This window comes from Maribacter polysaccharolyticus, assembly GCF_028882255.1.
GTDB lineage: Bacteria > Bacteroidota > Bacteroidia > Flavobacteriales > Flavobacteriaceae > Maribacter_A > Maribacter_A polysaccharolyticus.
The window spans coordinates 57,672-115,342 of record NZ_JARBUY010000001.1; the positions used below are offsets into that span (position 1 = coordinate 57,672).

At 41.0% G+C, this 57,671-nt stretch carries 50 protein-coding genes and 1 tRNA gene (2 of these 51 cut by a window edge); 21 read left to right on the forward strand and 30 right to left on the reverse strand.

Annotated elements, in window-relative coordinates:
• The 10 genes from PHU20_RS00275 to ggt form a co-directional block, all read right to left on the reverse strand.
• Window positions 1-309, reverse strand: the 5' portion of a protein-coding gene (locus PHU20_RS00275) for an OsmC family protein (protein WP_274823328.1). 99 nt of this gene lie to the left of the window's left edge; the window shows 309 of its 408 coding nt (coding positions 1-309); it begins with the start codon at window positions 307-309; its stop codon lies beyond the left edge, outside the window.
• A gap of 12 nt (window positions 310-321) precedes the next feature.
• Window positions 322-558: a thioredoxin family protein gene (locus PHU20_RS00280; protein ID WP_274823329.1), complete on the reverse strand. Its 237-nt coding sequence runs from the start codon at window positions 556-558 to the stop codon at window positions 322-324.
• Between the two features lie 49 nt (window positions 559-607).
• The gene (locus PHU20_RS00285) at window positions 608-913 is read right to left on the reverse strand and encodes an ArsR/SmtB family transcription factor (RefSeq protein WP_274823330.1); all 306 of its coding nucleotides are present in this window, start codon (window positions 911-913) and stop codon (window positions 608-610) included.
• A 40-nt stretch (window positions 914-953) separates the two neighbouring features.
• Window positions 954-1,379: a thioredoxin family protein gene (locus PHU20_RS00290; protein WP_274823331.1), complete on the reverse strand. Its 426-nt coding sequence runs from the start codon at window positions 1,377-1,379 to the stop codon at window positions 954-956.
• A 32-nt stretch (window positions 1,380-1,411) separates the two neighbouring features.
• The gene (locus PHU20_RS00295) at window positions 1,412-2,149 is read right to left on the reverse strand and encodes a sulfite exporter TauE/SafE family protein (protein WP_274823332.1); all 738 of its coding nucleotides are present in this window, start codon (window positions 2,147-2,149) and stop codon (window positions 1,412-1,414) included.
• A 12-nt stretch (window positions 2,150-2,161) separates the two neighbouring features.
• Window positions 2,162-2,764 carry an FmdE family protein gene (locus PHU20_RS00300; protein ID WP_274823333.1) on the reverse strand — a complete coding sequence of 201 codons (603 nt, stop codon included), beginning with the start codon at window positions 2,762-2,764 and terminating at the stop codon, window positions 2,162-2,164.
• Between the two features lie 406 nt (window positions 2,765-3,170).
• Window positions 3,171-6,233, reverse strand: coding sequence for an efflux RND transporter permease subunit (locus PHU20_RS00305; protein ID WP_274823334.1), 3,063 nt, complete (start codon window positions 6,231-6,233; stop codon window positions 3,171-3,173).
• 5 nt (window positions 6,234-6,238) lie between these two features.
• Window positions 6,239-7,294 (reverse strand): efflux RND transporter periplasmic adaptor subunit, encoded by a 1,056-nt coding sequence (locus PHU20_RS00310; RefSeq protein WP_274823335.1) that lies wholly within the window; start codon window positions 7,292-7,294, stop codon window positions 6,239-6,241.
• Entirely contained in the window at window positions 7,291-8,595 is a 1,305-nt protein-coding gene (locus tag PHU20_RS00315) for a TolC family protein (protein ID WP_274823336.1), read from the reverse strand. The genes PHU20_RS00310 and PHU20_RS00315 overlap by 4 nt, the downstream gene beginning before the upstream one ends.
• A 630-nt stretch (window positions 8,596-9,225) precedes the next feature.
• A complete protein-coding gene (gene ggt, locus PHU20_RS00320; protein WP_274823337.1) occupies window positions 9,226-10,962 on the reverse strand; it encodes a gamma-glutamyltransferase in 1,737 nt (578 codons plus the stop codon).
• A gap of 284 nt (window positions 10,963-11,246) precedes the next feature.
• Between ggt and PHU20_RS00325 the strand changes: the two genes are divergently transcribed.
• Complete coding sequence (locus PHU20_RS00325; protein ID WP_274823338.1) at window positions 11,247-12,251, forward strand: sugar kinase; 1,005 nt, start codon at window positions 11,247-11,249, stop codon at window positions 12,249-12,251.
• Window positions 12,252-12,729: 478 nt separating this feature from the next.
• Here PHU20_RS00325 and PHU20_RS00330 read toward each other — a convergent pair whose 3' ends face one another.
• Complete coding sequence (locus PHU20_RS00330; RefSeq protein ID WP_274823339.1) at window positions 12,730-13,296, reverse strand: hypothetical protein; 567 nt, start codon at window positions 13,294-13,296, stop codon at window positions 12,730-12,732.
• A 38-nt stretch (window positions 13,297-13,334) separates the two neighbouring features.
• On the reverse strand, window positions 13,335-13,778 hold the full coding sequence (locus PHU20_RS00335) for a hypothetical protein (RefSeq protein WP_274823340.1): 444 nt from the start codon (window positions 13,776-13,778) through the stop codon (window positions 13,335-13,337).
• A 239-nt stretch (window positions 13,779-14,017) separates the two neighbouring features.
• Between PHU20_RS00335 and PHU20_RS00340 the strand changes: the two genes are divergently transcribed.
• Genes PHU20_RS00340 through PHU20_RS00360 form a run of 5 tightly spaced genes read left to right on the forward strand, consistent with a single transcriptional unit; the run spans window position 14,018 to window position 18,632 of the window.
• A complete protein-coding gene (locus PHU20_RS00340) occupies window positions 14,018-15,127 on the forward strand; it encodes a DUF2891 domain-containing protein (protein ID WP_274823341.1) in 1,110 nt (369 codons plus the stop codon).
• Window position 15,128: 1 nt separating this feature from the next.
• The gene (locus PHU20_RS00345) at window positions 15,129-16,322 is read left to right on the forward strand and encodes an Nramp family divalent metal transporter (RefSeq protein WP_274823342.1); all 1,194 of its coding nucleotides are present in this window, start codon (window positions 15,129-15,131) and stop codon (window positions 16,320-16,322) included.
• Window positions 16,323-17,066: a 5-oxoprolinase subunit PxpA gene (gene pxpA / locus PHU20_RS00350; protein WP_274823343.1), complete on the forward strand. Its 744-nt coding sequence runs from the start codon at window positions 16,323-16,325 to the stop codon at window positions 17,064-17,066.
• A complete protein-coding gene (pxpB, locus tag PHU20_RS00355; protein WP_274823344.1) occupies window positions 17,063-17,800 on the forward strand; it encodes a 5-oxoprolinase subunit PxpB in 738 nt (245 codons plus the stop codon). The genes pxpA and pxpB overlap by 4 nt, the downstream gene beginning before the upstream one ends.
• Window positions 17,793-18,632: a 5-oxoprolinase subunit C family protein gene (locus tag PHU20_RS00360; RefSeq protein WP_274823345.1), complete on the forward strand. Its 840-nt coding sequence runs from the start codon at window positions 17,793-17,795 to the stop codon at window positions 18,630-18,632. Before pxpB ends, PHU20_RS00360 begins: the two co-directional genes overlap by 8 nt.
• Window positions 18,633-18,650: 18 nt before the next feature.
• Here the strand turns inward: PHU20_RS00360 and PHU20_RS00365 are convergent, their stop codons facing one another.
• Together PHU20_RS00365 and PHU20_RS00370 are read right to left on the reverse strand one after the other, a co-directional pair.
• Window positions 18,651-19,379 (reverse strand): nitroreductase family protein, encoded by a 729-nt coding sequence (locus tag PHU20_RS00365; RefSeq protein WP_274823346.1) that lies wholly within the window; start codon window positions 19,377-19,379, stop codon window positions 18,651-18,653.
• 5 nt (window positions 19,380-19,384) lie between these two features.
• Window positions 19,385-20,749 carry an aldehyde dehydrogenase gene (locus tag PHU20_RS00370; protein ID WP_274823347.1) on the reverse strand — a complete coding sequence of 455 codons (1,365 nt, stop codon included), beginning with the start codon at window positions 20,747-20,749 and terminating at the stop codon, window positions 19,385-19,387.
• 359 nt (window positions 20,750-21,108) lie between these two features.
• Between PHU20_RS00370 and ilvD the strand changes: the two genes are divergently transcribed.
• From ilvD to PHU20_RS00405, 7 genes are all read left to right on the forward strand, one after another.
• Complete coding sequence (ilvD, locus tag PHU20_RS00375; RefSeq protein ID WP_274823348.1) at window positions 21,109-22,785, forward strand: dihydroxy-acid dehydratase; 1,677 nt, start codon at window positions 21,109-21,111, stop codon at window positions 22,783-22,785.
• A gap of 76 nt (window positions 22,786-22,861) precedes the next feature.
• Window positions 22,862-24,595: a biosynthetic-type acetolactate synthase large subunit gene (ilvB, locus tag PHU20_RS00380; protein ID WP_274823349.1), complete on the forward strand. Its 1,734-nt coding sequence runs from the start codon at window positions 22,862-22,864 to the stop codon at window positions 24,593-24,595.
• A 131-nt stretch (window positions 24,596-24,726) separates the two neighbouring features.
• On the forward strand, window positions 24,727-25,254 hold the full coding sequence (ilvN, locus tag PHU20_RS00385) for an acetolactate synthase small subunit (protein WP_274823350.1): 528 nt from the start codon (window positions 24,727-24,729) through the stop codon (window positions 25,252-25,254).
• 44 nt (window positions 25,255-25,298) lie between these two features.
• Window positions 25,299-26,774: a ketol-acid reductoisomerase gene (ilvC, locus tag PHU20_RS00390; RefSeq protein WP_274823351.1), complete on the forward strand. Its 1,476-nt coding sequence runs from the start codon at window positions 25,299-25,301 to the stop codon at window positions 26,772-26,774.
• 109 nt (window positions 26,775-26,883) lie between these two features.
• Window positions 26,884-28,134 carry a threonine ammonia-lyase IlvA gene (ilvA, locus tag PHU20_RS00395; RefSeq protein ID WP_274823352.1) on the forward strand — a complete coding sequence of 417 codons (1,251 nt, stop codon included), beginning with the start codon at window positions 26,884-26,886 and terminating at the stop codon, window positions 28,132-28,134.
• 128 nt (window positions 28,135-28,262) lie between these two features.
• A complete protein-coding gene (locus PHU20_RS00400) occupies window positions 28,263-29,840 on the forward strand; it encodes an NADP-dependent glyceraldehyde-3-phosphate dehydrogenase (protein WP_274823353.1) in 1,578 nt (525 codons plus the stop codon).
• A gap of 615 nt (window positions 29,841-30,455) precedes the next feature.
• Complete coding sequence (locus PHU20_RS00405) at window positions 30,456-31,670, forward strand: MFS transporter (protein ID WP_274823354.1); 1,215 nt, start codon at window positions 30,456-30,458, stop codon at window positions 31,668-31,670.
• A gap of 78 nt (window positions 31,671-31,748) precedes the next feature.
• On the opposite strand, the gene leuB is transcribed toward PHU20_RS00405, so the two are convergent.
• The 6 genes from leuB to ppsA form a co-directional block, all read right to left on the reverse strand.
• A complete protein-coding gene (gene leuB / locus PHU20_RS00410) occupies window positions 31,749-32,804 on the reverse strand; it encodes a 3-isopropylmalate dehydrogenase (protein WP_274823355.1) in 1,056 nt (351 codons plus the stop codon).
• A 183-nt stretch (window positions 32,805-32,987) separates the two neighbouring features.
• The gene (locus tag PHU20_RS00415) at window positions 32,988-34,505 is read right to left on the reverse strand and encodes an alpha-isopropylmalate synthase regulatory domain-containing protein (RefSeq protein WP_274823356.1); all 1,518 of its coding nucleotides are present in this window, start codon (window positions 34,503-34,505) and stop codon (window positions 32,988-32,990) included.
• 30 nt (window positions 34,506-34,535) lie between these two features.
• The gene (gene leuD / locus PHU20_RS00420) at window positions 34,536-35,132 is read right to left on the reverse strand and encodes a 3-isopropylmalate dehydratase small subunit (protein WP_274823357.1); all 597 of its coding nucleotides are present in this window, start codon (window positions 35,130-35,132) and stop codon (window positions 34,536-34,538) included.
• A 47-nt stretch (window positions 35,133-35,179) separates the two neighbouring features.
• Window positions 35,180-35,530 (reverse strand): four helix bundle protein, encoded by a 351-nt coding sequence (locus PHU20_RS00425; protein WP_274823358.1) that lies wholly within the window; start codon window positions 35,528-35,530, stop codon window positions 35,180-35,182.
• Between the two features lie 45 nt (window positions 35,531-35,575).
• A complete protein-coding gene (gene leuC, locus PHU20_RS00430; protein WP_274823359.1) occupies window positions 35,576-36,985 on the reverse strand; it encodes a 3-isopropylmalate dehydratase large subunit in 1,410 nt (469 codons plus the stop codon).
• Between the two features lie 666 nt (window positions 36,986-37,651).
• The gene (ppsA, locus tag PHU20_RS00435; RefSeq protein ID WP_274823360.1) at window positions 37,652-40,054 is read right to left on the reverse strand and encodes a phosphoenolpyruvate synthase; all 2,403 of its coding nucleotides are present in this window, start codon (window positions 40,052-40,054) and stop codon (window positions 37,652-37,654) included.
• A gap of 631 nt (window positions 40,055-40,685) precedes the next feature.
• On the opposite strand from ppsA, the gene PHU20_RS00440 reads away from it, so the two are divergent.
• The 4 genes from PHU20_RS00440 to PHU20_RS00455 all read left to right on the forward strand — a co-directional run bounded on the left by PHU20_RS00440 (window position 40,686) and on the right by PHU20_RS00455 (window position 43,776).
• Entirely contained in the window at window positions 40,686-41,324 is a 639-nt protein-coding gene (locus PHU20_RS00440; RefSeq protein WP_274823361.1) for a class I SAM-dependent methyltransferase, read from the forward strand.
• A gap of 160 nt (window positions 41,325-41,484) precedes the next feature.
• Window positions 41,485-41,934, forward strand: coding sequence for a hypothetical protein (locus PHU20_RS00445; protein ID WP_274823362.1), 450 nt, complete (start codon window positions 41,485-41,487; stop codon window positions 41,932-41,934).
• A 101-nt stretch (window positions 41,935-42,035) separates the two neighbouring features.
• Complete coding sequence (locus tag PHU20_RS00450) at window positions 42,036-42,551, forward strand: NADPH-dependent FMN reductase family protein (protein WP_274823363.1); 516 nt, start codon at window positions 42,036-42,038, stop codon at window positions 42,549-42,551.
• A gap of 172 nt (window positions 42,552-42,723) precedes the next feature.
• Entirely contained in the window at window positions 42,724-43,776 is a 1,053-nt protein-coding gene (locus PHU20_RS00455) for an AI-2E family transporter (protein WP_274824448.1), read from the forward strand.
• A gap of 108 nt (window positions 43,777-43,884) precedes the next feature.
• On the opposite strand, the gene PHU20_RS00460 is transcribed toward PHU20_RS00455, so the two are convergent.
• From PHU20_RS00460 to PHU20_RS00475, 4 genes are all read right to left on the reverse strand, one after another.
• Window positions 43,885-46,719 (reverse strand): MFS transporter, encoded by a 2,835-nt coding sequence (locus PHU20_RS00460; RefSeq protein ID WP_274823364.1) that lies wholly within the window; start codon window positions 46,717-46,719, stop codon window positions 43,885-43,887.
• 231 nt (window positions 46,720-46,950) lie between these two features.
• Window positions 46,951-47,865: a mechanosensitive ion channel family protein gene (locus PHU20_RS00465; protein ID WP_274823365.1), complete on the reverse strand. Its 915-nt coding sequence runs from the start codon at window positions 47,863-47,865 to the stop codon at window positions 46,951-46,953.
• Between the two features lies 1 nt (window position 47,866).
• Entirely contained in the window at window positions 47,867-48,070 is a 204-nt protein-coding gene (locus PHU20_RS00470) for a LapA family protein (protein ID WP_274823366.1), read from the reverse strand.
• A 148-nt stretch (window positions 48,071-48,218) separates the two neighbouring features.
• Window positions 48,219-49,046, reverse strand: coding sequence for a GIN domain-containing protein (locus PHU20_RS00475; protein WP_274823367.1), 828 nt, complete (start codon window positions 49,044-49,046; stop codon window positions 48,219-48,221).
• Between the two features lie 251 nt (window positions 49,047-49,297).
• Here PHU20_RS00475 and PHU20_RS20120 point away from each other — a divergent pair, with 251 nt between their 5' ends.
• Both PHU20_RS20120 and PHU20_RS00480 read left to right on the forward strand, forming a co-directional pair.
• Entirely contained in the window at window positions 49,298-49,639 is a 342-nt protein-coding gene (locus PHU20_RS20120; RefSeq protein ID WP_420828656.1) for a transposase, read from the forward strand.
• Between the two features lie 343 nt (window positions 49,640-49,982).
• On the forward strand, window positions 49,983-51,128 hold the full coding sequence (locus PHU20_RS00480; RefSeq protein WP_274823368.1) for a dipeptidase: 1,146 nt from the start codon (window positions 49,983-49,985) through the stop codon (window positions 51,126-51,128).
• Window positions 51,129-52,045: 917 nt separating this feature from the next.
• Here the strand turns inward: PHU20_RS00480 and PHU20_RS00485 are convergent.
• A tRNA-Met gene (locus tag PHU20_RS00485) sits at window positions 52,046-52,119 on the reverse strand.
• A 169-nt stretch (window positions 52,120-52,288) separates the two neighbouring features.
• On the opposite strand from PHU20_RS00485, the gene PHU20_RS00490 reads away from it, so the two are divergent.
• Together PHU20_RS00490 and PHU20_RS00495 are read left to right on the forward strand one after the other, a co-directional pair.
• The gene (locus tag PHU20_RS00490; protein WP_274823369.1) at window positions 52,289-52,672 is read left to right on the forward strand and encodes an START-like domain-containing protein; all 384 of its coding nucleotides are present in this window, start codon (window positions 52,289-52,291) and stop codon (window positions 52,670-52,672) included.
• 56 nt (window positions 52,673-52,728) lie between these two features.
• Complete coding sequence (locus PHU20_RS00495; protein ID WP_274823370.1) at window positions 52,729-53,574, forward strand: aminotransferase class IV; 846 nt, start codon at window positions 52,729-52,731, stop codon at window positions 53,572-53,574.
• A gap of 12 nt (window positions 53,575-53,586) precedes the next feature.
• Here the strand turns inward: PHU20_RS00495 and PHU20_RS00500 are convergent, their stop codons facing one another.
• The 5 genes from PHU20_RS00500 to PHU20_RS00520 form a co-directional block, all read right to left on the reverse strand.
• A complete protein-coding gene (locus tag PHU20_RS00500; protein ID WP_274823371.1) occupies window positions 53,587-54,147 on the reverse strand; it encodes a YqgE/AlgH family protein in 561 nt (186 codons plus the stop codon).
• Between the two features lie 112 nt (window positions 54,148-54,259).
• Window positions 54,260-54,532 carry an HU family DNA-binding protein gene (locus tag PHU20_RS00505; protein WP_274823372.1) on the reverse strand — a complete coding sequence of 91 codons (273 nt, stop codon included), beginning with the start codon at window positions 54,530-54,532 and terminating at the stop codon, window positions 54,260-54,262.
• A gap of 176 nt (window positions 54,533-54,708) precedes the next feature.
• Entirely contained in the window at window positions 54,709-55,677 is a 969-nt protein-coding gene (gene fmt / locus PHU20_RS00510) for a methionyl-tRNA formyltransferase (RefSeq protein WP_274823373.1), read from the reverse strand.
• The gene (locus tag PHU20_RS00515) at window positions 55,649-57,556 is read right to left on the reverse strand and encodes a RecQ family ATP-dependent DNA helicase (RefSeq protein WP_274823374.1); all 1,908 of its coding nucleotides are present in this window, start codon (window positions 57,554-57,556) and stop codon (window positions 55,649-55,651) included. The genes fmt and PHU20_RS00515 overlap by 29 nt, the downstream gene beginning before the upstream one ends.
• Window positions 57,556-57,671 carry the 3' end of an AAA family ATPase gene (locus PHU20_RS00520; protein WP_274823375.1) on the reverse strand. It continues 448 nt past the right edge of the window, so only the last 116 of its 564 coding nucleotides appear in the window; its start codon lies off the right edge, out of view — the gene reads right to left on this strand; it ends in the stop codon at window positions 57,556-57,558. The genes PHU20_RS00515 and PHU20_RS00520 overlap by 1 nt, the downstream gene beginning before the upstream one ends.

Sequence of the window (57,671 nt, forward strand, 5' to 3'; positions counted from 1 at the left end):
ATCCGTATTCAGTTTTTCATCGTTACTGTAAAGGGTCAACTTGTAAACGAGGTTATCCATTCTAGGCGGGTGTTCAAGACGGGTTGCATTGACCTCTAGGGTTGCCTTTGTGTACGTGAATTTCATCATACTTGAAAAGCGTTCAACATTTTTCAATATACAGGCAGCAAAGGAACCTAAGAACAATTCAGCGGGATTTGGGAGGGTCTCGGTCGTTTCCTGAGTGGTACCAAAATCTATGATGGACTGCTTTAGGTGGATCACCGCATCCTGGTTTGCTCGGGAAGAAGCTTTGATATGATAATCCATAGGATACGCGAATTACTTTAAAAGCTCCAAGACTTCGTCTTTCGATGGTACCCTGCCTTTTATGGTTATCGCACCGTCTATGACCAAGGCAGGGGTGGTCATTACGTTGAACTTCATAATTTCCATGATATCCTCAACTTTTTCAATACTGGCATCAATATGGTTTTCAGAAACCACATCCTTAACTACACCTGTCATGGATTGACATTTGGGACATCCCGTACCTAAAATTTTGATTACTTTACTCATGCTATTTAATTTGTATATCGGCAATAAGCGATATTGTTTATAAAAAAATTCATTCAAAAAACTGTTGGAATAACGATTTTGCCTTCTTCCAGTTCTCTTGATCGATACAATACTTTATTTTGGGCGGTTTCAATTCTCCTTTTATGAGTCCGGCATTCTTCAATTCCTTAAGGTGTTGGGAAACCGTAGATTGTGCCAAAGGAAAAACATCCACCAAATCCCCGGTAAAACAACAGGATTGATTTTCAAGATGTCTTAAAATCGCAATTCGGGTAGGATGCCCCAAGGCTTTGGCAATTTTTGCCAAGGCTTCGGTATCTTCCTGATATTCGATATGTTCCAGGGTTCTTTTCATAATCTTATCGCAAATATACGATTAATATTTAATATGAAGATTATTCTACACCTTGTTTATTTAGAACTTTCATTAATTCATCATAAGGGAAAAAACCTTCATGACGGAAAAACTCATGACCATTTCCATCCAAAAATATTTGGGTTGGAATAGCCCTGATATTATACGTTTCGGCATAAGGTTTTCCTTCCTCGGTCCAAACATCATAGAAAATAGTCTGTACTTGGTCTCCATACTTTTTTTCTACGGATTTTATGACCTTTTGCATTTTTCGACAAGGAATGCATTTTACAGACCCTAATGCTATAAAAGTCACTTTAGTCAGGTTTGTTTTCAAATGCCTTGTTTTATTAACGCCTGATTTGTCGGCATTATTGTTAATAGTTGCAAGTTCCTTTTTTGATGTTGCATTATCCTTACAAGAGCATAATACCACAGTCAAAAGTAGTATATATAAGTATTTCATTTTTAATGGATATAATTAATATTGAACAGTTTTTAAAACAATTTAAGTCCCATTTTAACAGCCATTATCAGTAGGATAATCGCTAATATCTTTTTGACCATTTTCGGATTCAACCGATTTTGCATGATAATGGTCCCCAGCGTAGCCCCAGCGAGACCGGCTAAGGAGGTGATGACCAATAATTCCCAATCTACAGCACCTATTGACCAATACGTCAGAAAACCGGATAAGGAAGAAAAAGGAACAACAAAAGCGGTTATGGCCGTAATTTTTTTTGGATTGAATCCCATCATCAAGAGAAGGGGAGAAATAATCCCACCACCACCGATCCCCAGCAAACCCGATAATAGACCGGCACCGGCCCCAATGAATGAAAGTGGTGAATAGGGGACGTCTTCTCGATATTCTGTTTCGTTTTTCTTTTTAAAAAACAAAAACATTAAACCGGAGAACAACAAAAACAGTACGAACAGCATCAAGACAATTCGTGAGGCGATGTATTTTGACAAATAAGCCCCGACAATCGCGAAAAGAAACGAAAAGATGATTAGTGGAATCCCCAATTTAAAATCGAGGCGTTTGTTTTCAATATTGTTAATACTTGCTCCGGTAAGACTAATGGTGTTATAAAATAAGCCGACAGGTTTCGCCACGGAAATGGGAATCCCGAAGGCATACATGATAGGAATCAATATAATTGCTGCCCCTATACCTCCTAAAGAGAAAATAAGGGCAGCAAAAAATGAAATAGCAGCTAAATAATATTCCATGATCGCTACGGTTTATTTTTCTGAGCAAGGAATACATACTCTTTTTCCATCAATGACCTTTGAACGGTTGTCGAACACAACCTCCTTACATACCGCGCAATGATGCCATTCGAAAGTTCCCTTTGGTAATTCCACATCTTTTTCGAAAATATCACTTATCGAAAACAGTATGTTCTCGTCCATTTTCTTGGCATTTTCAATAAGTGGCATTACCACTTGGGGTTTAATGTCCTTGGGTTCAACCTTTTGTTTTCGGAGTTGGACGAATTCGGAGTTCAATGCTTTTTCGAAAAATGCCGGTTGCATTGAAACCCTCACCGCATTCTTCGTTTTTAAATCGACCAGGACGATGGCGTTTTTCCCGTAATTGAGTTTTTCTGCATTTCCCTTACCATAGGTACAACCCGTCGCTGCCATGACCCCGTCCAAAAAGCAGGCGGCGGCATGGGCGGGTCCGTTTTCACAGAACAGATACAACTCTTTGTTAAGGGATTTCTCAACCCCGAGTTTGTTCATTGCGGTCAACCCTGCACGGTAACCAATTGGCATTGCCGGACATTTATGTCCGTGAAATTCAAATGCCCATTCCGGAATTTCAATTTTTTGGGTATTCATACTTTATGTTTTAAAAAATTATTGTTTTATTCCATGATTTTTTTTTCGATCACTTTAAGGGGATAATCCAAGCGCTATATCATTTTTGATCCAATGAAATCGCTTGGATCCCGAATTCCTTATTTCAAACGGTCATGAAGAGGCGATTACAAAGGACGGATGCATTTATTAATCCTCCGTTGAATAGGTTTGGGTGTTTCAAATAACCAAATCCGATATGTATTATCGCTCTATTGAGTAACTTGATAGACTTAAATGGCATATGCTTTATTTTCCGTTTTAATTTGCTTTTCACCCCTCTTTTCCACAAAAACAATGCTTTAAGGGGTCAGGATGTTCATTTGTCGAATTCACCGATCTATACGGTAAGTAGTAGTGCAAAATTTCCATATATTATATGGGGTTTCTATTTTTTATCTACCGCATAGGTATAAATTGGTACATAGATTAAGGTCAATAAAGTCCCTATCAATAAACCTCCAATGGCAACATCTGCCAACGGACTTAATCGTTCCAAACCTACGGCTTGTTCAAGGGCGATAGGGATCATACCCGCTATAGTTCCGAAAGCCGTCATTAAAACAGGACGGAAACGTACACGTACACTTTCAATGGCACTTTCAAATGGGCTTTCACCACTGGAACGGTGGTGTTGGTAAAAATCTATCAGTAATACTGCATTTTTAATGATGATACCGAACAACAACAGAATACCCAATAAACTGGGCATACAACTTGGCTTATTGAACAATAACATGCCCCAAGCTGCCCCAATCAATGACAAAGGCAATACCAATATCATGATGAAACCCATTTTAACCGATTTATAGATGGCGATCAGCACCATTAATAAAAGGATAATACCAAGGGCAATCGCTTTTATCATACGTGAAAAACTGTCGTTGATGGTGGCGATATCCCCTTCTTGGCTAACAACGACATCTTTTAGGTTGTTAACGTTGGCTAAGGCTGAATTGGCATCATCCGTTAAATGCGTTATCGGGCGTTTGGAACGGTACCCGTTAACATCGACACTGTACAACATTTTATCGCGCTCAATTTTGGCATAGGTCAGTTTTTTTGAGATTTTGGCCAACCATTCAAGTGGGATTTCCCCAAATTTCGATTGTACCGGCAATAGCCGTAAGGTTTGTTCGTTTTCGCTGAATTTACCTTTTAGATACAACCTGACATATTGGGAGTTCATGGATTGTAAATTGGCATTTAAACCAACTACTTGGCCTTTTACAGGTATCTGTGCCGCAATATCATAGGGGGTAAGACCATAACTCAAGGCTTTGTTTTCATCAATGTCAAGTACAATTTCACTGACATCCTTATTCCAACTTGTAGACACGGAGGTCAACCCTTTAACGGTTGACATGGCTTCACTTACCTGATGGGTTTTTTCTGCCAAACCATCAACTACTGGCGATTTTAACCGAACATCCAAAGGTGCTTTTACAGATGACAAGGCAGTTGCCCCAAAATCATAAACATCGTTACGTTTGAGTCCCTTTAATTCCGATAATTTGTCACGAATTACATCTTCGAGTTCCCACATGGTCGATGATCTATGAAAACGGTCAACGCAATTGATGGTAATGGTGGCTTCTGAAGGTAAATTACCACTTCCCAAACTTAAGACCCCTGGTTGTGTTCCAAAAGCTACCGAGCTTTTATCTGCCCAATCCTGTTCGTGTAACCAAGTTAGAAAAGGCATGACTTTTCTTTCGGCACTTTCAACGGTTTCATTGGCACTAAATGCAATTTGTGCTTTTATGATTCCGGTATCCATAGGTGGCATTGCATCTTTACCAATGGTTGGCATTATGCTGCCCATACTCAATACCAATAGCAGTACCACTCCAGCGGTTAAGACCACCCTTCGTAATACTTTTTGTTTCCCATTGGAAAACTTGATTACCTGGACATAAGGTGCAACCAAACGGCCAATGGTATTGTTATAAGCTTTATCAAACCACAATTCTACTTTTGTTTTTGTAAAACCGTTTTTGTACATCACTTTTAACAATTGTGGAATAAAGGTGATGGAAATGAAAAACGATATGATCAAGGCCACGATTAACGTAAAAATCAAGGGTTTGAATATTTTTTCCGGAAAACCCCCAATGAACATCAACGGAAAAATGATGGCAATGGTAGAAATGGTTCCTGCAAGTACAGGGGCAATAACCTCTTTAGTGCCATTTAGAATAGCAGTTTCAAGATCCTCTTTTAGTTCATTTAGGTGACGTTCTACATTTTCAAGTACCACGACGGCATCATCGGTGAGCATACCCAACGCTAAAATAATGGCGGTATAGATTACTATGTTCAATTCACCACCCGTTAACCAAATAACCGCCATAGTGGCGAAAAATACCATGGGTATGGACAAGGCGGCCGCAATAATGGCCCTAAAATTCCCTAGGAAAAAAAGCACCACGATCAAGGTGAAGATTATGGCATCGCGAAGTGCCTCCAACATGTTCGAATTAGCTGTCTCGATAAGATTTCTTTGGGTATCTGAAATCTCAAATTTGATATTTGGATATTCAGCTTCCAATTTTTCCATTTCTGCCCGGGCAGCCTTACTCACATCCAATACGCTGCCCCCGGGAGCGCGCTGAACAGCCAATGCAATCGCAGGTTTGGCATTGCCGATATAGCCACTCGTTCTTTTTTGATAACTCCAACTAACATTTGAAACATCCCTTAATCGGACATTGGGCAAAATTGTAATGTTCTTTATTTTTTCAATTTCATTTTTTTCACCGTAAAAAGTAATGGTATAGAAACTATCGTTCCCTTTTACAAAACCAATGGGCATATCCTTGTTGATTACCTTTAAGGCATTGGATATGGTTTCAAAATTCACGTTATATCGTTTGGCTTTGAACGGATCGATTTCGATGTTTATCGAATTCTGAAATCCACCGAAAACTTCAACATTTCCGATTGAAGGGTTACTCAATAGATAGGGCTTGATAAAATTATCCGCGATTTTGCTGATATCGGCAACATCGAGGGTATTGTTTTTTGGACTCAATGAAATCACATCGACAGGTAAGGTGAAATCCCCTGCCGTATAAACTGCGGGATTCACGTTAGTGGGTAGTTTACCTTTCGCAATGGATAACGCATTGGCTACATCAACAGCTGCAGCATTTAGACCTTTTTTATATCCGAAATCGGCTTTTACAATAGAAAAGTTCGCGACATTGACAGAACTGACATCGGTGACCAAACCCAATCTTGAAATTTCCTGTTCAATGGGTTTTGAAACCGTATTGGCCGCTACTTGTGCCGTGGCCCCGGGAACATTCGTAATAACGATTACTTGTGGTGGATTGGCATCGGGAAATAGGTTTTTAGGCAGCGTGATCAAGGCAACGATACCCATAATGAAGAAACCAGCTATAAGGGCATATAGGGTATAAGGCCGTTTATAAAAATATTCGAACATGATTTTTAGTTTTGGGGTTGAATATTTGTGCCACCAAGAAGTTTTAACAAGATATCTTGTTTAGCGACTACGATTTCCTTACCGGATATATCGGCATTGCTCACCACCAATCCCTCTTCCCCGGTTTGAATGATATTTATGGGAATGGCTTTGGCTTTGCCATTATTGTTTTCCAATACAAAGCTTTTACCATCGCGATTTAAAACCGCATCAAATGGTAGTTTCACGGCTTTTCCTTTAAAAACAATGACATTCACTTCAATTCTGTCACCTGTGGTAAGGTCGTTCGAATCAACATATACCTTATATTCAGCCAAGTTGTTGAAAGTACCGTTCAATGCTATGGCGGGATAGTCATTATTTTTGAAATTCACACCATATATCATTAGATCGGTAGGGATTCTTAACAAGAGGTAAAAGCCATTGTTGGCACTGATATTCGCTACAGGATGACCAGGAAGACTAATATCGCCGGTATTTACCATTGTCTTCGATATAATACCATCCACGGGCGACACTATGGTTGCATACGTCAAGGTATTGGCAACATCCATCTGATTTTGTCTTAGAGCATCCAATTTTGCTTTTAAACCTTCCAACTCACTTTCTTCTTTTTGGAATTGCTCTAATGAAGCTCCTTTTATGGCCAATAGTTCCTTGGTTCTTTTATGGGAATCCTCCACGTTTTTTATGACGATTTCTGTGGCCTTTATCTGTGATCTTAGGCTTATGGTGTTCGTTTGGATCGAGGTATTGTCCAATCGCGCAATGACATCCCCTTTTCGAACTTTTGATCCACTTGGTTTTATATAGTCGACCCGTGCGGTTACCTTCGAGGAAAGATTCACATCCTTGTCATTTTCGGTTTGAGCCAAATAGGGTAGGGTCAAGGTCGTAGGGCCTATTTGTGGGGTATAGGTAGAAACGCTTATGCCATACTGTTTTGCAATGTGCATTTGCGCTTCTTTGCTTTTTGCGTTCACGACGGCTAAAATTGCAGAAAGAACAAGTACCGCCACCGCAATTATTCCAATTGTCCTTTTATTGTTTAACGTTTTCATTTTACTAAGTTTTCAATGTTATTGCCATAGATTACAGCCAGCTTTACCAATGTTTGCCATTTTTCGGCCCTGGCTTTATATAGATTCGATTTTTCCAAAACCAGATCGTCCTCATATTTCAAATAATCCTCAATTGAAATCCTGTCGGATTTGTAACTGACCTTGGCTATTTTCAATAGCTCTTCCTTGTCCTTTACATTCCGCTCATAAAGTTCTTCCGATAGATGGATAAGTTGTAGACTGTTCTTTAATTGATTTGCCTGACTTATCAAGGATAATTCCAGTTGGTCCAGTGCGGTCTGTGTTTCATCATAAGAAATCCTACTTTTCGTGATTTCAGTATATTGACTTTTATGAAAAAGGGGGATATTTAGGGCCAATCCAAACGTGGTATAATTTTCGTCAAGAGCGGTATCGGTGTTGTAAGATTTGGCAAAACTGTGATTGTAGTTTCCTTTGAGGACCATGGAAGGCAATAACTTTTCTTTTTCTGCCCTATATCCCAACTTATCTGCAATGACTTTTTGCCGTAAGGGCTCCAGACCCTCCATTGTTGCGGTATTGACACTATCCGTTTGGAACATGGCCAGGGAACTTTTCAGTCTTATGCCTGTTAGACTTTCAATGGTGGCTATGGTATTTTCGCGTTGTATGGCAATTTCATTTAAAGAAGCCTCCACTTGGTTTATTCCATTTTTCACAAGCAATAAACTAGCGCCGGAGGCACGGCCGTTGTGAACGTTCATCTCCACGATTTCCTGGGTTTTTAATAGGGATTTTTTCTTTTGTTCCATGGCATTTGTGAGTGCGTCCAAATAGGAAAAACGGGCATTGGAACTCACAATGATGGCTTCATTTTGCAAAAGGTTGATCTGATTTTTAGCTTCTGCGGATTTTAGTAGGTATGTAGCTTTGCGGCCCAATGTGTAAATGGATTTAATGAATATGGGCATGGAAATGCTTATCCCTGCCCGGTAAATATGCTCACTGAAAGGTTGTGCGATACTTTCATCTTGGATCATTTCAAACATCGTATTGGGCGGTACGGGAATCATGGATGTAGGTATGGAAGAATAATCATAGGAGCCATAGGCAGTGAGTGTGGGGTATAATGCGCTATAAGCCGATCCTTTTCCGGTTTTTGCTTTTTCAAGGGCCAATTCGTCAATTTTGGTCTGTGGATGGGTTTTTAGGGCATTAAAAAGATCTTGAATGCTCCCAATTTCCTGTGCATACGTTTCATTGATATTGCCGAGTAGGATCAACAAGAATAATGTCGTGGTTTTAATATATGTCAACATCACTTCTGTAATTTGTTAATCGCAAATGTACGATTGATAAGCAGGGGTAAACGTAACTTAAGTTACATTGTAGGGATAAATTCAGGAATACGAAAACTTTAACGCTAGCGTAATCGATATTTTAGCAATATGCTTTAATAATTCTGATTTTACCTGAGTTTTACCTCGAGTAGTGCATATCTTAAACGATTCGGAATTTTGGCAACAGGTCTGTTAGACGGTAATATTTTAAGTGTATGGAATTCGGGGCATCCTTAATGGGGGTTGAGGGTAAATAGATATAGTATATTCCTTATCACAGTGAATAACCCGTTGTTTTTGGGAAATGCCCAAGGTAATTATCCTTTGTTTTGGCATTCCGGAATACTTAAGCTTTATTCTACATGTCCTGTCATTTTATAACGATCAAACTATTTGAGGTGGTGTAAGTATGAGGTTGTAATGTTGTAAAATGTTTTGTACCATCCTTACGATAATTCTATTGTTTATCCACTGATCTATATAGATTTGAGGTTTTACTTAAAATGAAACTTTCCTACCTCATCTTAAGCGTCATTATTCCGATATAATCATATTATTTAATTAAATAAGTATCCAATGCGGTTATTGTTGAATGTCTTATAATTATGATTAATAGCCTAGAGCAGTGGCATCACCTGTTCGCTTATTGTCTGCAGCACCCTCATACGAACCATCTTCCCTTACCAAAATGGCTTCGGTTCGCCCCAATTGTTCAACCTCCCTAAAAGACGTATGTCCGAGTTTTTTTAATTTATCGAGGGTAAGACTATCCAAAGTACCTTCTTCAACAACGATCATATCGGGTAACCATTGGGAATGGTGTTTTTTAGCATCAACCGCTTCCTGCATCGTCATGCCATGGTCAATCACATTAACAATGTTTTGATAAATGACATTAATGATTGTTGATCCTCCAGGCGTTCCCAGGACCATAAACAGTTCGCCATTTTTTTCAATAATCGTCGGGCTCATACTACTTAACATTCGCTTCCCTGGTTCAATTGCATTGGCATCACCACCAACAAGGCCGAAAATGTTGGGAAAACCCGGTTTTAAACTGAAATTATTCATTTCATTATTCAAGAAAAAACCAGCGCCATCGACCAGTACTTTACAGCCAAAATAACCTACTAATGTCGTAGTTATGGAGACAGCATTCCCGTCTTTATCAACAATGGAGAAATGGGTTGTTTCCAGGCTTTCTATTTTGTCCACTTTACCAGCTTTGATATCCGTGGAAAGGGACGCTTTATCTAATTGTATAGATGCGTTTCTATTGGTTATATACTCATCATCCAAAAGCATTTCGACGGGGACATCATGAAAATCCAAGTCCCCCATGTGTTCTGCTCTATCCGCAAATGCCCTTCTTTGCAACTCGGTCATGATATGTACCGTTTCTGGGGTATTGTGTCCCATTTCTTTAAAATCATAGGCATTGGAACCTTTAAGTTGTTGCACAAGGATTATACCGCCACTTGATGATGGGGGCATTGAAATGATGTTAAATGAATCCCTATATACCCCTTCAATAGGTTTGCGCCATACAGCGGAGTAATTTTCCAAGTCTTCTTTAGTGATGATTCCTCCCCCAGATTTCATTTCATCTATGATATATTGGGCTGTTTCACCTTTATAAAATCCATCCCTACCAAGCTCTTTTATTCGTTCCAAGGTTTTTCCCAAATCTTTTTGGTAAATGGTATCCCCATTTTCCCAAGGTTGGTTTTTGATGAAGATCATAAGGGAATCATTGACTTCCTTAAATTCCTTTTGCGCTCGATTAAAAGTCCATGCATCATATTCTGAAATGGAAAATCCTTGGTTCGCTACATCAATGGCCGGTTGTATTAGGTCTTTAAAGGGTAAGGCACAGAATTTTTTATGTATTTTATCCATACCATCCACAGTACCTGGGGTACAGGCTGCCAAATGCCCCAATAGCGCTTTGTCATTCATAACGGTTTTGTTTATTGAATCGATAAACATATCGCGACTTGCTAATGCTGGAGCAGTTTCCCTAAAATCAAGTGCCCCTTTTTTACCATCTGCGGTTCTATAAACCATATAACCGCCTCCACCTAAATTTCCTGCTTTGGGCAGGACAACTGCTAAGGCATATTTTACGGCTACGGCGGCATCGAATGCATTTCCTCCCTTTTTCAGGACATCCAATCCTATTTTGGTAGCAATGGGGTGTGCGGTGACCACCATTCCATTGGCGGCAACAACCCCTTCGTTTTCCTGTTTGTTTAGAGAAACTGTTTTGAGTTGTGTATCATTGGATTCTTTGCATTGGCAAAGAGCAAGTGTAAAAAGTAATAGTATTGATTTTAGTTTGTTCATGTTTTTCATAATCAATTGTCAGTGAGTTGGTGGGTATACTTGTGGTTAGGACTAATATAGTCCTTACGGCATATAAGTGCAATAATATAGCCTAAAGACCTCCTAGGATAGGTGGTGTATTATTGATATCGGAATTTGTGCCCGATTTTTTTATTGGTTAATGATATTTTTGACGTGTAGGATGAATTGATGTATTAATTAGAAGACTTCTTTAAAATATCTTTTTTGATCCAAGGGTTTATTTATTGCCCGTGCTTTGGTATTTTTAGGGGCAAAATATGAATATGGGTCAAATTATAACATTCGGAGAGGTTTTAATGCGTATTTCTCCCACGAGCAATAAAAAATTCATTCAATCCAATGTGGTTGAATTTTATTTTGGGGGCACCGAATTGAACGTCGGTATCTCCATAGCGAACTTTGGTGGGGAGGTAAAGCATATTAGCGCAGTCTCAGATGATTTTATAGGAGAAACGGCCCTGTCCTATATTCGGAAGTTTGGCGTTGATACTTCTTTGATCTCTTTATCCAAACGCCCATTGGGGGTTTATTTTTTGGAAGTGGGAGCCGTAATGCGCCCCAGCAATATCTCTTACAATAGATCGCATTCCGCTTTTTCGGAGATAGCGCCGGAAAAAGTGGACTGGGAAAAAGCCTTGGAAACGGGTTCTTGGTTCCATTGGACAGGTATTACACCTGCCTTGTCCAAAGGGGCTTTTGAAACCTTGAAGGCCGGACTAAAACTTGCCAGGAAAAAAGGGATGACCGTTTCAGCCGATCCTACCTATAGAAGTGGATTGTGGAATTATGGCCAAGATCCCAAAGAAGCCTTGATCGAATTATTGCATGACTCCACTATTTTTATCGGGGGCATCAACGAGATCAATGAGGTTTTGGGTACGTCATTCGGGTATTCCAATGATGATTTTATTGCCGCAAGCAAACAGCTGATGCAAACTTTTCCATCCATAGAAAAGGTTTTTGATAAAATCCGGACTTCATTAAATTCATCCTGGCATAAAATCAGGGCCAGAATGTGGAATGGTACGGAGTTCAGGGAAACCCAAGATCTTGATATTACCCATGTCGTTGACCGTATTGGGACTGGCGATGCTTTTGCTGCAGGAATCATTTATGGTCTGCAAAAGTATGACGATTACAAAGCGATTGAATTTGCCAGTGCCGCTTGTGCCTTAAAACACACCTATGAAGGTGACGTTAATTTAACTACGTTAACCGAAGTCACCAATATATTAGGCGGAGATACCACAGGACGTTTGAGGCGATAACCCTTTGGGTACACGTATTCGTGTTGAATGTACCCTTCGTTCACACAATGGCCTATATCAAAGAATAAACGACCATTGGCGAAGTATAAGGATTATGTCCTAAAGAAAAGCACGTAAATTGCCCATATAAAGCAAAATATACAAAAGGCGTACAATAGACAATGCTGAAGTAGTAGTTTTTTCATATGACCGTATTTGGGATATATAAATAACGGCAAAATCGGCTTCAATCCGGATTGTAATCGTGTAAAGGGGATAAAATTCGTTGTGGGGCAATAACTTCGATTAAAGGTAAAATCGATCTATCAATTGAAAAAAACCATAAACATTTAATCCTCAAAACAAGGAGTTCACCGAGGATTATTTACGCGTGAAACAATTCATTTGGGGGTTTCGAAACGGTCAAAAAACGATAATAATGAAAAAGCGGATATTGAATAGATCGATATCCGCTTTTCCATGATCCAAATAAATGGATTTATAGTTGATATTCCCCACCGTTTTGTTCTTCCTCAGGTGACCTTTGATCCAAGGTAAACGAATCCTTGAAAATATAAAAACATAATATCGCAATCCCTATCACAAGCAGTGATTTGGCATATTCCCATTTTAGGATCAAAAGAAGGCTACCGGCTATGATAGCCAAGGTTCCGATGACCATTAGAATATTCCATAGGAATTGGAAATGTCTGTTTTTTGCATTTTTTTTCCTACGAAAGAAATAGGAGGTACCTTCGAACACGAACCACAACACGAATGAAATGGCAATGATGGCATGTATCAATAGGTTATGGGGTACATTGAAAATGTTCAAAACCCCGTTTATTGACCAAAATAGGATGAAGACAAGTTTGTTATAGTCATTGAATTTTTTCAGCGGTTTTTTCCAAAAACGATAGCTATAAAGCATACCAATACCTATAAAGGAAACAAGCATTACATCGTTGGCCAAACGCCAACCAAGGATTTTCATCAAGAACCCTATGGCCATAGCCCCCATTAAAATCCATAATGGTTTGGTCATTGCCTTTTTATAGGGGTCCATAGTTTTCTTTTTAAAAATTTCCTTTGGTAGTGCTACGGCTAAATTACTTTAATATTAGCCTTTAAACCTTCCATTATTCCAAGGATATTGTTAACCGTTTCCTTGAGATAATGTTGGATCAGTACATGGGGGATTCTAATCGTCGTAAATCCATTTTTAAAGGAGTGCATGGCTCTTTCAAGGTCATTTATGGCCTGTTCATGGGTCAGCCTGTGATACTCCGTATCGATTTCTATATTTAATTTAACCCTGGAAATGGCGATATCGACAGATTTTTTACCGTCCCACCATTCCAACATGGCCTGTACACCTACTTCTTTTAGGCCATAATATAATTGTATGGCTTCAATAGGTGTCTTGTTCAGCTCGATCAACCTTACCAGTCGGGTCTGGTGGGAGTCACAGAGTTCAAGACCGAAACGGTCCATAGCGTTTCTGTGTTCCAAGTAGTCGAGTTTCTTACTGCATTCTAAGCATTTCATTTAGGTAGTTTTGATTTTGATTTGGGATAATAATAACCCTGTTTTTTATGGATTATTATATATTATCGATGTATGACACCTCACTTTTAGATAAACGGCAAACTTTTAGATGAACTGCACTGAAAAATGTTAAAACCGTTGTGAAAAGCGGTTTTTACGGCATGGTCTTTTTGCATCGAAAATAGTAGTTGATTTAATCTTAAAATTATTATTTTAGGCGTTGATCAATAATTCAGAAAATGGCATATATACGTGTAAGATTTAGTGGCATACTTTTAATGGTGATGGTCATGTTGGGCTGTAAAGACGTAAAGGAAAACAAGGAAACCGCAACAAAACGAATGGCAAGACCGGAATTGGATTTGACAGAGGCGAATCGGTTGGCGGGTTTACCCCTAGGTTGTATGCAGACCGAATATCCCAATAGGTTGGGGCAAACTTTGCACGATTCTACCCATATCAATAATCCCAAAACCTTGCACCCCGCATTTTATGGTTGTTTTGATTGGCATTCCTCCGTTCACGGACATTGGAGTCTAATATCACTCTTAAAGCAATTTCCCAATTTGGACGAAGCCGAGATTATTGAGACCAAACTCGCCGAAAACCTCTCCAAGGAAAATATAGCCTCCGAAATCGCTTACTTTAATATGAAAGGAAATGCTTCCTATGAGCGTACCTACGGATGGGCATGGTTGCTAAAACTTGCTGAAGAGCTATATACTTGGGATGACCCCTTGGCCGAAGAATTGGCTACGAACCTGCAACCTTTGGTCGATGTTATCGTACAAGGGTATATTGATTTTCTCCCCAAGCTGAACTATCCCATACGCGTAGGGGAACACAGCAATACGGCATTTGGGATGTCTTTGGCATGGGATTATGCCGTAACTACCGATAATCAACCCCTTCAAGACATCATTAAACAAAGTGTAAAACAATTTTATATCAAGGATATCGATTGTCCATTGGAGTGGGAACCCAGTGGGTTCGATTTTTTATCGCCTTGTCTCCAAGAAGCTGATATAGTCCGTAAGGTATTGCCCGCCAAGGATTTTAAACATTGGATCAAGAATTTTCTCCCGGAATTGACCAAACCTACCTTTAAAATGGAAACAGGGAAGGTGTCCGATCGTACAGATGGGAAATTGATACACATTGATGGACTTAATTTCAGTAGGGCGTGGTGCCTATATGGTATTGCGAAAACGCTACCTGAATACGATTATTTAATACCGATTGCAGATGAGCACCTAAAGTATTCCTTACCCAGTATCGTTGATGGGAATTATGAAGGTACACATTGGTTGGGGACCTTTGCCTTGTACGCCTTAAACCATTCCGAATAAAATGTTCAAGAAAATAGGTCCTGGAGTATTGGTTGCGGCTGCCTTTATCGGCCCCGGTACCATTACGGCCTGTTCCTTGGCAGGGGTAGGTTTCGGTTTCACCCTTTTATGGGCTTTGTTGTTGTCTATTATCGCGACAGCTGTGCTCCAGGAAATGTCGGCCAGATTGGGGATAGTTACCCAAAAGGGTTTGGCCGATGCCATAAAGAGCGAACTGGACACCCCATGGATCCGTATTTTGATCATTGCCATCGTATTATCGGCCATAGTAATCGGTAATGCCGCCTATGAGGCAGGAAATATAGGTGGGGCTACCCTAGGTATGAATGCCCTTTTTGGCCGTCAATATGCTACCTATTATCCTTTTATCATCGGTTTTTTTGCTTTTGGGCTACTGTATATGGGAAATTATAAGGCACTGGAAAAAGTTTTTATAGCCCTGGTGCTGATAATGAGCCTTTCCTTTTTGTTGACCGCAATAGTGACCAAACCCGATATACTTAAAATACTCAAAGGCACCTTGGTGCCATCAATGCCCAAGGATAGCCTTTTAACGATCATCGCTTTGGTCGGTACAACGGTTGTTCCTTATAACTTATTCTTGCATGCCTCCTTGGTGAGTGAGAAATGGAAAAATAAAAGCGATCTCGGCTATGCTCGAAAAGATACCATTATGGCCATAGCTTTGGGGGGCTTGGTCTCCATGTCAGTCGTAATTGCTGCAGCGGCCATTCCCGGAGAGGAAATAACCAATGTGATCCATCTGGCAAAAGGCTTGGAACCCTTGTATGGTAACAGTGCCCGTTATTTTATGGGAATTGGATTGTTCGCAGCAGGGGTCACTTCCGCCATTACGGCCCCTTTGGCAGCCGCTTATGTCGCCAATAGTTGTTTTGGTTGGAAGGCCGGTTTAAAGGATATAAGGTTCAGGATCGTTTGGATGCTTATTTTGGGGTTGGGGGTATTTTTTCTTTCCTTTGGAATTACACCTATTGAAATCATCAAATTTGCGCAGATCACCAACGGAATATTACTCCCTGTAATATCCGTATTCCTGTTATGGGTAGTGAATAAAGCAACGGTCATGGGTAAATACAAGAACAATGGAATACAGAACCTACTGGGTTTTGTCATTATTTTATTATCCCTGTTCTTGGGCGTTAAAAGTGTCATCAAAGTATTGGGAATTCTATAAATGGAAAAGTTCTATATAGATATAAATTGTGATGTGGGGGAGGGTATAGGAAATGAAGAAGGGATCCTTCCATTGATTTCCTCATGCAATATTGCCTGTGGCGGACATACGGGAGACAAAGGTACAATGACCCAAACCGTGATGCTCGCAAAAAAGTACGGGGTACGCATCGGGGCACATCCATCATATCCGGATCGAAAAAATTTTGGACGTACAACCCTAACGATCGATGACGATTCGTTAAAAGCCAGTATTCAGGACCAAATAAAGGGGTTGAAATTGATTTTGGATCATGCGGAGGTACCACTGCACCATATAAAAGCCCATGGGGCACTTTATAATGATCTGGCAAGAAACCCTGCCCTTTCCGAATTATTTTTAGCTACCGTAACCCCATATAAAAAATCTGTATATTTATATGTGCCACCTGATTCCGTTATGGCCGAAAAGGCCATGGAAAAAGGGTTCACCATAAAATTCGAAGCCTTTGCCGATAGAAATTACAATGATGATCTGAGTTTGGTTTCCCGGAAATTGCCCAATGCGGTTATCCGGGAACCCCAAGAAGTTTTGGACCACTTGGTCGGCATGGTAAAAAAAGGAAAGGTAAGGGCCATAGGGGGAAGTGAATGTACGATACAGGCCGACACCTATTGTTTACATGGCGATACCCCTAATGCATTACGGATTTTAACGTATCTTTCGCAAGAATTGCCCAAACAACTAATCTATTTAAAAAAGTGACTGATTATCCCATTTCAATACGATCCTTTGGAGACCATGCGGTTTTGGTGGAATGGCCGAATGAAGTTGATGTGGCCATATTGGAAGACATCATTCAATTTAAATCGTATCTAAATCAAAATTGCCTAGATCCCAATGAATGGGAAATGGTACCCGCGTACAATTCCCTTACCTTGATCGACAGAAACAAGGTCATCGATTATCAGTCTTTTAAAGGGGATTTAAAAACGTGGTACGGACAAAGGGAATCCGTAAATCATAGGGAAATATTTTTATGGAGATTGCCTGTGTGTTACGATTTGGACTTTGCCATAGACCTTGAAGAGGTTGGGGAAAAATTGGGGATTTCTATCGAGAAGGTCATAGAATTACACACTTCAAGTGTATTTACGGTTTATGGTATTGGCTTTTTACCGGGCTTTATGTACCTCGGCGGGCTGCCCAAAGCACTCGAAGTTCCCAGACGTTCGGAACCACGACAGAAGGTGATGAAAGGTGCGGTAGGTCTGGCAGGAAAGCAAACGGGGATTTACCCTCAGGAATCACCCGGAGGTTGGAATATTATCGGCAACTGTTCGGTCCCTATTTTCGACGCCAAAAGGGATGAACCCTGTTTTGTGAACGTGGGGGATAAAATTCAGTTTTATTCGATTTCCAGGGCAGAATATGACTTGCACAAAATTCAAGGGGAAGTGGGGATATATCAATTTGAAAAAGTAAAGTGGAATGCTTAAGGTCATAAAATCCGGATTGTATACTACCCTTCAAGACGAAGGGCGTTTCGGCTATCGGGACAAGGGGGTTCCCGTTTCCGGCGTAATGGATATGCTTGTGTTCCAAAATGCCAATACGCTTTTGGAAAATGAGGCCAATTCGGCCGTATTGGAAATTACCATGACCGGACCTACATTGCTGTTTGAGAAAGATACCTATATTGTGTTGTCAGGGGCCGAATTTGAAACCACCTTGAACAATGAGCCCATTTCTAATAATAAAGTCCATAAGGTAAAAGCGGGCGATATCCTATCCTATGGTAGATTACTTAAGGGATTTAGAGGGTATTTGGCCATTAAAAACGGATTTAAAACCAAAGAGGTATTGGGTAGTAGGTCGCAATTTTATCCCATAACCAAGAGAGGTACCATCAAAGAAAAGGCAGCATTGGAGTATGATGAATATTTGGATTTTGAACCGAAGATATCGGAATTCAAGGCAAATATATCTTTGGAAGAAATCGTTTTGAAAGTTTCCAAGGGCCCCGAATTCAAGCTGATGGACGATGTACAGTTAGAACAGCTTTTCATCAATTCATTTACGGTGGCCAAGGAATATAATAGAATGGGATACCAGTTCGATGAAAAGATAAAAGGCCATTCTTGGTCTATGTTGACATCAGCGACCTTACCGGGTACGGTGCAGTTGACACCTTCGGGCAAGTTGATCATTTTGATGAAAGACGGGCAAACGACGGGAGGTTATCCAAGGATCCTGCAACTAAAGGATACGGCCATTTCCATCTTGGCACAAAAGAAATTTGGGGATAAGATTTCCTTTAAATTGGGGTAAACATTTGCGATAGGTCCGCTATACCCTATGATATACTTTTTCAAAAGGTATTCTGAACCTGGGTCCGTACACCCCTTCCTTTTCCCGAACACCGCAACCAATGACCATATTGATTTCGGAACCGGAAGGTAAGTCCAGGATTTTTTTTATCCGTAGGGAATCCAAACCTTCCATTGGGCAGGTATCATAACCGATAGCGGCCATAGAGATCATAAAGTTCTGTGCGGCCAAAGCGGCACTTTTATGGGCTACGATACGCATATCCGATTTACGCACTTGCCTATAAACAGGCCTGAAAAGTCCGACTATTTGAAAGAAGAAATAACGGATGGCTCCCAAAATCCCCAAAAACTCGGTATACAGGGTGGGAATGAGCTTGCCATAATAATTCAATACAAACTTTTCCCGAGGGGTATGGGTTTCTTTCTTTTTGTCTCCAAACCCCTTTTTTATATGATCGAGATTCGCTTTGGATCGTTTGTGCCATAAATCTTTTCGGGTAACTACGACAATCAATTGCTTGGCCGTTTTAGCGGCTGGTTGATCAAAGCAGGCCCTAGCCACTTCCTTCAGTTTCGATTTGTCGGTAATGTGATAAAACTCCCATAATTGCAAATTGCTGCTGGTAGGGGCGAGGGAGGCGTTTATCAGACATTTCTTCACCTTTTCATCGTCTAACTCCAAATCCTCCTTATAAATCCGTACCGAACGGCGGTATTGAATGGCTTCTGTTACTGTTCTTTCCATGGGGCTTAAAATAGGTGTTTGATTTTTTTTATCAATCGTATGGGAAGGGTATACGGTGGATAGCGGAAGGGAGGGTCGATCCAATTGGCTTTTTTAATGATGGCCTTATGGTGGGAAAACAATTCGAAGGTCTCTTTACCATGATAAGCACCGATTCCACTAGGGCCGACTCCCCCAAACGGTAAATTTTTATTTGTGATTTGTATAATGGTATCATTTATGGCACCCCCTCCGAAGCTAAAATCGGAAATGATCTTGTCCTGGAATTTCCTATCGGTAGAGAACACATAAGTAGCCAGTGGTTTGTCGTATCGGGAAATAAGGTTGGCGATTTCCTCGATGGTTTCATAGGTTATGATGGGAAGTATAGGTCCAAAGATTTCACCTTTCATTACTTTTCCTTCCATTTTAGGTGTATCGATCAAGGTAGGAGCCATAAAATTATCACGGTCATTGGTTTCCCCGCCAAAAATAATATTTTCCCCTACCAACATTTCCTTTAAACCTTGGTAGTGCTTTTCATTCACAAGACGGGCGTAATTGGGGGAAGTCTCAATGGCCGGCCCAAAACAATTAATGATATGCCGTTTTATGGAGGTTATGAGTTTATCCTTAACCTTACGGTGCACCAAAATATAATCGGGGGCGATACAGGTTTGACCTGCATTTAGGAATTTTCCCCAGACGATCCTTTTGGCCGACAAATCAATAACTGCGGTTTGATCCACGATGCATGGATTTTTTCCTCCCAACTCCAATGTAACCGGAGTCATGTGTTTTGCCGCACTTTCATAGACGATCTTACCCACACGGGTACTCCCGGTAAAGAAAATATAATCCCAATCTTGGGTGAGCAATTGTTGGGAAACGGCTACCCCACCTTCTATGACGGCCACGTATTCCTTCGGGAAAACCCCGGTTATGATCTCCTGAATGATCTTGGAAGTATTGGGAGTTGCTTCCGAAGGTTTTACCACAACGGTATTGCCTGCGGCCAGTGCTCCGATAAGTGGTGTGAATACCAATTGAAAAGGATAGTTCCAAGGTGCGATGATCAATACCGAACCATAAGGCTCTTTATAAATATGGTCGGATGAAGGCCAATTCGCAAGGCTACTTGATTTTCGTTCCGGTCGGGCCCATAATTCAAGGTTTTTGATGGCCAATTTCAATTCGGAAAGGACAAATTGGCTTTCAGCAACCAAGGTTTCAAACCTAGGCTTCTTAAAATCGGCATACAAGGCATCACATATGGCATCTTCCTTGGATTCAATTTCCTTTTGTAAACGCTTCAGGGATCTTTTACGAAAAGCGATTTGCTTCGTTTGTTGGGTTCGAAAAAATTCCCGTTGGTTTTTAAGTACCTCCATAGCATTGAAATAAACTCAAATGTATGGAATTAATCCATGACCTTCCTGTTTCCAAAACCATTGATTTTCATAGGGCATATCACCGAATGGATCGGGCAGGGGCATTTATGGTATAATTTCGTCGGTTTTCATTGAATTTGGCCTTTTTTGTGTTTTTCCGAAGGTTCCCTAAAGATCTTAAAAGTATTGAATATGGTATAAAAAGGCAATCTAAAGCATTGATTTACAGCTGTATAACAAAATTATACATGTATTGGATTTAGAGTAGGAAACTGAGTTGGGAATTTAGCTTTTATTATTGAATTATATTTGATTCTTAAAAACGTGCAATAGCATTTATAAACGTTAACATTATCTAGATGGAATTGAATAAATACAGTAAAAATGTAACCCAAGATCCTACGCAACCAGCAGCTCAGGCCATGTTGTACGGAATAGGTTTTAAAGATGAGGATTTTAATAAACCTTTGGTCGGTATCGCCAGTACCGGGTACGAAGGTAATCCGTGTAACATGCATTTGAATGATTTGGCCAAATTGGTGAAAGAAGGTGTCAATTCAAAGGAAACGGTTGGGTTGATATTCAATACCATCGGTGTTAGTGACGGTATCTCAATGGGGACACCGGGAATGCGTTTTTCCTTACCTTCCAGGGATATTATTGCGGATTCCATGGAAACCGTTGTACAAGGCATGTCTTATGATGCTTTGGTAACCGTTGTAGGTTGCGATAAGAATATGCCAGGGGCCCTAATGGCCATGTTGCGCTTAAACCGTCCTGCCATTTTGGTATACGGGGGAACCATTGCTTCAGGTTGCCATAACCATAAGAAGTTGGATGTCGTATCCGCTTTTGAGGCTTGGGGTGAAAAGGTTGCCGGTACCATGGAAGAATCGGATTATCGAAGTATCATAAAAAAATCCATTCCGGGAGCTGGGGCCTGTGGAGGAATGTATACGGCCAATACCATGGCTTCTGCCATAGAGGCTCTAGGGATGTCATTACCCTATAATTCATCGAACCCTGCCATAAGTAATGATAAAGAGGCAGAGTGTTTGGCCGCTGGGGCACAAATGCGGGTCCTCATAGAAAAGGATATAAAACCATTGGATATAGTGACCCGGAAATCATTGGAAAATGCCATTCGCTTGGTAACGATTTTAGGGGGCTCAACGAATGCGGTACTGCATTTCTTGGCTATAGCCAGGGCAGCCGATATTGAATTCACCTTACAGGATTTCCAACATATCAGTGATACGACTCCATTTATTGCCGACTTAAAACCAAGTGGTAAATACCTAATGGAAGATGTACACCGTGTGGGTGGAATACCTGCGGTATTGAAATATTTATTGAAAAATGGTCTTTTACATGGCGATTGTTTAACCGTTACCGGTAAAACACTGGCCGAGAATTTGGAAAATGTTCCGGATTTGGCTGAGGGACAGGATGTGATCATGCCTTTGGACAAGCCCATCAAAGCCACCGGGCATTTACGTATGCTTTATGGGAATTTGGCTGAAAATGGTTCCGTAGCAAAGATCACAGGAAAAGAAGGACTCCAATTCAAAGGCGTGGCCAAAGTATTCGATAGTGAATATGATGCCAATGATGGTATCCGGAACGGACTCGTTAAAAAAGGGGATGTTGTGGTCATCAGGTATGAAGGCCCTAAAGGAGGTCCGGGGATGCCCGAAATGCTAAAACCGACGGCGGCAATAATGGGTGCAGGTCTTGGAAAGGAAGTGGCACTGATCACAGATGGCCGCTTTTCAGGAGGGACCCATGGTTTTGTGGTAGGACATATTTCTCCGGAAGCACAGGAAGGTGGGGTTATAGCCCTGGTCAAGGATGGGGATACAATTATCATCGATGCGGAAACCAATTCGATAAATGTGGAGGTCTCCGATAGTGAACTCGAAAAACGCAAAGCGGAATGGGTACAACCGGAATTGAAATTCAAAAAAGGGGTTTTGTATAAATATGCCCGTTCGGTCTCATCGGCTGCACAAGGATGTGTTACCGACGAATTCTAAGATAAAATAATCGAAATATTTCCTTTGGGAAATTATGGGGTGATAGCTTGCGAACACCCAAAAAGCAGAAATAGTTATGCAGACTTTGAAAGAAACGAAAAAAGGAGCCAATAAGCCGGCAAAGATAAAGATGAGCGGTGCGGAAGCAATTATACATTGTTTGTTGGCAGAAGGGGTTGATTTACTTTACGGATATCCCGGTGGGGCGATCATGCCGGTCTATGATGAGCTTTATAAATTTCAGGATAAACTGACCCATATCCTTACCCGTCATGAACAAGGTGCGACCCATGCGGCCCAGGGGTATGCCAGGGTATCGGGAAAAGTAGGGGTGGCCATGGCTACTTCCGGTCCCGGTGCCACTAATTTGGTCACCGGTTTGGCCGATGCCCAAATAGATTCGACACCAATGGTATGCATAACGGGACAGGTGACACGCCAATTATTGGGTTCCGATGCGTTTCAGGAAACCGATATCATCGGAATTTCCACTCCTGTAACGAAATGGAACTACCAGATTACAAAGGTGGAAGAAATCCCTGAGATCTTAGCTAGGGCTTTCTATATTGCCAAGTCCGGTCGTCCGGGTCCCGTGCTTATAGATATCACCAAAAACGCCCAGTTCGATACCATCGAATTCAGTTATGAGTTCTGTAAAGGTATTCGCAGTTACGTTCCAGTACCAAAACCCCAAGCTTCGGCCATAGATGCGGCCGCAGAACTGATCAACTCAGCCAAAAAACCAATGATCGTATTTGGTCAAGGGGTTATTCTAGGACATGCTGAAGAAGAATTGAAAGCATTGATAGAGAAAGCCGGTATCCCTGCGGCATGGACCATTTTAGGGCTTTCAGCCTTGGATTCGGATCATCCGTTGAATGTGGGAATGGTGGGAATGCACGGAAATTACGGTCCAAATATATTGACCAATGAATGTGATCTACTTATAGCCATAGGTATGCGTTTCGATGATAGGGTTACAGGAAATCTGGAAACCTATGCCAAACAGGCCAAGGTGATCCATTTTGAGATCGATCCGGCCGAAATCAATAAGAACGTCCATGCTGATGTTGCCGTATTGGGGGATTCCAAGGAAACCTTAAGCCTGGTATTGCCCAAAATCAAAAAGAACAGCCATGAGGCTTGGCATAACGAATTCAAGGAAAAATATAAAATAGAATTCGAAGCGGTAATCAAAGATGACCTGTTTCCTACCAAGGAAGGCATTACCATGGCCGAGGTAGTGAATGAAATCAATACCGCATCAGGACATGAAGCCGTTATCGTCAGTGATGTAGGACAGCATCAGATGATCGCTTGTAGATATTCCAAGTTCAAAAAAACCAAAAGTAACATAACCTCTGGTGGATTGGGAACGATGGGTTTTGCCTTGCCAGCCGCCATCGGTGCCAAAATGGGCGCTATGGATCGGGAGGTTGTGGCCATTATCGGAGATGGAGGGTATCAAATGACCATTCAAGAACTCGGTACGATTTTCCAGAACAAGACACCCGTTAAAATCGTCGTGTTGAACAATGACCATTTGGGAATGGTTCGTCAATGGCAAGAACTTTTCTTTGAAAGTAGATATGCTTCCACCGTTATGAGTAACCCCAATTTCGTCAAAATTGCAGAAGGTTACGATATTACGGCCAAAAGAATCACTGAACGAAAAGATTTAAAAGCATCCATATCGGAGATGTTGGCCTCCAAGGATGCCTATTTCTTGGAAGTAAAGGTAGAAAAGGAAGACAATGTATTCCCAATGATACCTTCAGGAGCTTCCGTTTCCGATATCAGATTGAAGTAGGTTGGTATTCCGCAGTGGTACATTGCGGGTCACAATATTGAATAAGTCGTCTCGAGCGCAGTCGAGCGGTTTTATTTTTACGGAATGTTGATTATCGGCTGCGCTCGAACAGACTTTGTATTAATTTTATTATGAAAAAAGAATGGTTTACTATTTCAGTTTATGCTGAAAATAATGTAGGTTTACTGAATAGGATTTCAGGTATTTTCTTGAAACGACATATCAATATTGAAAGCCTCAATGTTTCAAAATCGGAAATCGAACACGTTTCTAAATTTACGATTGTTGTCAATACCTCCAAAGATTGGACACAAAAGATAGTACAGCAAATTGAAAAACAAATTGAAGTGATAAAGGCCTATTATCACGATGATGACGAGATCATTTACCAAGAATCGGCGCTATTCAAAGTAGCTTCCAATCTACTGTTCGATGAGCGTCAAATACAAAATATCATTAAGGACAGCAATTCACAGATCGTTACCGTTTCCCGGGATTTCTTTGTACTGGCAAAATCAGGGAGGCGCCACGAAATCGATGAAATGCACGAAGCCTTATTACCGTATGGCATCATGCAATTCGTCCGTTCAGGAAGAATAGCGGTATCAAAGGCTGAAATGCCGATCAGTAAACTATTGAAAAACTTTTATCAAGATTAATAATCATTCCCGAAAGCTATCGGGGCTAAAAACGCGAATATAAAATGGCAAATTATTTTAATACACTATCACTACGGGATCAATTGACCCAGTTGGGAAAATGCAGATTTATGGATACAAGTGAATTTGCAGATGGTGTAACTGCTTTAAAAGGTAAAAAAATCGTAATTGTCGGTTGTGGGGCACAAGGCCTTAACCAAGGGTTGAACATGAGGGATTCCGGTCTCGACATTTCCTATACCCTTCGTGAAGCAGCTATAAAGGAAAAAAGACAATCATTTATCAATGCAACGGAAAATGGCTTTACCGTTGGTACATACGAAGAATTGGTGCCTTCCGCGGATTTGGTCATTAACCTTACCCCAGACAAGCAGCATTCCAATGTAGTCAATGCGGTAATGCCCTTAATGAAAAAAGGAGCAACGTTATCATATTCCCATGGTTTCAATATCGTGGAAGAGGGAATGCAGATCCGAAAAGATCTTACCGTGATCATGGTAGCCCCTAAAAGTCCCGGTTCTGAGGTTAGGGAAGAATATAAAAGAGGTTTCGGGGTACCTACCTTAATTGCGGTACATCCCGATAATGACCCTGAAGGTAAAGGTTTGGAGCAGGCCAAAGCCTATGCTGCCGGTACAGGCGGACATAAAGCAGGAGTATTGGAATCCTCCTTCGTGGCCGAGGTAAAATCCGACCTTATGGGCGAACAGACGATCCTATGTGGTTTATTGCAAACAGGTTCTATCCTTTGTTTCGATAAAATGATCGAAAAAGGAATCGATCCGGGATATGCTTCAAAATTGATCCAATACGGTTGGGAGACCGTTACCGAAGGACTAAAATATGGTGGAATCACCAATATGATGGATCGTTTATCCAATCCTGCCAAAATAAAGGCTTTTGAACTGTCTGAGGAATTGAAGGGTATAATGCGTCCTTTATTCTATAAGCATATGGATGATATCATGAGTGGCCATTTTTCCAAAACCATGATGGAGGATTGGGCAAATGATGATAAGAACCTTTTGACGTGGAGAGCGGAAACCGGGGAAACAGCCTTTGAAAAAACACCTGCCGGAGATGTTCAAATTAGTGAGCAGGAATTTTATGATAATGGGGTATTAATGGTAGCCATGGTACGTGCCGGGGTTGAATTGGCTTACGAAGCCATGACCGAATCCGGTATCATCGGGGAATCTGCCTATTACGAATCCCTTCACGAAACCCCATTGATCGCCAATACGATTGCACGTAAAAAATTATTCGAAATGAACCGGGTAATTTCCGATACAGCGGAATATGGTTGTTATCTATTCGATCATGCCTGCAAACCTTTGTTGGCCGATTTCATGAAAGACATCGATACGGACGTAATTGGCAAAAAATATGGTGAAGGTAAGGACAATGGCGTTGATAATGCCAAGTTGATTACCGTAAACAAAGCCCTAAGGGAACACCCTGTTGAAATCGTAGGAGCCCGCTTAAGAGCGTCAATGACCGCGATGAAACCTATCGTTTAATAACCGGTAATCCAGTATTAATTCTGCCTGGTTAAATTATTGACCGGGCAGATTTTTTTTTAGATATATTGAAGCGTTAAAAACCCAATAGGTCTTTTTATCTTTGAGTATGACATATTTTCCAAAATTAAAAGACATCAAGGACGCCTCGAAGATCATCCAGGAAGTGGCGAAGATTACCCCATTGGACGAAAGTATCCGACTCTCGAAACTATATGGTGCCAATGTACTCCTTAAACGGGAAGACCTTCAACGGGTACGGTCCTATAAGATTCGTGGGGCCTATTATAAAATGAGTACCCTTTCCCAGGAAGAACGGGGCAGGGGAGTCGTTTGTGCCAGTGCGGGCAACCATGCCCAAGGGGTCGCTTTCGCATGCCGTCACTTGGGGATAAAAGGCACCATTTATATGCCCTCGGTAACCCCAAAACAGAAAGTGCAACAAACGAAAATGTTCGGAGGTGATTCGGTCACCATTGTATTGGAAGGTGATACGTTCGATGATTCCTCCAATGCCGCTATGCAATTTTGTAGGGAAGGCAACAAAACCTTTGTACATCCTTTTGATGACAAAAAGGTAATTGAGGGCCAAGGCACTATCGGATTGGAACTTTTGGAACAGGTAACCGCACCGATAGATTATTTGTTCGTTGCCATAGGTGGGGGTGGACTAGCTTCGGGTTTATGTGGTGTATTTAAAGACTTATCCCCAAATACCAAGATCATTGGTGTTGAACCTTTGGGCGCCCCTTCAATGAAAACCTCTATCGCTAATGGAAAGAATACGAGGTTGGAAAAGATCGATAAATTTATCGACGGGGCTGCGGTACAGCGGGTTGGAGATTTAACCTTTGCCATTTGCAAGGAATATCTACATGACGTAATTACGGTTCCCGAAGGGAAGGTCTGCCAGACGATTTTGGATTTGTACAACAGGGATGCCATTGTAGTAGAACCTGCTGGTGCTTTGACCATTTCCGCATTGGACGACTATGCCGAGGAACTTAAAGGAAAAAACGTGGTCTGTATTGTAAGTGGAAGCAATAATGATATAGCGCGCATGGCCGAAATCAAGGAACGTGCCTTGTTATATGGGAAGCTGAAACATTATTTTATTGTTCGTTTTCCACAACGCCCGGGTGCATTGAGGCACTTTGTGGCAGACATACTCGGGCCTGATGACGATATTACCCATTTTGAGTATTCGAAAAAATCGAACAAGGAAAATGCACCTGCCATTGTGGGCATCGAATTAAAGAGTCCCGTCGATCTTCAACCCCTGATCGATCGAATGAAAGCAAATAATTTTTTTGGAGAATATTTGAACGATAAGCCCGATTTGTTCCAATATCTAGTTTAACAGTATCACATTAGTAAAAGGATTTATTACAAAACTCAAATCTTTATTTTTCTTTGGTGAACTTTAGCTGTTTTCTCTCGTTAAACCCATAATTTTGTAAATCAATTTAAATTTTAAAATAAACTAGTATGGCAATACCATCTGAATATAAAATTACCGAACCCTTAAACCAGAAAACCTTTTTGTTGAACGGGGAATTAAGGGAATGGACAGGAAATGTCTCAAAGGTATATTCCACCATATCGAGTACCGATACCTACGAACCTACCTTGTTGGGAAGTATTCCCGATATGGGGGAAAAAGAAGCTTTGGAGGCTTTAAACGCTGCATCCGGGGCCTATAATAACGGTCAAGGGGCATGGCCTACCATGTTGGTCAGGGACCGCATCGCCTGTATGGAAGTTTTTGTCGAAAAGATGAAGACCAAAAGGGAAGAAGTCGTTAAATTATTGATGTGGGAGATCGGTAAATCCTTACCCGATTCCCAAAAAGAATTTGACCGTACCGTAGAATACATTTATGATACCATTGAGGATTATAAACAAATGGACCGCGATGCCGCCAAGTTTCAGAAACACGACGGTGTCTATGCCCATATTAAAAGAGGTCCACTCGGGGTCGTACTATGTCTAGGGCCTTATAATTATCCTTTAAACGAGACCTTTGCCCTCCTGATCCCGGCGATCATTATGGGGAATACCACCATATTCAAACCCGCAAAACACGGGGTATTATTGATTACCCCCTTACTCGATGCCTTTAAAAGTAGTTTCCCAAAAGGGGTCGTGAACATCCTATTCGGTAGGGGTAGGGCAGTGGCCTCACCCATTATGAAGACCGGAAAGGTAGATGTCCTGGCCTTGATCGGAAACAGTAAATCTGCCAATGCCCTTCAAAACCAACATCCAAAGAGCAACCGATTACGTTTGGTGTTAGGCTTGGAAGCCAAAAATCCGGCCATTATATTACCGGATGCCGATCTTTCCCTAACGGTCGATGAGTGCTTGGCCGGTACCTTGTCTTTTAACGGACAACGTTGTACTGCCCTAAAAGTGGTTTATGCCCATGAGAATATCGTGGACGGATTCAACGCACAATTTGCAGAGCGTGTGGACAACATGAAATTTGGGAATCCTTGGGAAGAAGGGGTACAATTGACCCCATTGCCAGAACCCGGTAAACCGGATTATATTCAAGAATTGATAGATGATGCCGTAGCAAAAGGTGCTAAGGTCTTGAATAAAAAAGGAGGAAAACGTTTTGATAATTACATTTGGCCTGCTGTTTTATATCCCGTGACCAAGGATATGCGCGTGTACCAAGAAGAACAGTTCGGACCTATTATCCCTATTGTACCTTTTACCGATATCGATGAACCTTTGAACGATATGGCCGAAAGCAATTATGGCCAACAAGTAAGTTTATTCGGAAAGGATGTATATGCCGTAGCCCCATTGATCGAAACTTTGGTCAACTTGGTGTGTCGGGTCAACTTGAACAGTTCTTGCCAACGTGGACCGGATGTATATCCGTTTACGGGAAGAAAGGATTCGGCCCAATCTACCTTGAGTGTACACGATGCCTTACGTTCATTCTCAATCAGGACCTTTGTGGCCTTTAAGGATAACGAATTGAATACCGAAATCGTTGAAAAATTGTTGGAAACAAAACTTTCGAACTTTGTAAGTACCGACTATATTCTATAAACGTCGCATCCTACGGTTCGTTTAACCGTAATTTTGTGGGGTTAAAACCATATTAAAAGCCTTTCCGGTATCGGGAAGGCTTTTTTGTTGATGAACCCATAAAAATTATAGGGTAAATGCATGCCGTTCTATATGATACATGGTCTGCCGATGGAAAACACGGTGGTATGAATCGAAAATAGGTAGCCGGGAATATATCTGAATTTCGAAAGTCCTTACAATGGAAATCATTCACCTAAGGTAAGGAAGCAAAAAGGACATCTTATGGTCAAACATACAAACGGATGCAAGGTTGCCTGTGCGGAAATTTCCATGATCGAGAATCAAATACCAAAGGATAGACCCATTGCCAAAAGTATTTGAAGTTCAGGACATTCGTTATGGCAACGCCCTCTCCCATCAGGTAAATGCAGTACATAACCCCCTATTATGTAGGCAATTAACATTAATTTAATGTTAAAAAACGGTTGAGGGTAAAATGACATATAAATCGGACAAAGACCAATAGTTAAACACAAAATTACGCAGGTAATTTTGCGTTATAAACTTTTAATGGTTCTCGGAAAGAATTGATCAGCTTTCTTTGGATGATAGTTTAAACCCCAAAAAAAAATTATGGAAAAGAAAATGACAAATAAAAAAGCCTTAATCGCCCTTGCTATAGGTGGTTTTGGTATTGGATTGACAGAATTCGTTATCATGGGTATTTTGCCCGATGTAGCAAAAGGTCTAAGTATAGATATTTCTGAAGCAGGTCACTTTATCGCAGCCTATGCGCTTGGGGTTGTGGTCGGTGCACCCCTATTAACTTCGTTCAGTGCCAAGATCGATGCACGAAAGATGTTACTGTTCTTAATGGGATGGTTTACGATAAGTAATACCCTATCCGGTTTTGCAGATAGTTATTACACTTTATTGTTGGCTCGATTTTTCTCTGGATTGCCTCATGGGGCCTTCTTTGGAATAGGGGCGGTAGTTGCCGGTAAATTGGCGAAGGAAGGTAAATCGGCCCAAGCCATAGCGGTCATGTTTTCCGGTTTGACCATTGCCAACGTCATCGGTGTGCCCATAGGTACATATATAGGACACCAATATGATTGGAGTATGTCTTTTTATATGGTGGGTATTGTAGGGGCCTTAGCGGTTACCAGTGTATTTCTTTGGATGCCAAAATTGATATCCGAACCCAAAGAAACCAGTATTGACCATGATAAAGTGCTTAAAAACGGAGAGCTTTGGGCATTGATACTCTTGACGACCATCGGTACCGGTGGGTTCTTTGCGTGGTATAGTTATATTGCCCCCTTTATTACCGATGTTGCAGGTTGGGAAGAATTTATGGTAGGCCATGCCATGATCTTGGCCGGATTGGGAATGGTAGTAGGCAATTTTCTAGGGGCCAAAATGGCGGAATTGTTTTCCCCTTTAAAGGCTGTTGTCCTTAGTTTAAGTGTTATGGTCGTATTCTTATTGTTCAATTCGTTATTTGCCCATAACCCCTATGTGGTTTTGGTAATGACATTTTTGTTGGGAATGGCTTCCTTCACCGTCGCTACACCCATTCAATTGGCGATCATCAACACCTCTAAAGGTAACGAGATGTTGGGCTCATCCTTGAATCAAAGTGCCTTTAATATGGGTAATGCTTCCGGAGCCTATTTAGCAGGCCTTCCCATTGCCTTGGGGTACGGAGTAGTGTATGCCGGTGTTATGGGGGCTGTTTTGGCAGGTCTTGGTGTATTTATAGCCATGGGGATTTTATTCTTTAGAAGGTATAAAACGTTTGGATTTAGAAAAATGGCCATGTCCCGGTATAAATTGAATAGGTAAAAAATTATTTAACAAAAAAGCCCGATACTTAATTCGTATCGGGCTTTTTGTTTTTTAAACGGGCAAACAAACCTAAAATTATAAATTGGCAGCCAACCAATCCCCAACTTCACTGGTTTTATACGCTTTACCTCCTTCGGCAAGATCTTCGGTAACAACACCTTCGGCCAACGATTTGTTGACTACATCGCGAATGGCCTGGGCCTCTTCGGTTAGATCCATATCCTCAAAAAGCATGGCAGCCGATAATACCGTAGCTAGTGGATTGGCAATATCCTTTCCGGCCGCTTGGGGATAAGAACCGTGGATCGGTTCGTACAAGGATACTTTACTCCCCACGGAAGAAGAAGGCATTAATCCCATTGAACCGGAAATCACAGAAGCTTCATCGGTCAAAATATCACCGAATAAATTGGCGGTGATCATCACATCATAAGCACTGGGCCACTGTACCAAACGCATGGCCACGGCATCAACGAACTCATAGCTCACTTCAACCTCAGGATAATCTTTTTCCATAGCCTGAACGGTCTCCCTCCACAAACGGGAAGATTCCAATACATTGGCCTTATCCACACAACATAATTTTTTAGAACGTTTCATGGCCATTTCAAAACCTTTCTTTGCCAAACGTTGTATTTCGAAACGTTGATAGGTCATGGTGTCATATGCCGTTTCGCCGTCATCTTTTCTTCCGCGTTCCCCAAAATATACCCCACCGGTCAATTCTCGCAATATGATCAAATCGGTTCCTTCGATGCGTTCCCTTTTTAATGGGGATTTATCGATTAGGGAGGGGAAGGTAAAGGTTGGTCGGACATTGGCGAACAATCCCAATTTTTGTCGCATCTTCAACAAGCCTTGTTCCGGACGTACCTTTGCTGAAGGGTCGTTGTCGAATCTGGGATGCCCTATGGCACCGAACAATACCGCATCGGCATTGGCACATATTTCATGGGTTTCATCGGGATAGGGTTCCCCAACGGCATCAATGGCCGCAGCTCCTGTTAAAGCGGGTTTCCAGTTTATTTCGTGGTCGAATTTCTTCGCTATCGCATTTGATACTTTTACAGCTTGATCGATTACTTCGGGACCAATTCCGTCTCCTGCTAAAAGGGCTATGTTCAATTTCATTTTGTTCGCTTTAAAAAGGGCTATACGCTTATCGCATAACACTTGGTTTTACTTATTATTTGTTTACTGGATTGATTAAACTTCTTATGATTTTATCAACTTTACCGTTAAGGTCTAAAAAAATTAATATGGCTATATACCCAAGCAAGGTTTGATTTGTTTTTACTGATGGGGGTAAAGCCATTAAATTATATTCAACATTTTTTCGGTTGCCTTAATGGCAGATACGGTTTGATCCGAATCGAGGCCACGCGTAATGAACTCCGTGCCATTATTGTTCCAAGATATAATGGTTTCACACAACGCATCCGAATTACTCCCCGGAGGAATACGTACGGCATAATCGGTCAGCTTTGGGAAATCCCGCTTCTTTGATCTATAGATTTTCCGCAAGGCGTTCATAAAGGCATCATATTGTCCATCGCCTTGGGCATTGGCTTCGTGCACTTCACCATCGATTTCGATGGCAACCGTGGTCGAGGGTTTTAAGCCCTTGGAATGGGTAAGTACATAAGATCTTACAAAAACCTTTTGCTGGTGGTCCCCACTATTTAGAACATCGGAAATGATATAGGGGAGATCTTCTTTGGTTACCCTTTCCTTTTTATCTCCCAATTCAATGATACGCTGGGTAACTTTTTTAAGTTCAGCGTTATTCAATGTTAGGCCGAGTTCCTGTAAATTTTTCTGGATATTGGCCTTTCCAGAAGTTTTACCTAGGGCATACTTACGTTTTCGACCAAACCTTTCGGGTAAAAGATCGTTAAAATAAAGATTCTTTTTACTGTCCCCATCGGCATGGATCCCCGCAGTTTGGGTAAATACATTATCCCCGACAATAGGTTTGTTGGCAGGAATACCAAACCCTGTAAATGCGGAAACCAACTTACTGACCTTGTATAAGGAAGGTTCTTTGACCGCAATCGCTATCTCTGGAAGAAAATCGTTGATAACGGCCACGACACTGGCCATTGGGGCATTACCTGCCCGTTCTCCCATTCCGTTTACGGTAAGGTGTATTCCATGACAGCCCGCTTTTATGGCTTCCATAACATTGGCCACCCCAAGATCATAATCGTTATGGCCATGGAAATCAAAATGTGCAGTGGGGTAACGTTGAATTATTTCGGAAATGTAGTCAAAGGTTTCGGAATGGGTCAACACCCCTAAAGTATCGGGCAATAAAATACGATCTACCTGCTGTTGGGTCAAAAAATCGAGGTATTGGAATACATATTCCTTTGAATTTCGCATTCCATTGCTCCAATCCTCCAGATATACATTGGTTTTGATACCCTTTTGGGAAGCTTGTTCCACGATTTCGGAAATATCGTTGAAATGTTCCTCCGGTGTTTTTTTCAGTTGATGGGTCAAATGGTTCAAAGAACCTTTGGTCAATAAGTTTTGCACTTTGGCTCCGGCATTGTCCATCCATTCCAGGGAAACGCCTCCATCAACAAAGGTCAATATCTCAACCCGATCCAGATAATCGTTCTCTTTAGCCCATTGGGTAATTTCTTGAACGGCCTTCAATTCCCCATCCGAAACCCGTGCCGATGCGATTTCAATGCGATCGACCTTAAGTTCATCGAGCAGTAATTTGGCCACTGTCAGTTTCTCGGATACCGAAAAGGACACCCCCGATGTCTGTTCCCCATCTCGAAGGGTGGTGTCCATTATTTCAATCCGCCGTTTGTTCATTTTAAGGAACCTTATCTTTTAATAAAACGATTATAAAGGAGTATGTTGGGCGTATTCGCTGATCTTATCCTTGATGTTCAACAAGAAGTCGATATCATCGAAACCGTTCAGCATATTCGATTTTTTATAATCATTGATTTCAAAATTCTCTTTTTCACCCGTAGCCTTAAGGGTAATGGATTGCTCTGGAAGGTTTATCTCCAACTGGGTTTTTGGATCGGCTTCAATCGCCGTAAATATCTTATGCAGGAATTCCGGACTCACCTGAACGGGTAAAACCCCAATATTCAAGCAATTGTTCCTAAAGATATCGGCAAAGAAACTTGATACCACACAACGGAAACCATAATCATAAACCGCCCAAGCCGCGTGTTCCCTTGAGGAACCGGAACCAAAGTTCTTACCACCGACCAAAATCTTGCCCCCATAGATAGGGTTGTTGAGGATAAAATCTTTTTTCGGGGTATTGTCGGGATTATAGCGCCAATCCCTAAAAAGGTTGTCACCAAAACCTTTACGCTCGGTGGCCTTTAAAAAACGTGCCGGAATAATTTGATCGGTATCCACATTTTCAATAGGAAGGGGTACCGCTGAAGAAGTTAGTATATTGAATTTATCGTATGCCATTTTATTTTGCTTTATGCATTACGCCAATCGCGATGCGCTGATTATTACTACTCTATTTTTTGAATTAAATTACTTATACTTCGTTTAACTTTATTTACTTTATCATATAAAGTGGTGTATGATACATCATCTATATACTTTAAATCCTTAGCTAGAAACATAAAATATTCTAGCTCTGATGCTAATCCTCTTGAAATAATTAAAAAACGTTTATACTCTGCATCTGACGCTCTACCACAACCTTCTGCAATGTTGGAAGGAATTGAAAAAGATGCTCTTCTCATTTGACTTGTAATTCCAAATTCTTCATCCTTAGGGAAAGCTTTTGTAATACTATAAATATTCAATGTTATTTCATGTCCTAATTTCCACACATCATATTTACGATAATCCCTCATTTCAATTATAATTATCGAATAGCGTACAGCGTTTTGCGCTTAGCTTTAAACAGTTTCCATCAATTCCCTTGGATCGGTTACTTTACCGGTAACCGCTGCGGCAGCAGCCACTAACGGACTAGCCAATAAGGTCCTGGCACCAGGTCCTTGACGGCCTTCAAAATTACGGTTCGATGTACTTACCGCATATTTACCTGCTGGAATCTTATCATCGTTCATGGCCAAACAGGCAGAACAGCCCGGTTCACGTAATTCAAAACCGGCTTCATTGAGGATGTCCAATAATCCCTCTTCCTTTATCGCAGTTTCTACTTGGTGTGATCCAGGGACCAACCATGCAGTAACATTATCCGCTTTTTTCCTTCCTTTTATGATAGAGGTAAAGGCCCTGAAATCCTCAATCCTACCATTCGTACAGCTACCAAGGAAAACAAAGTCGATGGGTTTGCCCATCATGCTTTCCCCTTCACTGAAATTCATATATTGAAGTGACTTTTGATACGTGGCAACACCACCTTCAACAGCATCCGCTAATGGAATATCATTGGAAATTCCGATACCCATTCCCGGATTCGTACCATAAGTGATCATGGGTTCAATATTGGAAGCATCGAAAGTGATTTCCTTATCGAACTGCGCACCTTCATCGGTGTAAAGGGTTTCCCAATACGCCATGGCTTTGTCCAAAGCAGCACCTTTTGGTGAGAACTCCCGGCCTTTTACATATTCAAAGGTTTTTTCATCGGGGGCGATCATACCACCGCGGGCTCCCATTTCTATACTAAGGTTACATACGGTCATACGCCCTTCCATCGACATATCGCGGAAAACCTGGCCGGCATATTCCACGAAATAGCCTGTAGCACCTGAGGTAGTCAATTGTGAAATAATATATAAAGCTACATCTTTCGGGGTTACCCCCTTGCTTAGGGAACCTTCAACATTGATTCGCATGCTCTTTGGCTTGGCCTGCATGATACATTGGGTCGCCAATACCATTTCAACTTCCGAGGTACCTATACCAAAGGCGATGGCTCCGAATGCCCCGTGGGTAGAGGTGTGCGAGTCACCGCAAACGATGGTTGCCCCAGGTTGCGTAATTCCATACTCGGGACCTACAACGTGCACAATACCGTTTTTCTCATGTCCCAATCCCCAATACGAAATACCGTAGGTCGCTGAGTTTTCTTCCAAGGCTTTTAGCTGATTGGCAGAAAGTGGATCTTCAACAGGCAAATGCTGGTTGATGGTCGGGGTATTGTGATCCGCGGTAGCGAATGTTTTTTCCGGATGCAAAACTTCAATACCTCGGTTTTTTATCCCTAAAAAGGCTACGGGACTGGTCACTTCGTGAACCATATGGCGATCGATGAACAATACATCGGGACCATTTTCAATATGTTCTACCACATGGGAATCCCATACTTTATCAAATAGTGTCTTTTTTGAACTCATAATGCTATTTCTTCTAGCTTACAAAGCTATTAAAAGTACTGATTTTAGGAAAGTATATCTTCGGCAAATTACGATGTCCAACAGGATATAGTTCTGGGTATCCAAGTTGGTAAATAGGCTTGACTTCCTTTTTTCAGCGCTATTTAAAGATATTTCATGAAATTATGTCCGATGCAACAACCAATCTTATTTCCCAAGCAAAAATGGGCGTGGAGCAGTTATGCGTACCATGCCAAACTATCCTAAATCTTTTAATCACACATTGCAGAATGAACCTATCCTGATCTAAGCCGTTCTGTATAATACGCAGTACGATCATTATGACTGGGGCAGCATCATTTGCCGGCCAAACAAGTTGCTTCAATGTATTGTAGGAAATACTTAAACGAAACTGTTTTTTAGTGAATCCTATCCTTTGCATATTTAAAACCTTAAACCGTATTTTGGAAATCATTGAACCATGGAACGATTCAAGAAAAAAGTGGTCATGGTAATTTTGGTAAAGAATTTTGGATAAAGGCAGCAAATGAATTGGGTCAAGGGAACCAATCACAGCGTGGGACAGGCAACTTTCCGTTACCGATCGGAAACCATTCCAGCTCAACTTTTACTCCTAAAAAGGTTTTGGCTCACATTTTCACATTTACCTATATTCATGAAGATTTATTAATTACGACCTTCTGCCATTTCATGGGGAACGGGATGTTCTTCGGCTTTGTTGATGTTTTCAATGCCTTGTAATAAGGCATCCGGATTAAAGGAAATGGAATCGATACCTTCCTTTACCAAAAATTCGGCAAAATCGGGAAAGTCACTGGGCGCTTGTCCACACAACCCGATTTTGGTATTCGATTTTTTTGCGGAAGCTATGGCCATTGAAATCATTCGCTTGGCGGCCAAATCGTTCTCATCGAACAGTTTGCCCATGATTTCCGAATCCCGATCTATACCCAGGGTAAGTTGGGTCAAGTCGTTGGAACCTATAGAGAATCCATCGAATATTTCCGCGAATTCTTCGGCTAAAATCACATTGCTGGGAATCTCGACCATGGTATATATTTCAAGTCCGTTTTCCTTACGTTTCAATCCGTTGGCAGCCATAATCGTGATTACTTTTTTTCCTTCTTCCAAGGTACGGCAAAAAGGAACCATTACCTTTAAATTGTCGAGCCCCATGGTTTCCCGTACTTTTTTGATGGCCGCGCATTCAAGGGCAAATCCATCCTTATACAAAGCACTGTAATATCGGGAGGCACCCCTAAACCCCAACATCGGATTTTCTTCCTTCGGTTCAAATTCGGTACCGCCGATCAGGTTGGCATATTCATTGGTCTTAAAATCGCTTAACCTTACAATGACTTCCTTTGGATAAAATGCGGCTGCAATGGTAGCGATACCCTGTGAAAGTCGGTCTATGAAGTAATCCTTCGGATCGGAATAACCACGGATTAATTTTTTGATGGCCCGGACAGTCTTGATATTTTGAAGATCATCGAATTTGACCAAAGCCATTGGATGAACTTTTACGGCATGGGTGATAATAAACTCCATTCGCAACAGTCCGACCCCATTATTGGGATAGTGGGCCAATTGGAAGGCATTTTCAGGATCCGCCAGAATCATTTTGGCTTCTGTTCGGGGCATTCTAATGTTTGAAAAATCGATTTCCTGCTCATCAAAAGGTAGTTTTCCTTCATAGACATAACCCGTCTTGCCTTCCGCACAGGATAAAGTTATAGCCGAGCAATCCTTTAGATTCGATGTGGCATTACCACAGCCAACGATTGCGGGCACCCCCAATTCGCGGGCCACAATGGCCGCATGGCTTGTTCGTCCCCCTTTATTGGTTATGATACCTCCGACTTGCTTGAGTAAAGGATCCCAATCAGGGGTAATCGTATCGGTAACGATAATATGATCAGTAGTGAGGTTTTTAGCTTCCTTTGGAGCGTTTAATAGGGCAGGGATACCGATTTTGATCTTTGACCCAACGGCATTGCCGATAGCCAATACGGATCCCTTTTTTCGCAGTTTATATTCAATATGCAGATTTTTGTTCTTGGATTGATGTACGGTCTCGGGGCGCGCCTGTATGATGAATAGATCATTGGTACGCCCGTCTTTTGCCCATTCGATATCCATTGGTCTACCATAGTGTTTTTCAATCCGTAGGGCCCATTTTGCCAAAGTGATTATTTCATCATCGGACAAGACATATTGTCTTTGTTTGGTCCTTGACGTATGGACGTTGATCGTCGTATCGTCCGTTTTCAATTTCGAATAGATCATCGTTAACTTTTTATCCCCCATGATTTTCTGGATGATCGGGTATTTCCCCTTTCTAAGGGTGGGTTTGAAAATGTAAAACTCATCAGGATTGATCGCTCCTTGCACGATGTTTTCCCCTAAGCCCCAGACCCCTGAAAGCAGGATGACATTTTCGAAACCGGATTCGGGCTCTATGGTAAATCCTACACCCGAACAACCCTTGTCTGACCTGACCATTCGCTGTACCCCAACGGAGAGAGCGATATCACTATGCTTAAAACCCTTATCGTTGCGGTACTTGATCGCCCGATCGGTATATAAGGAGGAAAAACACTTTTTTACGGCTAAAAGCAAGGCAGCTTTTCCTTTAATATTCAAAAAAGTATCGTGCTGTCCGGCAAAACTTGCTCCCGGTAGGTCCTCTGCAGTGGCGCTACTACGAACAGCGACCGAAATGGTATCCTTTCCCCGGAGATTTTGATAGGCTTCAATAATACTTCTGGTAAGGTCTTTGGATAGCTTTCCGTCTAAAATGAGCCTTCTGGCCTCTTCGCCCACCTCATTTAAATTGGAATAGTTTTTCGTATCCAAGCGTGATAAGGTTTTGGACAAGGGTTCCCGGAGGGCATTTTCATCCAAAAAATTCCAATAGGCTTCGGATGTGGTGGCGAATCCGTCAGGAACTTTAACTCCCTCGGATGACAGTTCTCGAAACATTTCCCCCAATGAAGCGTTCTTTCCGCCTACATAGGGCACATCTTGAATACCGATTTCGCTGAAATATTTGATAAAAGGTGTCATCGTGAGTGTTTTGTTTAAAGCAAAACTCTTATCAAATATGTTGGTCTACAATGATGTGCATCAGTTGGAAAAGGAAACTTGGAGGTAAAAAACAAAGGCAAAAATGCCTTGATCCACGAGTATGGATCAAATATCTAGAAAGCCTGGAACAAATTATCCGACTTCAAATCCGAAGATGGAATGAAAGGAAAATGGAGACTGACCTAAGTCATTGTGAATGTACGTGTTGAATATTATTATTGCGCCAATCGATTACTTGGAAAAGGACGATTCCCGAAAATATTTTCAGTAGGGAGTCATGAAGATACGGGCGTAGTCAAGAAATTTAAGATAAAATCGGTACAGGGTAATCCAGGTAAAGGTGATGAAAAAGGAATTCGGTTAACTCCGGACAACTATGAATACCTTTTAAATCCCAAGGTTACGTTCAGTACACAAAAAATAGGTTAGTTTAGTTTGGTTGGTTGTATAAGGTGCCGTTGAAATACTGTTATAGGTATCTGACGGTACCTTATCATTTAGGGTATAGAAAAGGGTCTTAAAATAACGCTCGGGTTGATAACCCCCAAATCGAATCCAACACTTCAGATTGCAATACTTTCTTCTTAATCTTTAAATAAATCAAAATGCTATGGAAACAACAGAAATATTCGACAAGCACGTAAAAAAATATGAAAAGTGGTTTGATGACCATAGGATGGCATATCAATCTGAGGTTTTGGCCCTTAAAGAGCATTTTTCGGAATTGCCCGAGAACATTCGAGGTATCGAAGTAGGCTTGGGCACGGGACGGTTTTCTGAGCCGCTTGGTATTAAAGAAGGGATCGAACCTTCTGTTGAAATGGCCGAAAAGGCCATAAAGCGAGGAATCGAAATCATGAAGGGTACTGCAGAAAGATTGCCATATTCGGCCCTACAGTTCGATTTCGTACTTTTTGTAACCATCTGTTATTTTAAAAATGTCAAAAAAGCCTTCCAAGAGGCGCATCGTGTACTCAAACCCAAAGGATCGGTCATAATCGGTTTTTTGGATAGTGAACAATCGGTGGCAAAATCGTACATGGAAAAAAAGCAAAAAAGCAACTTTTATAAAGAAGCCCGGTTTTACTCGGTTAATCATGTAAAAAATTTACTCGAGAAAACAGGATTCGAAAAGTTGGTGTTTTCTCAGACCTTATTTGGTGAGCTTGACGATATCAATGAAATACAAAGGCCCAAACCAGGATTTGGGGAAGGTTCTTTTGTTGTTGTGAAAGCCACAAAAAAGTGAAGATTGACTATCACCCCCATACTGCCGATATTCGAATGAGAATTGAGGGCGACACCATTGAAGAATTATACGCTTCCGATTTATCAATCTGATATACATGATTTTAAATCAATCCCATGGTGAGTACATTTAAGGGAAATGGACAAATTTAGAATCGATTATGAATATAAAGATAAAAGACCCAGATCTAGAATTCCTTGAAGACGGTCCTTGGGATGAGTTGTATGCCCTTACCAAGCGGTGGTCGACTGATATTGAATTTTATCGCGATGATCTTTGGTTTCTAAACCAATTGATAGCAAAATATATGATATGGATCATTAAATCGGAGAATCTAGACCTTGTCAACCAAATGCAGCGTGGACTATTCGAACTGAACAAAAAAAGCAAAGATCTGCTGGAAAAATTAAGTAAGCATTCGATCCGGTTGGGACAATTGGTGGAAAACCCCAATAGTCGTGATGCGGGGGTCATTAAATTGGAACATGAACATCTTGAAGAGGAAATCGCTGAATTTGTCAAATCATTTCGGAAGAACAGAAAAGAAGTCTTTAAGTTGACCTCCTATATCATCAATAGTGAAGAATTGGCAAGTATTATGGGGTCATAACAGGTTCAATGATCAAAAGATCGGCATATGACCATGCTTTTAACGGCCACTAAGAAAGTATCAGGATTTAAACGTACGCTAATGCAATAAAAACCGACCCTATGAAAATTAAATGGTATAAACTTGTAGTGGGTGCCCTTGTGATTTTTTTAGGGGTTTTCTTTTTGTTCGCCATTTGGTACAAGTACGAATACGCTATGGAAATGGCCGAGGTTTATGAGATCAATACGCCCCAATTGAACAAAAGACTTCTTATTGCTACCCAAGGCAGTGATTTTAAAAACAGTGTTTCCAAAGGGGTAATCGATCATTATAGAACGGATTCCGTTTATATCAAGGTAATTGATGTCTCATCCATTATGGAGGTTTCATTCGAAGACTATGATGCCATTTTGATATTACATACCTGGGAATACAACCAAGCGCCGGAAGCCGTTACCACCTTTTTGGAAAATGCGGGTTCCTTCAAAAATAAAACGGTCATATTGACGACTTCCGGGGAAGGTTCTGAAACAATGGAAGGTGTTGATGCCCTCACCGGCGAATCCCGTTTGGAAGATGCCCCGAAATCCATAGAAAGGATACTCGCACGACTAGATCCCCTATTGTATTTCTAAAATTACTTTCCGTTCCCGGCATTCCAATGAATACGTTGTACTGATATTGGTCATTCCATAACTTTTTACACCATCTTATTTTTGGATAGATTTAGTATCCAATGAAAAAATATACCATCAACTTGCCCAATGTATTCTATTTCTTTGGCGCGACAGCGTTATTGGTATATTTATTGTTGGTGGGGAAGGTCATTTTGGCGCCGTTGGTTTTCAGTTTTTTTTTGCCCTAATGTTAATGCCCTTAGTTTCATTTTTTGAAAGCAAACTTCGCCATCGTATTATAGCCATTATCGTAGCTTATCTCGTCGCTGTGGTACCTTTGTTCGGGATACTTTTCTTTTTTTTCAATCAATCCCGAATACTGTTCAATGAACTACCGTCTTTACGCGATAAACTGAATAATGTCTCGATCTGGTTCATGGATTGGTTCAATCAGCAATTCAATATAAATCCCCAGACATCTTCAGACTGGATCGACAACATAATGGCTACGATCGATATTCCCATAGAACTGTTACAGGGGAGTTTTCAATCCGGTACCAATATCCTCGCAAACACCGTTCTTATCGTTTTGACCACCTATTTTTTATTGTTATATCGAACGGCTTTTAAAAATTTTCTACTGTCTCAATTGGGCCCGAAATACAGGGAAACTACGCAGCAGCTTTTCGAACAGCTGAAGAAATTGGCCAAACGTTATATGATAGGCCAAGGGTTGGTAATTCTTATTCTAGGTTTGCTTATTGGATTTGGTTTGTGGCTTATTGGGGTACCCTATCCGTTTTTTTGGGGTTTTTTGGCGGGTTTCCTAGAGATCATTCCCTATGTCGGCACTTCAATAGGCGCTATCCTTCCCATTACTTATATGTTGATGGTTTCCGATTCGTTATGGCAACCGGTGGCCGTACTAATTTGGTATATCATCATACAGCAATTGGAAGGTAATGTGATATCGCCCAATGTGATGGGTTCGAGTATCAAGGTCAATCCCTTGTTCATTATCATGGGTTTGTTTTTAGGCGGCTTTATGTGGGGAGTATCGGGTATGGTCTTGGCCCTGCCCGTTTTGGCCATTTCAAAAGAGGTTTTCAGAAGTTATGATGTTTTGGAACCTATCAGCTATTTAATGGAAGACGGACTCTCGAGGAAAGCGGACATTTTTTTAGGGAAATTCGATAAAGAGGAGTATCGATTTCTTAAGTTGTTTTTTAAAGATAAGGAGTAGGGTGGTAGTGTGGGCAATGAACAATGAACAATTAGCAATGAACAATTAGCAATTAGCAATGAGCAATGGACCATTACCTTGATTACGGTTGATGAGGACCATAGGGAACTAGGGAATGGGATCTTCATTCAGGGATGCAAGTACCTTAGCTGCCCTTTCCCTTATTTTTTTATTGGTATCGGTCAATGCAGATTGCACTATAGGGGCAAAGGCATTATCGCCTATTGTTTCAATCAAGGAGAGTACGGCTTGCTTTAATTTCATATCCTTTCTCGCCAATAGGGTTTGGTAACATTCGGTTTCACTAATGGTCTTAATGTTAAGCTTTCTTATTTTTTCATCCGATACGCTATCGACCAAAACGGATTCCGTAATGGGGATCAGAACCGATTTGAGTTGGTAGTTAAGGATGTTATCCAAAAATTCAATGGCATGAATGCGTTGCTCTTCCTTACCTTTTAAAATGATATCCAATAAAGGGTCTACATCGGAAGGGGGATATTTAACTCCTAAAAACTTAAAAATGCGTTCCAGTTGACGATCAAGCCGTTGCTCCAATAATCGGATCAAATTGTTCCTGGCTTCCACTTCATCGGGTGCTATGGTCACGCTCTTTTTTTTGTATTGTACCAAAATTTGTGAATGGATGGCCGATAGGGTGATTTGGTACAACTGGCACTCGTCCACAATTTTAGTGATTATTGATTTATCCGTTATTTTTAGGTTCGGGTGTTTCCATTTGAGTCTTCTAAGGGCTTCAATGGCTTCCATTTTTATGGAGTGTTCGGTTCCTTCCGTTAGTTTCAACAATGAATTCACGGCCTTTTGGGATGCGAATTTCTCAATCACCAAAACGATATGGTTCGCATCTTCAAGATCAACAACATCTTCCCGAACTTTTGCAATCAGTATATCGATAATGGGATCCCCATAATTATATAGGGCCTCAAGGGCGGTTTTTCTGACTTCCTTTCCCGATAAATGGCTTATTATACAATCGATAAACCGGGGATCCAAAGTTTTGGAAGCTGAAAAAATGGCCTTTTTCAATACATGCAGGTCACTTGACATCAAATACTCCTCAAGCATTGGGTAGTATTTTTCGACTTTAGCTTGGCCGATAGCTTCCAAAATGGCCTCCAATTTATTTCTTTTTTCTTCCTTGGAGATTAAACTGTCCAATTGTCCAATGGCTTGTTTTAAGAATTCCTCCAGCTGAAACTGTTCTTGTAGGGACTTATTGTTCCTTAACTCCATGGATAATCCTATCAAAGCGGCATTGGCGATGGTCGGGTCTTCGGATCCAAGATATTTATTGAATAGCCCTACGGTATCGCTGTCATGATTTTTCAACAAATACCTGAAGGCTGCAGAGGTCACTTTTTGGTCGCTATCGTATACCATGGCCGTTAGCTCTTGTGAAAGGTTTTCAGTTCTTAGAAAATAAAGATTCTCAATTGCCAAAGCCCTTACTTTGGCCGATTCATGGCGTATCAATCCCTTAATGGCTTCAAAAAATCGCTCGTCCTTGACATCCAGCGTTTTCTGTAGCATATGCAATATCTGCCCCTCAGATCCATTTTGGAAGACCCTGATAACGGAAGGTACTATGGCCGTGACTTCCTTTTCCGGCCTAGGGGGTTTCTGAACCTTTTCTTTTGAAGGCTCGAATATTTTTTTGAAGGTGGTAATATATTCTTTTCTCAAATGATAGATAAAGTACAACCATATCGAAATCAATACGATGATGATCAAACTGACATAGGTGGATGGAATTTCGAGGGCATTGATAAAAAATATGAGAATAAAGCCAGCCAAACCCGTTGCCAGACTATCGACCACAACATCGGTAAATGTTTTCGTCTTTTTTTTAATTTCTATCGGTATGGGAATGGAAAGTAATTCAGTAGCAGCCTTGTTAATCGATTGCTTTAAACTACCATCAACCACCTTTATGAGGATGATGACCCATAATTGGGGTAAAAAAAGCAGTAATAGCGATCCAAAAAGGATTCCCGACGGAAGCCATAGCAGCGACTTCCCTACACCAAAAATACCAACGATCCTTTTGGTAAGGAATAACTGTATCAGCAGGGATATCAAACTCAAGGTAGAAAACCAAAAACCAAAGAAAACGGTCAGTTCTTCCTGATCTTCGATTAATCTGGATGCATAGTCACTATATTGATAATCCACTAATTTTGCCACCAAGACGCTAATGCCGATTACAGTAGCGATCAAGATCAAGAGCTTGGATTGTTTTATCAATTTAAAGGGCGAATCACCTTTTGGTGTACTGCGTAATGAAACTTGAAAAGGGTTCAGTTTTTCAACTTCATGCTTCCATATATACCGCATTATGGGCAAACAGCACGCCAATAGGGCAGCGGCAATGAAGAAAAGACTCTCCGTATTTATGAAACTTGCCAACAATGATGTGAGATAGCCACCAAAAATACCCCCTGCAATGGCTCCTGCCCCTATAAATCCGAAAACGCGTTTTGCTTCCCTGACATTGTAGACAAGGTTTGCCAATATCCAGAATTGTGATGCGACCAAAAGGCCAAAAATGGCCACCCATATGTATGGGATGTATAAAAGGAGCCCGTTTGCAATATTCAAATTAAACCAAATACCAAAGACCATCAATGAAAGTATCGAACCGATTAGGGTTCTTTCAATAATCCTTTTCAATGGATATTTTTCCAACGCCCTATCATAAAAATAAGAACCTATAATGGCCATCAACGCCGTAAGAACATACCCCACCGGTAACGCATCGGAAGAAAGTTCGGATAAAAAAAGGGAATTGATCGTAGGTTTTACAATGAGAAGGGTGGTAATCAGTAAAAAAATGTTCAGTTGTAACAAAAGTGTCTTTTTAAGTTCACTTTCTTCAATGTCAAAAACCCTTAATGAATATGCCTTTAAAGTTTTGATCATAGTTGTCTGAAATATTTTTATTATCCTGTCACCAACCTTTCCATTTGGGCAGATGATCCACACTGTGAATATAAGAGGAATTATCTTTAATTAAAGCTATCCATTTTAGGTTTTTTGAGGAATTGACGGACGATTTTCATTATGGGAGTAGGGTGGTGGGTTTTGGTACCGAACTTACCCCATCGATATAAAAAATTAACCAGAAAAAGGTATCGTCTCGCTATTTTTCGATCAGGGCTTTGCTGAGCCTTTGACATGTTCTTTTTTCGCAATGGTCTCCACCTGTATCGGGGCGTTTTCCCGGTACATTTTGTGTTCGACTATCAAAGCAGGTAGGTTAAAACCATTTTCCAACAATACATCTTTGATTTCACGCATAACCCTACTTTTTATAAGCTCTCCCATATTGGGGTCGTTTTTTGGGGAGTTGGTTTTTAGGATATCGACCCAGAAAGTAATTTTAATCACCACGCTAGACTCCCCAATTTCATCAATCAACATATTCGGCAAAGGCTTGGGAAGTACGTCCTTTTGTTTTGAAAAATAAGCAAGAATGACTTCCCTTGCTCGGGCCAAATCATCAAAAGTATCCAAGCCAACCTTGAATTCTTGCCGTATTAGTCCGTCTTTGGTGTAATTGATCAATACATTCTTGACGATCATGGAATTGGGGATGAAAATATCCCTGCCATCGGCGGTTCTGATATGGGTGACCCGTAAATCCAAATTCCTTACCGGGCCCTTGTATTTATCCATTTCAATGATATCCCCCTTTTTAAAAGGCCTGTTTACAGCCAATAATATTCCGGACAGAAAGTTTTCCGCGATGTCTTTGAACGCAAATCCAACAATAATGGCAGATATACCCGCTCCGGCCAAAATACTGCTGCCAATACCTCCAAAACCAACAAAATGTAGCGCGATGATAACCCCTAAAATGATGAAGATCCATTTGGTGACATCTCCGGCAAAATTAGCTACGATAGTGTCTTTCCATTTAGCGGTCAATCTTGTCCGTATCAGTTTTCTAAGCAGTAATCCCATTATCGTAAAGACGATAAGGACCATAATGCCGGAAAGAATATTGGGAAATGCCTTGATCAGCGTATCCCCGAAATCCACAAATACTTTTTCGATCTGACCCATATTATTCTTTAGGAACCATTTTCTTCTTTAAAGATACTAGAATGCCTACGATTACCCCAATCACAAAGCTGCCTAAAATGACCAATACCCGAGACATCGATAGCTTCCATATCAAAAACCTGACATCGGTAACATCCGTATTTTGCAGCGAAAATACCACGACCAAGGTCGCAGCAATAATGGCCATAATGGTTTTGAATTTCATAGTCTATAGCAACTGGTTAACAACGTTTTCCTTGATATCCAATCTCAAATTGGTACCACATTGCAATGTAATACACGATCGATAAATATAACCCGACCGGTTTTAAAAAAGAATGATAGATATCATTTCCCATGAACAACCGGGCGCTTTATTTCTTTATGATTTTAGACTTATCGGTCAAACCTTTTATTTCAATTTTGGGGTCGCCGTACACATAGATCTTACTGCTGCCTTGGGCATATAATTCCAAATTTTTGTTCACATTGACATAAACATCCGAGGAATTGGAAGTGTACAGGTCGGCAACGGATATTTTCATTTTCCTGGCATTGAATTTTGAAGACCCCTTAAGACTTATATAGGCGTCATCCACCTTGCCATTGGTATCGAGTTCGGCGGAAGCGTTTAGCGTGACACGCAATTTATCCGTTACCAGATATGCCTTCATATCCGTCCGGTCATTCATGACCAACGTTGCATTGTCCGATTCGATATTGATTTTTCCACCCGCATTGCGATGTAGTATCACGGTAACATCATCGGATTTGACATTTAAATCAAACCGACTTGAATTATACCCGGTAAGATAGAACTTGGCAGCTTCGATATTTTTTTTAGAGGTGACCTTTGCGCCGTTTTTAAGTATAAGTTGTTCAACATCCCTGACGGTGAGTTGGATATCAAGCTTTTTCTTAGCGGTAATTTTAAAAAGGGTATAAATCCTTAGGGTATTGTCAAAAACCGAAAAATCGATAACATCGATTAGGTTGTTATCGACTTTTAAAACATAGTTATTTTCATTACCTTGGAATAAGGTTACCTCCAACCCATCGTCAACCTCAATGATATTGAAGGTGCCATCTATTTTCCGTACCACTTCGGTAACTTCTTTATTCCCCTTTATCTTGGGTTTCTTTTGGGCATTGGCCAAAGTTCCGAGACCCAATAGTGCAAGTACAACGATTAAACTTTTCATAGTGATCTTTTTTATGGGATTGGTATGAAGGAAAATACCGGACACCCTGTAAACAAATATCTTGGTAATTCCCACGTTCCCAAATGATCTAGATCAGAATCTTGTAACATATAATGTTGAGCTCCTCCCGATAAAACGGACAGCTTGGAACAAGAGGATTATTAAGGAATAAATGTTAGGCTTTAATTAACAATTTGCCTAGGAAACGATCAAAGTATTCGGAGACGTAGATCGTATGTGCGAGCCAACAGTTGGAAACGGGAACACGCACCCAGGAGGTGTGCCGTAAGAAGGGTATCCGTGATACCACCTTCTATAATTGGAAGAAGAAATACGGAGGGCTTGAAGTCTCTAAGCTGGGGGGGCACAAGAATTTTGGAGCGGGGAACTCCCAGTTGAAGAAACCGGTGGCGGACCCTAGCCTTGAAAAACAGGTTCTTCAGGACGTACCAAAAAAATTCCAAGGCCGTCCCGAAAACGGGGGATGGGCTCCAATAAGGATGGAATATAATAGCCCCGTCCAGCATTGTTACAAGCTGGTATTGCTGCATAAGAACCTGTTCTATTACAAGACCAAGGGGCAGGAGCGATGAACTGTTGCGCATGCGTATGAACGAGATAGCCTCCGTAAGGGTACGTAATGGGTTTTGACGCATCCTTATCCTTTTGAGAAGGAAAGGGCATCATCGACTACAACAAGCGGATATACGGGGTCCATTGGGAGGAAGGGCCGAACTTCAGGGATATTGGAAATTTCGGCTGATGATCATAGTCTGTTTAGGAATTAACAGGGTTTCCAATGAAAAAAAGCAGGATTAAGCAAATGATATTTTATATAAATGGTTACCTTTTGACGCTAAAAAAAATACCTGATAAACCCTATTTTCGATAAATACCTTAAATATTCCCTCATAAAATAATTTAAACCAAAGTATTATGGATAAAAACCGTAGAAACCTTGCGAAAATGTTGTCTTTAGGAGCAGTATTTCCAACCCAAATGGCCTATTCGTTCTCATCGATCATGGAGTCGGTGCAAGGGCATTCAGGAATGCCTCAGGATGCCATATGGGAAATACCCAAAACAAACATAGAAGAACTGTATAAAAAAGCCGTGGTTATTGATGGATTGACTATCACCAGAGGCTGGAGTGAGGTTTCCTTTAAGGCTTTGAATGAATCCGGATATACAGGTTTTCATGCCTCTTTGGTTTCAAGCAACTTTAAAACTGCGATGGCTTCGTTAGCTGAATGGAGGGATCGGATAGATGATAACCCCGATACGTTACTTTATGCTACGGGAGCAGATGATTTTGTACGAGCGAAAAAAGAGAATAAAAAAGCGGTTTTGCTAGGATTCCAATTCGCTACTATGGTGGAAGAATCCATTGATAACCTAGATATCCTGTACAATGCCGGTTCACGTTGGATCCAACTTACATATAACCAAAGGAATTTAATAGGGGATGGATGTACCGAACGCACCAATTCAGGGTTGTCCGATTTTGGAATTGAAGTCGTAGAGCGCATGAACGAATTGGGTATCATAATAGACCTGTCACATTGCGGTGAACAAACCACCCTTGAAGGGATCGAGTTCAGTAAAACCCCTGTTTCGATAAATCACGCCATGTGTGAGGCACTGTATAAAAATTATCCCCGGGCCAAAACGGACGAACAGATCAAGGCCATGGCCGATAAGGGGGGGGTAATGGGCATTATCTGTTTGGGTTATATGATCGGACCGAACTTGGGTACCGATACGACCTTGGAAACCTATGTGGATCATATCGATCATGCCGTAAAGGTTGGCGGGATCGATCATGTGGGTGTAGCCGCTGATTTTGGCATTGAAGGCATGCAAGCCCATGGAGCTACCTATGAAAATTGGTATGTGCCGCGCTTAACCCGTTTTAAGCCCTCATATAAGGTACAATGGCCACCGTGGATTCCTGAACTCGATAAACCGGATCGCTATTTACAAGTCGCCAAAGTCTTGGACAAAAGGGGCTACAGTACCGGGGATATCGAAAAGATATTGGGTCAAAACTGGTTGCGCTTTTATAACGAAACGTTGAAATAGGATTCCTTTAATATAGATCATCGTAAGGCATTATTGGGACTTGGCTCAAACCAAGTCCCAAATATTTTATGAGCGACCTTTTAATGATGGTCAAGAACAGTAAGCGTTCCCGTTTGGTATTAAAACGATTTTCCCCGGCCTTGATAGGGGTTTGCCGTACAAGTTTTTTCGTTTTGGGGTCTCGTCATTAAAAATATACATACCAATCTTTGGCGAGTGCCTGCTTTTGTTGCATGCGGGTAAGCTTAGACCAACCCTTGATCTTGACGCCTCCGGTGTATAATTTAGGTTTGGAATAGTACGGTTTAATGTTCAAACCGTATACGTTATCGTATACTATGGATCAATCTCAAAAGTTGTGTGCGAATTGAATTCATAACCGAAAAAGAATAGGGAAACCTATTTTTCCTATTCTTTTCAACTTTTAAATATCGAAAGTGATCATTGGTATTCTTGAAACCTAGGGTCATTGGGTTCGAAATACTATTGGGGGTATATCTCCTTCTGTGGTGTAGTCAACATGGCCGTAAATAATTATTGAAGCCTTGGAAATAATTTAGGCCATGGTGGCGGACCCAAAAATCCCAAAATTTTTGGGGACACATAATGAAGGAGTGTCTTTTCTTTTGTTTCGTTTTCTTTGGACAAGCAAAGAAAATGAAAAAATAAAGTATCCATGAACCTCTTTGGTCATTTGCATCGTTCAGGCAAAGAAAACGAAGATTCACGAAATCTTATGATAATCAATAATGACCACTTGAGTAAAAAGAAAGAATAATCTCAACCAAAGTGGATTATTTGCATAAACACAATATTTGGTCATGATCCTATACTATAGCTATGAGTACGGAATTAAAAGACATAAAAAAACGGCTTGTGCGTACACAAACCGTTGATTTTACAGGCATTGACCTTAGTAGCGAGAGAGGGACTTGAACCCTCGGCCTCCGGGTTATGAATCCGACGCTCTAACCAGCTGAGCTACCTCGCCATTCGATATTTATTCCGACCGGAACATCAATCCCATCGTTCTAAGCGGCTGCAAATATAAAGGTAAATTTTTTGTTCTTCAACATTCATGTCGAAAAAAAATATTCTAACCGTTTTATTTTTTTATCATGTAGATTTCTATATATTGCCCATAATAAATAACAACATGAATGAGCGATAAGACTAAATATGAAATTGAATTCGTAATACAATCATCACCCCAATTATTATATCAATATCTTTCTACCCCTTCCGGCCTTTCGGAATGGTTTGCCGATAATGTGAATTCCCGAGGGGAAATGTTCACATTCATTTGGGATGGTGCCGAAGAAGAAGCTAAATTGTTAAAACGTAAAAGTGATGAATTCGTCCGATTTGCCTGGGTGGATAATGAAGATGATTCTTTCTTTGAAATGCGGATTATTGTGGATGAGATCACTAAGGACGTTTCCCTTTTTATCATTGATTTTGCGGAAGAAGATGAAATAGAGGAAGCTAAAATGCTTTGGCAAAATCAGGTCACCGATCTAAAACAGGTTTTGGGGTCAAATTAAGATCCACAAGGATATATACCGTATATTTGGCCCCGATAAATATCAGGGCTTTTTTTATGATCAATTTCAACGGGGAACTAGTTAAAAAAAACAGTCATTTTCTAAATCATGAAAATAGGGGATTGCGGTATGGCGATGCCTTATTTGAGAGTATCAGGGTAGTAAACGCCAAAATTTATTTCCTGGAGGAACATTATTTGCGATTAATGTCCTCAATGCGGATTCTGAGGATGGAGATTCCGATGGACTTTACCATGGAATTTTTGGAAGAACAAATATTAAGTACATTAAAAAGCAATCACCTTGATCAAAAACCGGCAAGGGTACGTGTAACCGTCTTCAGGAATGATGGCGGACTGTATGCTCCGGATTCCAATGATATATCTTTTATCATTGATACCAAGGAGCTGTCCACAACTTTTTACGGCTTTGAAGATACTACTTATGAGGTAGGACTTTTTAAGGATTTTTATCTGAACCAGGATATCCTATCAACCCTGAAAACAAACAATAAAATCCTGAATGTGGTAGGGAGTATTTTTGCCAAGGAAAATGACCTGGATAATTGCCTATTATTGAACACCCAAAAAAACGTGGTCGAAAGCCTTAATGGCAATCTCTTTTTGGTCAAAGGTAACGTCGTAAAAACACCACCGCTTTCCGACGGATGCTTAAATGGGATCATTCGAAAGAAATTGATCGGAATATTTGAAAATCTAGGGGAATATGAATTGGAGTTGACCTCAATTTCCCCATTTGAACTACAAAAAGCCGATGAGCTCTTTATTACCAATGCCATTATTGGCATACAGCCCATCACGAAATACAGGAAAAAACAATTCAATACCGGGTTGTCCAAGAATCTTTTGGGCAAATTGAATACTTTGGCGAGACTTTCCTAAGGGCAAAGGGGACTAATTGAGGCTGGGATTTTCCGGGGCATTGGACCATATAAGGTAATTTCCTCCCAATTCCATCATTTTTTCCTTCCAAAAGGCGACTGAGGATTTTTGTATTATTCCACTTTCATACTCATTGGGTACGACAATCCATGAATTTGACAAGAGTTCCTCGTCCAATTGAAACGAAGACCATCCGGAGTATCCAAGAAAAAATCTAATGTCATCATTTGTAATGATCTTATCATTGATAAGCTGTACGGTGGTTTCAAAATCACCTCCCCAATAAATTCCGTCCGAAATTTCGATACTGTTACTGATCAAGTCCGGCACTTTATGTATAAAATACAGATTATCCTGTTCTACAGGCCCTCCATTATACACCTGTAAGGGAACCGTTATTTCCTTGACCAGTTCATTGATACTGTATTCCAAAGGCTTATTAAGGATAAAACCTACGGAACCTTCATCATTGTGTTCGGCCAATAAAACCACAGACCTATTAAAGGAAACATCCCCTGTCAATGAGGGTTCCGCGATAAGTAATTTGCCTTTATTTGGTTTAATACCGATCATATTTTCTATATAAGTATTCCCTAAAATAAGATATTTCCCATAAATCACCAATAGGTATAAAAAAAAACCTTGACTAAAAGTCAAGGTTTTCAATAAATTAGGTAAATATGAATTAGTTTACCGCTTTGCCTAAATCAGCACCAGCTTTAAACTTAACAACATTTTTAGCAGCAATTTTGATGGTTTTCCCAGTTGATGGGTTTCTACCTTCTCTTGCATTTCTTTTTGATACAGACCAAGATCCGAATCCTACTAATGATACACGATCACCTTTTTTTAGGGAACTCTCAACGTTTCCTAAAAAAGATTCCAATGACTTTTTAGCAGCAGCTTTTGTGATGCCAGCGTCAGCGGCCATAGCATCGATTAATTCTGTTTTGTTCATAATGTAATTAAATTAATTGTTTTCAAATAACTTTAAACTTATAAACAAATTTATACGGATTTCGCTTGAACGCAAGTAAAATAAGGGGAAATCGGCATTTTTGTTGATAACTATACACCTTTGTTGATAAAGTAGGAAGTTTTTGACGTTTCTCGCAGCCCAATAGGCACGGGGCTTTACACCACTACGGCTGTTTTCGATAATTTTAACCCATTTAATACATCCTTGGTATCCATTCTCCTTTTGCCCGGCAATTGAATTTCCAATAAAACAATATAGCCACCCTTGGCCGCAACCTTCATTTCGGATTTTGTACAAAAAATCCGTCCTATATCATATGCATGGCTTTCCTCCTCCATGGAAGCCTTATAGATTTTAAGGAAGATTTCTTCTTCTTCGTTGTTTAAGGTGGTCCATGATCCTGGGTACGGACTTAGCCCCCTAATAAAGTCGTAGATCTGCTTTAAAGGCAGGCTCCAATCTATTTCGCATGTATCTTTATGTATTTTTGGTGCACTCTTTAAATTGGCGCTGAAATCCTGTGGGGTACGTTCAATGGAGCCATCTATGATTTGCAACACCGTTTTAAGTACCGTTTCTGCCCCTAAATGCATCAATTTATCATGTAAGGTCCCTGCCGTGTCATCTTTGGTGATCGCTATTTTGTCTTGCATGATCATTTCCCCCGTATCGATCTTATCATCTATGTAAAAGGTTGTGACCCCAGTTTGCACCTCCCCATTGATGATGGCCCAATTGATGGGTGCCGCCCCCCTATAATTCGGTAAAAGGGAGGCATGTAAGTTGAATGTACCATAGGTGGGCATTTCCCATACGACCCTTGGCAACATTCTAAAAGCGACCACAATTTGCAGGTTGGCTTTTAAGGCCTTCAATTCTTCTAAAAATGCCGCATCCTTGAGGTTTGTAGGTTGCAAAACGGTAATCCCTTTCCCTTCAGCGTATTCTTTTACGGCCGATTTATGAACCTTCCTGCCACGGCCCGCCTGTCTGTCGGGTGCGGTCAATACCCCCACAATATTATAATTGTTCTGTACCAAGGCATCCAATATGGTTACGGCAAACTCCGGGGTTCCCATAAAAACGATCCTTAAGTTATCTTTTTGTAATGAGCTCATATTCATTTCTATTGTTTATTTTGATTTTTTCGGATTCCAATAACCCTCGCAGGGCTGTTAGAACCATGATTTCATTGAAAGGCAGTTCCCTGATCAAATCCCTGGAGGATTTTTTGGTTTTCCTTAGCGAGCGTATGATCTCTTCCTTAATAAAGGTAGTGGTGTTTACCTTTAGGGCTTTTTTGGCGGTGCACACATCACATGTACCACATTCCTCATCAATATTTTCCCCGAAATACCTTAATAATTGTATGTTTCTACATACTTTTTGATTTTTTACATAGGATAAAATCGCTTCAATATTCTCCGATTTGATTCTATTCAACGTTTTTACCTTTGGAGCGAATGCATTTATGGTGATGTCATCTTCCCTCGGAACCAGGAAAGTAACTTCCAAATCGCTATTTTGTTCGTGGTAATCGATAATTTCCGAGGCATGCAGCTTTCTCAGGGTATTGATCACCACATGTTCAGGAACACCAGCTTTCTTTGCGATCAAATAGGTGTTTATTTTGGTGTCAAATTCAAAAATACCCCCGTAAGTACGCAGAATGGTCCGGGTTATCTCTGCCAAGTTCCCGTGGTTTTCCAAATAAGAGAAAAGCTGTTCCTTATTGGTGGTAAAACACAAGGTGGTTTTTTTGGTAAAAGATTCCGAAAGTGCAATGACCGAATTTTGGTCCAATATCCGAAGGGCATTGTAAGTGATTATGGCATTTAGTTTGTAGGCTTCGCAGAACGCATTGAAATTCAATTGTAACCTTTCATTATAGCCTTCGCCATAGGCTATTTGAAAAAAATTATTGAGTTTGTTATAGACCAATTTCAAAAAGGGCATATCGGGTAGCACACTTAGAAATTGTTTCTTTACCTGATCGATATCCATGGTATTGGTGAGTAGCACGGCTTTTGCCGGGGCTCCATTTCTTCCGGCCCTTCCGGCTTCTTGGAAGTAATTTTCAATACAATCGGGAATTTGATAGTGGACCACCAATTGCACATCAGGTTTATCTATACCCATCCCGAAGGCATTGGTAGCGACCATGGTCCTCACTTTATTCCTTAACCACAGATCCAATCGTTGTTTCTTTTCTTGTTTGGACAACCCTCCGTGAAAATAAGCAGCGGAACACCCATTGGCCTGTAGGTAATTGGCTAAATCCTGGGAGGCTCGTCGTGTACGTACATAAACAATGGCACTATGCACGACAGAGGTACAAAGTTGTTTTAACCGATAACGCTTATCTTCTTCCCAAGATACCGAAAAAGCGATATTGTTTCGGGCAAAGGAGTCTTTTACGATCAATGGATCGGTCAAAGCAAGGTTTTCGACGATATCCAAAGTAACAGCTTGGGTCGCCGTGGCCGTCAAGGCGATAATGGGCACATCGGGGATCAGTTCCCTTAAGAGGGCACACTCCAAATAAGCGGGCCTAAAGTCGTGCCCCCATTGCGATATACAGTGGGCCTCATCAATAGCGATCAGATTTACGTTCATTTGCCGAATACGGTCACGTACCAACTCTTGTTTTAGCCTTTCGGGGGAGAGGTATAAAAATTTATAATTGCCGTACAAACAGTTATCGAGTAGATTGTTGACTTCCTCGAAGGGAATTCCTCCCGTCAAGGCAATGGCCTTTATCCCTTTTTCCCTTAAAACCGTTACCTGGTCCTGTATCAGGGCGATCAATGGAGAAATTACAATGCAAATACCCTCTTTGCACATGGCGGGCAGCTGAAAACAGAGCGATTTCCCCCCTCCGGTCGGTAACAGTCCCAGTACGTCCCGATTCGCGAGGACCGAATCGATGATTTTTTCTTGGGAGCCTCTAAAGGACCCAAATCCCCAATACTGCTCCAGTATGGCTATGGGGTCTTTATACATCAGATCGATTTTATATGGTCCAAAATAAATTGGACCCTTTCAATAACGCTTCCTTTGGGAACATGGGTAACATCGTATGAAAAATCACCGTAGGATCTGGCCAAACAATCGTGGA

What these genes read in the sequence shown, in the direction of transcription:
- PHU20_RS00280 (WP_274823329.1), bottom strand. Translation starts at nt 558, where the DNA reads ATGAGTAAAGTAATCAAAATTTTAGGTACGGGATGTCCCAAATGTCAA.
- PHU20_RS00285 (WP_274823330.1), bottom strand. Translation starts at nt 913, where the DNA reads ATGAAAAGAACCCTGGAACATATCGAATATCAGGAAGATACCGAAGCC.
- PHU20_RS00290 (WP_274823331.1), bottom strand. Translation starts at nt 1,379, where the DNA reads ATGAAATACTTATATATACTACTTTTGACTGTGGTATTATGCTCTTGT.
- PHU20_RS00295 (WP_274823332.1), bottom strand. Translation starts at nt 2,149, where the DNA reads ATGGAATATTATTTAGCTGCTATTTCATTTTTTGCTGCCCTTATTTTC.
- PHU20_RS00300 (WP_274823333.1), bottom strand. Translation starts at nt 2,764, where the DNA reads ATGAATACCCAAAAAATTGAAATTCCGGAATGGGCATTTGAATTTCAC.
- PHU20_RS00305 (WP_274823334.1), bottom strand. Translation starts at nt 6,233, where the DNA reads ATGTTCGAATATTTTTATAAACGGCCTTATACCCTATATGCCCTTATA.
- PHU20_RS00310 (WP_274823335.1), bottom strand. Translation starts at nt 7,294, where the DNA reads ATGAAAACGTTAAACAATAAAAGGACAATTGGAATAATTGCGGTGGCG.
- PHU20_RS00315 (WP_274823336.1), bottom strand. Translation starts at nt 8,595, where the DNA reads ATGTTGACATATATTAAAACCACGACATTATTCTTGTTGATCCTACTC.
- ggt (WP_274823337.1), bottom strand. Translation starts at nt 10,962, where the DNA reads ATGAACAAACTAAAATCAATACTATTACTTTTTACACTTGCTCTTTGC.
- PHU20_RS00325 (WP_274823338.1), top strand. Translation starts at nt 11,247, where the DNA reads ATGGGTCAAATTATAACATTCGGAGAGGTTTTAATGCGTATTTCTCCC.
- PHU20_RS00330 (WP_274823339.1), bottom strand. Translation starts at nt 13,296, where the DNA reads ATGGACCCCTATAAAAAGGCAATGACCAAACCATTATGGATTTTAATG.
- PHU20_RS00335 (WP_274823340.1), bottom strand. Translation starts at nt 13,778, where the DNA reads ATGAAATGCTTAGAATGCAGTAAGAAACTCGACTACTTGGAACACAGA.
- PHU20_RS00340 (WP_274823341.1), top strand. Translation starts at nt 14,018, where the DNA reads ATGGCATATATACGTGTAAGATTTAGTGGCATACTTTTAATGGTGATG.
- PHU20_RS00345 (WP_274823342.1), top strand. Translation starts at nt 15,129, where the DNA reads ATGTTCAAGAAAATAGGTCCTGGAGTATTGGTTGCGGCTGCCTTTATC.
- pxpA (WP_274823343.1), top strand. Translation starts at nt 16,323, where the DNA reads ATGGAAAAGTTCTATATAGATATAAATTGTGATGTGGGGGAGGGTATA.
- PHU20_RS00360 (WP_274823345.1), top strand. Translation starts at nt 17,793, where the DNA reads ATGCTTAAGGTCATAAAATCCGGATTGTATACTACCCTTCAAGACGAA.
- PHU20_RS00365 (WP_274823346.1), bottom strand. Translation starts at nt 19,379, where the DNA reads ATGGAAAGAACAGTAACAGAAGCCATTCAATACCGCCGTTCGGTACGG.
- PHU20_RS00370 (WP_274823347.1), bottom strand. Translation starts at nt 20,749, where the DNA reads ATGGAGGTACTTAAAAACCAACGGGAATTTTTTCGAACCCAACAAACG.
- ilvD (WP_274823348.1), top strand. Translation starts at nt 21,109, where the DNA reads ATGGAATTGAATAAATACAGTAAAAATGTAACCCAAGATCCTACGCAA.
- ilvB (WP_274823349.1), top strand. Translation starts at nt 22,862, where the DNA reads ATGCAGACTTTGAAAGAAACGAAAAAAGGAGCCAATAAGCCGGCAAAG.
- ilvN (WP_274823350.1), top strand. Translation starts at nt 24,727, where the DNA reads ATGAAAAAAGAATGGTTTACTATTTCAGTTTATGCTGAAAATAATGTA.
- ilvC (WP_274823351.1), top strand. Translation starts at nt 25,299, where the DNA reads ATGGCAAATTATTTTAATACACTATCACTACGGGATCAATTGACCCAG.
- ilvA (WP_274823352.1), top strand. Translation starts at nt 26,884, where the DNA reads ATGACATATTTTCCAAAATTAAAAGACATCAAGGACGCCTCGAAGATC.
- PHU20_RS00400 (WP_274823353.1), top strand. Translation starts at nt 28,263, where the DNA reads ATGGCAATACCATCTGAATATAAAATTACCGAACCCTTAAACCAGAAA.
- PHU20_RS00405 (WP_274823354.1), top strand. Translation starts at nt 30,456, where the DNA reads ATGGAAAAGAAAATGACAAATAAAAAAGCCTTAATCGCCCTTGCTATA.
- leuB (WP_274823355.1), bottom strand. Translation starts at nt 32,804, where the DNA reads ATGAAATTGAACATAGCCCTTTTAGCAGGAGACGGAATTGGTCCCGAA.
- PHU20_RS00415 (WP_274823356.1), bottom strand. Translation starts at nt 34,505, where the DNA reads ATGAACAAACGGCGGATTGAAATAATGGACACCACCCTTCGAGATGGG.
- leuD (WP_274823357.1), bottom strand. Translation starts at nt 35,132, where the DNA reads ATGGCATACGATAAATTCAATATACTAACTTCTTCAGCGGTACCCCTT.
- PHU20_RS00425 (WP_274823358.1), bottom strand. Translation starts at nt 35,530, where the DNA reads ATGAGGGATTATCGTAAATATGATGTGTGGAAATTAGGACATGAAATA.
- leuC (WP_274823359.1), bottom strand. Translation starts at nt 36,985, where the DNA reads ATGAGTTCAAAAAAGACACTATTTGATAAAGTATGGGATTCCCATGTG.
- ppsA (WP_274823360.1), bottom strand. Translation starts at nt 40,054, where the DNA reads ATGACACCTTTTATCAAATATTTCAGCGAAATCGGTATTCAAGATGTG.
- PHU20_RS00440 (WP_274823361.1), top strand. Translation starts at nt 40,686, where the DNA reads ATGGAAACAACAGAAATATTCGACAAGCACGTAAAAAAATATGAAAAG.
- PHU20_RS00445 (WP_274823362.1), top strand. Translation starts at nt 41,485, where the DNA reads ATGAATATAAAGATAAAAGACCCAGATCTAGAATTCCTTGAAGACGGT.
- PHU20_RS00450 (WP_274823363.1), top strand. Translation starts at nt 42,036, where the DNA reads ATGAAAATTAAATGGTATAAACTTGTAGTGGGTGCCCTTGTGATTTTT.
- PHU20_RS00460 (WP_274823364.1), bottom strand. Translation starts at nt 46,719, where the DNA reads ATGATCAAAACTTTAAAGGCATATTCATTAAGGGTTTTTGACATTGAA.
- PHU20_RS00465 (WP_274823365.1), bottom strand. Translation starts at nt 47,865, where the DNA reads ATGGGTCAGATCGAAAAAGTATTTGTGGATTTCGGGGATACGCTGATC.
- PHU20_RS00470 (WP_274823366.1), bottom strand. Translation starts at nt 48,070, where the DNA reads ATGAAATTCAAAACCATTATGGCCATTATTGCTGCGACCTTGGTCGTG.
- PHU20_RS00475 (WP_274823367.1), bottom strand. Translation starts at nt 49,046, where the DNA reads ATGAAAAGTTTAATCGTTGTACTTGCACTATTGGGTCTCGGAACTTTG.
- PHU20_RS00480 (WP_274823368.1), top strand. Translation starts at nt 49,983, where the DNA reads ATGGATAAAAACCGTAGAAACCTTGCGAAAATGTTGTCTTTAGGAGCA.
- PHU20_RS00490 (WP_274823369.1), top strand. Translation starts at nt 52,289, where the DNA reads ATGAGCGATAAGACTAAATATGAAATTGAATTCGTAATACAATCATCA.
- PHU20_RS00495 (WP_274823370.1), top strand. Translation starts at nt 52,729, where the DNA reads ATGATCAATTTCAACGGGGAACTAGTTAAAAAAAACAGTCATTTTCTA.
- PHU20_RS00500 (WP_274823371.1), bottom strand. Translation starts at nt 54,147, where the DNA reads ATGATCGGTATTAAACCAAATAAAGGCAAATTACTTATCGCGGAACCC.
- PHU20_RS00505 (WP_274823372.1), bottom strand. Translation starts at nt 54,532, where the DNA reads ATGAACAAAACAGAATTAATCGATGCTATGGCCGCTGACGCTGGCATC.
- fmt (WP_274823373.1), bottom strand. Translation starts at nt 55,677, where the DNA reads ATGAATATGAGCTCATTACAAAAAGATAACTTAAGGATCGTTTTTATG.
- PHU20_RS00515 (WP_274823374.1), bottom strand. Translation starts at nt 57,556, where the DNA reads ATGTATAAAGACCCCATAGCCATACTGGAGCAGTATTGGGGATTTGGG.